The sequence below is a fragment of the Roseburia sp. OF03-24 genome, from assembly GCF_003463035.1.
Taxonomy (GTDB): Bacteria; Bacillota; Clostridia; order Lachnospirales; family Lachnospiraceae; genus Roseburia; species Roseburia rectibacter.
In genome coordinates, this window is sequence record NZ_QSCK01000006.1 from 1 (window position 1) to 57,671 (window position 57,671).

Annotated in this window: 49 protein-coding genes, 3 tRNA genes, 1 riboswitch and 1 other annotated feature (1 of these 54 running past the window's edge); of the genes, 4 read left to right on the forward strand and 48 right to left on the reverse strand. The window is 42.1% G+C overall.

Annotation, left to right across the window (positions count from 1 at the left end; genetic code table 11):
- Window positions 1-266: 266 nt before the first annotated feature.
- From DXA60_RS03925 to ylxM, 10 genes are all read right to left on the reverse strand, one after another.
- Window positions 267-1,163, reverse strand: coding sequence for an Rpn family recombination-promoting nuclease/putative transposase (locus DXA60_RS03925; RefSeq protein WP_117919716.1), 897 nt, complete (start codon window positions 1,161-1,163; stop codon window positions 267-269).
- Between the two features lie 277 nt (window positions 1,164-1,440).
- Window positions 1,441-2,298, reverse strand: a complete 858-nt coding sequence (locus DXA60_RS03930; protein WP_117919718.1) for an iron transport-associated domain protein — start codon at window positions 2,296-2,298, stop codon at window positions 1,441-1,443.
- A gap of 44 nt (window positions 2,299-2,342) precedes the next feature.
- Window positions 2,343-3,125, reverse strand: a complete 783-nt coding sequence (locus tag DXA60_RS03935; RefSeq protein WP_117919720.1) for a metal-dependent transcriptional regulator — start codon at window positions 3,123-3,125, stop codon at window positions 2,343-2,345.
- A 76-nt stretch (window positions 3,126-3,201) separates the two neighbouring features.
- Window positions 3,202-3,921, reverse strand: a complete 720-nt coding sequence (gene trmD / locus DXA60_RS03940) for a tRNA (guanosine(37)-N1)-methyltransferase TrmD (RefSeq protein WP_117919722.1) — start codon at window positions 3,919-3,921, stop codon at window positions 3,202-3,204.
- Entirely contained in the window at window positions 3,918-4,451 is a 534-nt protein-coding gene (gene rimM, locus DXA60_RS03945) for a ribosome maturation factor RimM (RefSeq protein WP_117919724.1), read from the reverse strand. The genes trmD and rimM overlap by 4 nt, the downstream gene beginning before the upstream one ends.
- 15 nt (window positions 4,452-4,466) lie before the next feature.
- Window positions 4,467-5,204 carry a hypothetical protein gene (locus tag DXA60_RS03950; RefSeq protein ID WP_117919726.1) on the reverse strand — a complete coding sequence of 246 codons (738 nt, stop codon included), beginning with the start codon at window positions 5,202-5,204 and terminating at the stop codon, window positions 4,467-4,469.
- Between the two features lie 80 nt (window positions 5,205-5,284).
- The gene (locus tag DXA60_RS03955) at window positions 5,285-5,515 is read right to left on the reverse strand and encodes a KH domain-containing protein (protein ID WP_006858539.1); all 231 of its coding nucleotides are present in this window, start codon (window positions 5,513-5,515) and stop codon (window positions 5,285-5,287) included.
- Window positions 5,516-5,533: 18 nt separating this feature from the next.
- Window positions 5,534-5,779 carry a 30S ribosomal protein S16 gene (gene rpsP / locus DXA60_RS03960; protein WP_006858540.1) on the reverse strand — a complete coding sequence of 82 codons (246 nt, stop codon included), beginning with the start codon at window positions 5,777-5,779 and terminating at the stop codon, window positions 5,534-5,536.
- Window positions 5,780-5,814: 35 nt separating this feature from the next.
- Window positions 5,815-7,161 carry a signal recognition particle protein gene (ffh, locus tag DXA60_RS03965; protein ID WP_117919728.1) on the reverse strand — a complete coding sequence of 449 codons (1,347 nt, stop codon included), beginning with the start codon at window positions 7,159-7,161 and terminating at the stop codon, window positions 5,815-5,817.
- Window positions 7,162-7,506, reverse strand: a complete 345-nt coding sequence (gene ylxM, locus DXA60_RS03970) for a YlxM family DNA-binding protein (protein ID WP_117919880.1) — start codon at window positions 7,504-7,506, stop codon at window positions 7,162-7,164.
- A gap of 309 nt (window positions 7,507-7,815) precedes the next feature.
- On the opposite strand from ylxM, the gene DXA60_RS03975 reads away from it, so the two are divergent.
- Window positions 7,816-8,208 (forward strand): pe-pgrs family protein, encoded by a 393-nt coding sequence (locus DXA60_RS03975; RefSeq protein ID WP_241070934.1) that lies wholly within the window; start codon window positions 7,816-7,818, stop codon window positions 8,206-8,208.
- 109 nt (window positions 8,209-8,317) lie between these two features.
- Here the strand turns inward: DXA60_RS03975 and ilvA are convergent, their stop codons facing one another.
- From ilvA to DXA60_RS04035, 12 genes are all read right to left on the reverse strand, one after another.
- On the reverse strand, window positions 8,318-9,529 hold the full coding sequence (ilvA, locus tag DXA60_RS03980) for a threonine ammonia-lyase (RefSeq protein WP_117919732.1): 1,212 nt from the start codon (window positions 9,527-9,529) through the stop codon (window positions 8,318-8,320).
- Between the two features lie 23 nt (window positions 9,530-9,552).
- Complete coding sequence (gene ftsY / locus DXA60_RS03985; RefSeq protein ID WP_117919734.1) at window positions 9,553-10,494, reverse strand: signal recognition particle-docking protein FtsY; 942 nt, start codon at window positions 10,492-10,494, stop codon at window positions 9,553-9,555.
- A gap of 29 nt (window positions 10,495-10,523) precedes the next feature.
- Window positions 10,524-14,084: a chromosome segregation protein SMC gene (smc, locus tag DXA60_RS03990; protein WP_117919736.1), complete on the reverse strand. Its 3,561-nt coding sequence runs from the start codon at window positions 14,082-14,084 to the stop codon at window positions 10,524-10,526.
- A 15-nt stretch (window positions 14,085-14,099) separates the two neighbouring features.
- Entirely contained in the window at window positions 14,100-14,786 is a 687-nt protein-coding gene (rnc, locus tag DXA60_RS03995) for a ribonuclease III (protein ID WP_117919738.1), read from the reverse strand.
- A 145-nt stretch (window positions 14,787-14,931) separates the two neighbouring features.
- Window positions 14,932-15,162, reverse strand: a complete 231-nt coding sequence (acpP, locus tag DXA60_RS04000; protein WP_006858544.1) for an acyl carrier protein — start codon at window positions 15,160-15,162, stop codon at window positions 14,932-14,934.
- A 4-nt stretch (window positions 15,163-15,166) separates the two neighbouring features.
- Window positions 15,167-16,207: a phosphate acyltransferase PlsX gene (gene plsX, locus DXA60_RS04005; protein ID WP_117919740.1), complete on the reverse strand. Its 1,041-nt coding sequence runs from the start codon at window positions 16,205-16,207 to the stop codon at window positions 15,167-15,169.
- Between the two features lie 100 nt (window positions 16,208-16,307).
- Window positions 16,308-17,030, reverse strand: a complete 723-nt coding sequence (locus DXA60_RS04010; RefSeq protein ID WP_117919742.1) for a YesL family protein — start codon at window positions 17,028-17,030, stop codon at window positions 16,308-16,310.
- Between the two features lie 97 nt (window positions 17,031-17,127).
- Window positions 17,128-18,189, reverse strand: coding sequence for a DNA/RNA non-specific endonuclease (locus tag DXA60_RS04015; RefSeq protein ID WP_334294385.1), 1,062 nt, complete (start codon window positions 18,187-18,189; stop codon window positions 17,128-17,130).
- Between the two features lie 316 nt (window positions 18,190-18,505).
- A complete protein-coding gene (locus tag DXA60_RS04020) occupies window positions 18,506-18,928 on the reverse strand; it encodes a ribonuclease Z (RefSeq protein ID WP_117919883.1) in 423 nt (140 codons plus the stop codon).
- Window positions 18,929-19,028: 100 nt separating this feature from the next.
- Window positions 19,029-19,208, reverse strand: coding sequence for a 50S ribosomal protein L32 (gene rpmF, locus DXA60_RS04025; protein ID WP_006858546.1), 180 nt, complete (start codon window positions 19,206-19,208; stop codon window positions 19,029-19,031).
- Between the two features lie 4 nt (window positions 19,209-19,212).
- Entirely contained in the window at window positions 19,213-19,737 is a 525-nt protein-coding gene (locus DXA60_RS04030) for a YceD family protein (RefSeq protein ID WP_199536182.1), read from the reverse strand.
- Between the two features lie 162 nt (window positions 19,738-19,899).
- The gene (locus DXA60_RS04035) at window positions 19,900-21,090 is read right to left on the reverse strand and encodes an acetate kinase (RefSeq protein ID WP_117919744.1); all 1,191 of its coding nucleotides are present in this window, start codon (window positions 21,088-21,090) and stop codon (window positions 19,900-19,902) included.
- Window positions 21,091-21,389: 299 nt separating this feature from the next.
- On the opposite strand from DXA60_RS04035, the gene DXA60_RS04040 reads away from it, so the two are divergent.
- A complete protein-coding gene (locus DXA60_RS04040; RefSeq protein WP_117919746.1) occupies window positions 21,390-22,751 on the forward strand; it encodes a tRNA(Met) cytidine acetate ligase in 1,362 nt (453 codons plus the stop codon).
- Here the strand turns inward: DXA60_RS04040 and DXA60_RS04045 are convergent, their stop codons facing one another.
- The 13 genes from DXA60_RS04045 to DXA60_RS04100 all read right to left on the reverse strand — a co-directional run bounded on the left by DXA60_RS04045 (window position 22,752) and on the right by DXA60_RS04100 (window position 41,520).
- Entirely contained in the window at window positions 22,752-23,930 is a 1,179-nt protein-coding gene (locus tag DXA60_RS04045) for a phosphoribosylaminoimidazolecarboxamide formyltransferase (RefSeq protein ID WP_117919748.1), read from the reverse strand.
- A gap of 10 nt (window positions 23,931-23,940) precedes the next feature.
- The gene (locus tag DXA60_RS04050) at window positions 23,941-24,654 is read right to left on the reverse strand and encodes an IMP cyclohydrolase (protein WP_117919750.1); all 714 of its coding nucleotides are present in this window, start codon (window positions 24,652-24,654) and stop codon (window positions 23,941-23,943) included.
- Window positions 24,655-24,766: 112 nt separating this feature from the next.
- Window positions 24,767-25,960, reverse strand: a complete 1,194-nt coding sequence (locus DXA60_RS04055) for a glycosyltransferase family protein (RefSeq protein WP_117919887.1) — start codon at window positions 25,958-25,960, stop codon at window positions 24,767-24,769.
- A 195-nt stretch (window positions 25,961-26,155) separates the two neighbouring features.
- Window positions 26,156-27,520, reverse strand: coding sequence for a PFL family protein (locus DXA60_RS04060; protein ID WP_117919752.1), 1,365 nt, complete (start codon window positions 27,518-27,520; stop codon window positions 26,156-26,158).
- 14 nt (window positions 27,521-27,534) lie between these two features.
- A complete protein-coding gene (locus tag DXA60_RS04065) occupies window positions 27,535-27,819 on the reverse strand; it encodes an ACT domain-containing protein (protein WP_117919754.1) in 285 nt (94 codons plus the stop codon).
- A 142-nt stretch (window positions 27,820-27,961) separates the two neighbouring features.
- Window positions 27,962-28,759, reverse strand: a complete 798-nt coding sequence (locus DXA60_RS04070; RefSeq protein ID WP_117919756.1) for an MBL fold metallo-hydrolase — start codon at window positions 28,757-28,759, stop codon at window positions 27,962-27,964.
- 4 nt (window positions 28,760-28,763) lie between these two features.
- A complete protein-coding gene (pilM, locus tag DXA60_RS04075) occupies window positions 28,764-31,205 on the reverse strand; it encodes a cell division protein FtsA (protein WP_243006744.1) in 2,442 nt (813 codons plus the stop codon).
- A gap of 12 nt (window positions 31,206-31,217) precedes the next feature.
- A complete protein-coding gene (gene coaE / locus DXA60_RS19100) occupies window positions 31,218-31,823 on the reverse strand; it encodes a dephospho-CoA kinase (RefSeq protein ID WP_243006745.1) in 606 nt (201 codons plus the stop codon).
- 30 nt (window positions 31,824-31,853) lie between these two features.
- Complete coding sequence (gene polA / locus DXA60_RS04080; RefSeq protein ID WP_199536183.1) at window positions 31,854-34,517, reverse strand: DNA polymerase I; 2,664 nt, start codon at window positions 34,515-34,517, stop codon at window positions 31,854-31,856.
- A gap of 22 nt (window positions 34,518-34,539) precedes the next feature.
- Entirely contained in the window at window positions 34,540-36,330 is a 1,791-nt protein-coding gene (locus DXA60_RS04085) for an aminopeptidase P family protein (protein ID WP_117919760.1), read from the reverse strand.
- A gap of 66 nt (window positions 36,331-36,396) precedes the next feature.
- Window positions 36,397-36,861 (reverse strand): acyl-CoA thioesterase, encoded by a 465-nt coding sequence (locus DXA60_RS04090; protein WP_117919889.1) that lies wholly within the window; start codon window positions 36,859-36,861, stop codon window positions 36,397-36,399.
- A 61-nt stretch (window positions 36,862-36,922) separates the two neighbouring features.
- Complete coding sequence (locus tag DXA60_RS04095) at window positions 36,923-39,463, reverse strand: YfhO family protein (RefSeq protein WP_243006746.1); 2,541 nt, start codon at window positions 39,461-39,463, stop codon at window positions 36,923-36,925.
- A gap of 26 nt (window positions 39,464-39,489) precedes the next feature.
- The gene (locus tag DXA60_RS04100; protein WP_117919764.1) at window positions 39,490-41,520 is read right to left on the reverse strand and encodes an LTA synthase family protein; all 2,031 of its coding nucleotides are present in this window, start codon (window positions 41,518-41,520) and stop codon (window positions 39,490-39,492) included.
- Between the two features lie 216 nt (window positions 41,521-41,736).
- Between DXA60_RS04100 and DXA60_RS04105 the strand changes: the two genes are divergently transcribed.
- Window positions 41,737-41,880 carry an adenylate kinase gene (locus tag DXA60_RS04105; protein WP_158570861.1) on the forward strand — a complete coding sequence of 48 codons (144 nt, stop codon included), beginning with the start codon at window positions 41,737-41,739 and terminating at the stop codon, window positions 41,878-41,880.
- 122 nt (window positions 41,881-42,002) lie between these two features.
- On the opposite strand, the gene DXA60_RS04110 is transcribed toward DXA60_RS04105, so the two are convergent.
- The 8 genes from DXA60_RS04110 to epsC all read right to left on the reverse strand — a co-directional run bounded on the left by DXA60_RS04110 (window position 42,003) and on the right by epsC (window position 49,391).
- Window positions 42,003-42,075 (reverse strand) — tRNA-Thr (locus DXA60_RS04110).
- Window positions 42,076-42,295: 220 nt separating this feature from the next.
- Window positions 42,296-43,477 carry a PIN domain-containing protein gene (locus tag DXA60_RS04115; RefSeq protein WP_117919891.1) on the reverse strand — a complete coding sequence of 394 codons (1,182 nt, stop codon included), beginning with the start codon at window positions 43,475-43,477 and terminating at the stop codon, window positions 42,296-42,298.
- A gap of 65 nt (window positions 43,478-43,542) precedes the next feature.
- On the reverse strand, window positions 43,543-44,847 hold the full coding sequence (gene thiC, locus DXA60_RS04120) for a phosphomethylpyrimidine synthase ThiC (protein WP_117919768.1): 1,305 nt from the start codon (window positions 44,845-44,847) through the stop codon (window positions 43,543-43,545).
- A gap of 94 nt (window positions 44,848-44,941) precedes the next feature.
- A riboswitch (TPP riboswitch) is annotated at window positions 44,942-45,065 on the reverse strand.
- A 280-nt stretch (window positions 45,066-45,345) separates the two neighbouring features.
- Window positions 45,346-45,972 carry a sigma-70 family RNA polymerase sigma factor gene (locus tag DXA60_RS04125; RefSeq protein WP_117919770.1) on the reverse strand — a complete coding sequence of 209 codons (627 nt, stop codon included), beginning with the start codon at window positions 45,970-45,972 and terminating at the stop codon, window positions 45,346-45,348.
- A gap of 27 nt (window positions 45,973-45,999) precedes the next feature.
- Window positions 46,000-46,740, reverse strand: a complete 741-nt coding sequence (gene rlmB / locus DXA60_RS04130; protein ID WP_006858561.1) for a 23S rRNA (guanosine(2251)-2'-O)-methyltransferase RlmB — start codon at window positions 46,738-46,740, stop codon at window positions 46,000-46,002.
- A gap of 12 nt (window positions 46,741-46,752) precedes the next feature.
- Window positions 46,753-47,187, reverse strand: coding sequence for a Mini-ribonuclease 3 (locus DXA60_RS04135; RefSeq protein WP_117919893.1), 435 nt, complete (start codon window positions 47,185-47,187; stop codon window positions 46,753-46,755).
- A gap of 16 nt (window positions 47,188-47,203) precedes the next feature.
- On the reverse strand, window positions 47,204-48,619 hold the full coding sequence (gene cysS / locus DXA60_RS04140; RefSeq protein ID WP_117919772.1) for a cysteine--tRNA ligase: 1,416 nt from the start codon (window positions 48,617-48,619) through the stop codon (window positions 47,204-47,206).
- A gap of 91 nt (window positions 48,620-48,710) precedes the next feature.
- Entirely contained in the window at window positions 48,711-49,391 is a 681-nt protein-coding gene (gene epsC / locus DXA60_RS04145; RefSeq protein WP_186898983.1) for a serine O-acetyltransferase EpsC, read from the reverse strand.
- A 45-nt stretch (window positions 49,392-49,436) separates the two neighbouring features.
- Window positions 49,437-49,671, reverse strand: a binding site (T-box leader).
- A gap of 180 nt (window positions 49,672-49,851) precedes the next feature.
- Between epsC and DXA60_RS04150 the strand changes: the two genes are divergently transcribed.
- Window positions 49,852-51,171: a GGDEF domain-containing response regulator gene (locus DXA60_RS04150; RefSeq protein ID WP_117919775.1), complete on the forward strand. Its 1,320-nt coding sequence runs from the start codon at window positions 49,852-49,854 to the stop codon at window positions 51,169-51,171.
- 54 nt (window positions 51,172-51,225) lie between these two features.
- Here the strand turns inward: DXA60_RS04150 and DXA60_RS04155 are convergent, their stop codons facing one another.
- The 5 genes from DXA60_RS04155 to DXA60_RS04180 all read right to left on the reverse strand — a co-directional run.
- On the reverse strand, window positions 51,226-54,132 hold the full coding sequence (locus tag DXA60_RS04155; protein ID WP_243006748.1) for a fibronectin type III domain-containing protein: 2,907 nt from the start codon (window positions 54,130-54,132) through the stop codon (window positions 51,226-51,228).
- A gap of 164 nt (window positions 54,133-54,296) precedes the next feature.
- Window positions 54,297-54,842, reverse strand: a complete 546-nt coding sequence (ispF, locus tag DXA60_RS04160) for a 2-C-methyl-D-erythritol 2,4-cyclodiphosphate synthase (RefSeq protein WP_117919779.1) — start codon at window positions 54,840-54,842, stop codon at window positions 54,297-54,299.
- A 193-nt stretch (window positions 54,843-55,035) separates the two neighbouring features.
- Window positions 55,036-55,109, reverse strand: a tRNA-Met gene (locus DXA60_RS04170).
- A 32-nt stretch (window positions 55,110-55,141) separates the two neighbouring features.
- Window positions 55,142-55,214, reverse strand: a tRNA-Val gene (locus DXA60_RS04175).
- A gap of 128 nt (window positions 55,215-55,342) precedes the next feature.
- Window positions 55,343-57,671, reverse strand: partial view of a homocysteine S-methyltransferase family protein gene (locus DXA60_RS04180; RefSeq protein WP_117919895.1) — the 3' portion only. It continues 119 nt past the right edge of the window; only the last 2,329 of its 2,448 coding nucleotides appear in the window; the start codon falls outside the window, past its right edge; it ends in the stop codon at window positions 55,343-55,345.

Consider the following 57,671-nt stretch of genomic DNA (forward strand, 5'->3'; position numbering starts at 1 on the left):
TTGGGAAGATGTAATCATGTTTTGATTACATTTTGCGGAAACTCAAGGTGTTTTTGGTGGAAAGTTTACAATTTTATCTCTGTTTTTTTATTCCGTTTTCCTTGTATAGCTTGTTTTTATTGGGGAAATTGTGTGTTGCAGACATGCAACGTTTTTTGATGTGTTGAGAAATCTTATCATTAAATGTTGGCACCACCTGTATCGGTTATGCAGTTCTTCCTTGATACAGATGGTGTTACTGTGGTATAAACTTTTGTTTTATGAAATCAAAGTACTTCATCTGTGTGCACAGGATATGAGATTCCATGTTCGGTAAGAAGTTTTTCCAAAGCCTGCTTCTCTAACTCCAGTTTTTCTTTCTCTGCTGTCAAATTCTGGTTTTTCGCTGTCAGGCTTTGATTTTCTTCCGTAAGTTCTTCCATCTTTTTGTTTATCGTGTTCTGCAGTCTGTAATAGTCATCCCTTGCGCGGCATTTCTGGCGTGTGATCTCATCTGCATTTAATTCATATAATGCTTTGGATGCTTCTTCCATTGTTTTACTTTTCTTTGCAAGCATTCTGATCTCCTCCCATGTGGTTGCGGTGAACAGCTTCCCCCAGTAGTCTATCCGGCTGGCTTTATCCTCCGCAGTTGCCTGTTCTATCTGTGTTAAGTCTATCACATTCAAAATAAATTTGTCACTATATATACGATGATTTTTTACATTCATAAGTTTATAGGATGCATTAAATTCCCGGCTTCCTGCAAATGGTGGAAAGTTTAGAAATCCGATATGTATCACCGGTTTTGCCATTGTATATTCCTCTCCCCGGCAAAGCTGGTCGTAAGAGCGGCACAGATAACTTAAGGAACGGTCTTCCCAGTTCAATTCATTCTCCATCTGCATTTCCAGATTGATCAGTGTGGTATCATTCAACAGTACCACAATATCCAGTATGAACTCTTTTGCATCATAATTGTCCCCAGGTTCGATCGGATTCGTGATCCTGACTGATGTTATTTCTTCTGGTTTTAAATGTAACAGAGAGCAGATCAGTCCCTTTAATACTTTTTCATTTCTCTGTAATATTGCACGGAACATGTAATCATTGGTCATTCCATAATCAATGCGTCCTGTCGCTTCAAGGTAAGATGCACGTACTTGTTTTTCTTCTTTTGCCATAGGCAGTCTCCTCTACTCCTTCTTTTTCATTTTGAATTTTGATTTTTTACTTTTTTGATTCATTTCACGATCTTTATTGTTGAAATTTTGGCGAAACGCCGGATTTAAAATATGAGTGTGCTCCATGATAAGAGCCTTGTCCGGACAATAGAATGTCCGAACGGATTTTTCATATGAATATATATTATCACAATTGTAGTGTTTTTGACAAGTTTTAAATAAATATATCGTTCCCCTATTTCAATTTATCTTATTTCAATGTTCTGCAGGAAGTTTGCTACATTCTAAGAACCAGTGTAGCAATACTTTCCGGCATATGTAAAACACCGACACTGCATGTCATCGTCAGTTGTATCTGACCGGTTATTTTTCCATTCGGAAGCGATTCTAAACAGATCTCATCAAATGGTATCCACACAATACCATTCTCAATCGGCAATTTTTTCAATCCATCATCCCTGCACTTACATTTGATTGTCTGCAAATGGCCGTGCAGCAGCATCCGATGATTGTTGCCCGAATATGCAGTAACCTCCCTGATACAAAGTTCGAGACATGACTCTTTTTGACACACATATAACTTTGCCGGTTTTTCAAATCCACGATCTGCCATGGAAAGTCTCTTACATTCCCTGCCCTGCCGGTAAATAGAAAAATCAACCTCATATGTACCATATGGCAGTACCACTCCTGCATTTTCCTGTGGATCATCCAGCATCTGCCCCAGATTTTTCTGCCCGATATTTTCATACTGCAAATGCATTTTTTCTCTCTGGCATATTGTCTGGATCGTTTTGATATCAACTGCATCAAGCATTCCTGCTACCGCCTGATAACGTGCCTCCTTTTCCACACCGATCCGCTCAAAATAATAAATTAATTCCTTTTCTACATCCAGATAATATTCTAAAACTTCATTTCCTTTTTTCGTAAATTCATATCCATTTTCCGTCAGAATACCAAGTTCCACGCTGCGTTTTAAACATCTTGAGACCGTAGATCGATTCACAGAAAGACTCCTTGCAATTTCCGCTTCATTACAGCCTGCCCCATCCTGCTGCTGTTTTCTTAATCTTTTCAGACATTGCAGTTGAAACATTGTTGGTCTGCATTCTTCAATTTCACTGATAAACATTTCCTGTAAACTCCTTTTTCGCAATTACACAGCCATTTTCACGATCAGATCAGGGAAACGGTAAGGATACAGATATCATCCTCTTTCGGTTCCTCATCTTTCATCTGAACGATCAATGCAACGGTTCCTTCTGATATCAGGTCGCTCCGCTGCACATTACATTCAAGCGCCTCCGTTAATATTGCATATCTTCCATCCTGTCTTTTTGCCACACGCCATTCTTCCCCATAATAATAAAAGACCTGTGGTTCATTCCTTTTCTGCTCTAACTCCAGGTAAAGATAACTCTCATCACAGATTTTCACTTTTACTTTCTTCTTAAACACCTTATATTCCTTTGCCAGTGTCCTTGGACATCTGCACTCTTTGGTATAAATTGCAATCGGCATCTCCCTCTCTCCGTATGGGAAAAGAAAATTTAAATCATTTCCACTCATAGAATATGAAAAAACATGACGTTTTTTCAAAAACATCCGAATCCCCATATAAACCTCACCATCGATCACATATTCAATTTCTTTCGCATTCCGTTCTGCCGACTGCTGGTCAATCCCGGATATCATCATTAAAAACTCCGTAAGAATACGATATTTTTCCAGATATTCCTTTCCTTTGTTTATACCAATTGCCGTAAGATATATATGGCGTTTATCATCCCTGTATAAATACCCCTCTTCTAAAAGACTATCCACAACACGGTTAACTTTGTTTGCTGATGCCTCAAAATAACGTTCCAGATCTGATCTCGTAACCTGATCCTTTCTCCGCTTTAACAGATACATCGCCTTTAAATAATCTTCTTTTTCATGTTTTCTTTTGTCTGTCATCCGATAGTCTCCCCTACTTATCGTTAGATTCAACTAATCTATTATAACATAAAATGAGCCTTTTGCAACGGCTCATTTATGGTCTCCACTTTTTCTGTTCCTTTTCTGTCAGCACTGCCCTTGCAAACAGATCCGGTCTTCTTTCTTTCGTCCTTATAATAGATTGCTCCCTGCGCCACTCGTCTACAAGTTTATGATTGCCTGACAAGAGTACCGGCGGAACTTTTTTACCCATCCACTCCTCCGGCCGGCTATACTGCGGATACTCTAACAGATCTCCCTCAAAAGACTCCGTAGAACCGGATTCATCGTTTGTCAGCACTCCAGGTACCATGCGGGAAATCGCATCCACCATGACCATCGCCGGAAGTTCGCCTCCCGTCAGTACATAGTCACCGATCGAAACATAATCCGTCACGATCTCCTCTAAGACGCGCTCATCAATTCCCTCATAATGTCCACACAGAAAAATCAGATTCTCCTCCTTCGCAAACGACTTTGCAGCCTGCTGGGTAAAAGTCGGTCCCTGTGGTGTAAGGTAAATAGTACGCGGTTTTGCACCAATCTTATCAACGATCGATTTCCAGGCATCATAAACAGGCTGCGCCTGCATCAACATTCCAGCCCCACCGCCATATGGATAATCATCTACTTTTTTATGTTTATTGATCGTATAATCCCGGATATTTACCGCTTCGATCGAGAGCAGTCCCTTCTCGGCGGCTCTGCCGATAATACTGGTGTTTAATCCCTGCATGACCATATCCGGAAACAATGTCAAAATGTAAAAATTCATGCTTCCTCCCGCCTGCTGTTTAAGTCTCTTAATCCATCAAGCAGGTGAACCTGCATCGTACCACCTTCGATATCCACCTGTTTTACACAGTCTCTGATCGCAGGAAGTAAAATATCATCTGCACCTTCTTTGCTGATTACATAGACATCATTTGCACCTGTCTGCAGCACATCCGTCAGTTCTCCTAAATCTTCGCCCTCATCCGATGTTACTTTAAGTCCGATGAGATCTGCAATAAAATACTCATTTTTCTTCAACTTTACCGCATTTTCCCTGGTGACATACAGACTTTTTTTTCGAAACCTCTCCACATCATTGATGTTGTCATATCCTTTGAATTTGAGTATCACCATATTTTTGAAGAACTTTACCCCGGCAATTTCGAGTGTAAGGTTTTCTTTTCCGGTGTCTAAGATTACCTGTTTTAATTTTTTAAAGCGTGCTGCATCATCTGTGGTCGGAAATACTTTCACTTCCCCACGCACACCGTGTGTCGTTGTAATGACACCTACCTGAAGTAAATTCTCCATAAATCCTCCATTCTGTCATTTAATCCTGATCACAACATTCTCGACCAGGCCTGTTTTCTGATTTGTAAAATTAATCTGCACGGAACCGCCTTTTTGTACTTTGATCTTTTTTGCCGAATTCAGATAAGACGTACTTTTCCAGTTCTTATCATAATAAGTAAATGACGTGATCTTCCATCCTGTTTTCGCTTTCACGTCAAACTTTAATGTTTTATTATTTGCAGATTTGTAATCATAAATATTTGTATTTTTAAACTGATTTTTTAATTGTTTATTTCCAATTTTGTAACTTGCAGCCGGATTGCTCCATTTATAAACAGTCAGTTTTGACGTAAAAGTTGTCAATAACCTGCCTGTTTTTACCGTCACTTTGATTGTTGAGGTTCCAGCCTTTAATGGTTTGATCCGGACATTATTGTCACCTATGGCAATCTTTGCCACTTTTCCATTTGAGCTGCTCACTTTTGTGATTCTTCCGTTTGACGGCATATTTCCTACTTTATATACGTATGTCCTTTTGTTTTTCGGGCAATATACCTGCGTGAGTTTTCCGCTAAAACGCATTTTTGTATAAGCACCTTTATAGGATTCATTTACGATGCCTTCTGTCCCATCCAGCACATTTTCTTCGATAAATACGGTATCATTCCCTGTGTCCGTTAATCTTTCAGCAGCACTTGCCATTACCGGCATCTGTATAGCTAACAGGAATGTCATTAAAAATATACAACACTTTTTTGCAATACCTCTCATTCTTATTCCCTCTCTTCCTTCCCTGATAGAAAAAAAACCGGCTGCACCATGTTCATGATCACGCCGGTTTACTGTGAAGATTACTGCATAATCTCCACAATCACTTTTTTCTCTTCTTTTGAGGCAGCAGCCTTTACAACAGAACGGATCGCTTTCGCAATACGTCCCTGTTTGCCGATTACCTTACCCATATCAGACTGTGCAACGCGCAACTCTAATACGATCGCTTTTTCATTCTCGGTCTCAGTTACAACAACTTCATCCGGGCAATCAACAAGTGCCTTGGCAATTACTTCTACTAATTCTTTCATAGGTCCACCTCACTGATCCTATTTCTCAATACCAGCATTTTTGAAAATTCTTGCTACGGTATCTGTTGGCTGAGCTCCGTTTGCTAACCATTTCTTTGCTAAGTCCTCATTTACATGATACTCGCTTGGATCTTTAGTCGGATCATATGTTCCAATCTCTTCGATGAACTTTCCATCTCTCGGGGATCTGGAATCAGAAACTACGATACGATAGAAAGGTGCTTTCTTCTGTCCCATTCTTCTTAATCTGATCTTTACTGCCATTACTTTCACCTCCTTAAATTTTTGCTGTTCATTTATTAAAAAGGAAGTCCTTTAAACATTCCCTTTTTACCTTTTTTCATCATGCCAGGCATCTGTTTCATCATTTTCTTTGCCTGGTCAAACTGCTTTACAAGACGGTTTACTTCCGCAATATCAACGCCTGCTCCCTGTGCGATCCTGCGCTTTCTGCTCGGATTGAGCAATGAAGGGTTCTGTCTCTCCTCGACTGTCATCGAAAAGATGATCGCCTCGGTACGCGCCATATTCTTTTCAGCCGCTCCCTCGTCAATCTCAGGCATCTTGCCACCGCCAAGTCCCGGCATCATACCAAGAATACTGGAAAGACCGCCCATTTTTTTCATCTGACTCATAGATTCTAAATACATCTCAAAGTCAAACTCATTCTTGCGCATCTTTTCTTCGAGCTTTTTGGCTTTTTCCTCGTCGATTTCACTCTGTGCTTTCTCAATGAGAGTCAGCACATCACCCATTCCAAGAATCCTTGATGCCATACGGTCAGGATAAAACTGCTCTAAATCAGAAAGTTTTTCTCCCATACCTGCGTAAAGAATCGGTTTTCCGGTCACTGCCCTTATGGAAAGCGCCGCACCACCTCTGGTGTCACCATCAAGTTTGGTAAGTACCACACCGTCAATTCCGATCTTCTCATCGAAGGTCTTCGCAACATTAACGGCATCCTGTCCTGTCATGGCATCAACAACTAATATTGTCTGTGATACCGCAACATTTTCTTTTATCTGAATCAATTCAGCCATCATGTCTTCATCTACATGAAGACGTCCTGCTGTATCGATGATCAGCACATTAAAATCATTCTTTGTGGCATGCTCTACCGCAGCCTTTGCAATATTTACAGGAGTATTCTTATCTCCCATGGAGAATACTTCCACACCCTGTTTTTCACCATTGATCTGCAGCTGTTCGATTGCTGCCGGGCGATAAACATCACAGGCGGCAAGCAGCACCTTCTTGCCTTTGGCTTTTAACTTTCCGGCAATCTTTGCTGTTGTGGTCGTTTTACCGGCACCCTGAAGCCCTGCCATCATAATGATCGTCAGTTCTTTGCCCGGACGAAGTGCGATTTCTGTTGTCTCAGACCCCATCAGGCGAACCATCTCTTCGTTTACGATCTTAATGACCATCTGTCCCGGATTCAGTCCGTTCATCACGTCCTGCCCGATCGCGCGCTGCTGCACGTCTTTTACAAATTGTTTGACCACTTTGAAATTGACATCGGCCTCTAAAAGAGCCATCTTAACTTCCTTTAAAGCAGCCTTCACATCATCTTCTGTCAAACGACCTTTGCTTCTCAGGTTCTTAAATACATTCTGGAGTTTTTCGGATAAACTGTCAAATGCCATCTATAGCTCCTCTAATATCTGGTTGGAGATCTGCTCGATCTCTTCTAATACTGCCTCGTCATGATTCTTATAGAACTCTTTTGTCAATGCATGAATCTTTGTTACCATACCTCTTGCGGTCTGGAACTTCTCGATCAGATGAAGTTTACTCTCATATCCTTCCAAAGTCTTCGTACATCTCTTTACCATATCATGTACACCCTGACGGCTGATTCCCTCTTCATCTGCGATCTCACCGAGTGAGAGATCATTGAACACAAAATCCTCGTATATCTTTCTCTGATGTTCGTTTAAAAGTTCTCCATAGAAATCATAGAGATACGCCTGTTCAATCTTTTCTTCCATTTTATATCCCAATCTGTACTCTCACATCAGCACCTTGCATAGATTATCATAAAAAAGAATAGGTGTCAAGCATTTTTTCTTGACACCAGTATTTATTTTTTCTTAAAACAAGACTTTTTTCCTATATCAATCTTGACAATTCTTTTTTCTCTTGTTTATAATGTGTGTAAGCAATGAGCAATGCCAAACATGGAAATGACAAAAAAGACTGCTTGCAGGCTCTTTTCCGGCATGCATTGCGGACTAAAGTACCACATGAAATAAACCTGTTTTGTACTTGCGCAAAACTGCTCAGGAATGGAGGTTCCAATGAAAAATAAATATCAGAAACCTGCAATTTATCTGACACCAGAACATACAGAAGGCATTTACCTTGCAAGTGGTTCAAATGCCGCAGCCGGTTCCGTAACTGCGACCTACATAGGTGTATGGGACAGATGGGACGGTGGCGGAAAAGGTCTGGTTGCCGTAAACTGGAGCAATGTGACCGGCAGTGTTACGCTGACGCTTTCTTTCAATAACTCGATCGACCAGGTTGAGGTTGCAGGATATACAGCATCCACCTCAATCTCCGGCAATTCCGTGAAACTGATTTTTGATCCGAATTCCGGTTCTGATCTCACACTCGGTATCCATTTAAACCACTCCGGTGCAAGTATTGACAGTCTTACAATGACAGGTCAGTCTTACACGGTATCATAGCAGATTTAGCTGCATATGCTCTCATGTAATATCAGAAGCAGATTTATTGCATAGATCAAAATAAGGAATTTCGTTTTCTTTTAACGAAATTCCTTATTTTTTTAGAATCTTACAGACTTGCTCTGACTAATTTCGGTTTATAACCATTTTTCTCTAATGCTTTGATGATCTGATTTTTGTGATCGGTACCAAAGCACTCTAAAGTGATACGAAGCTCCACGGCTGCATTGCGGTTTGTGCTGATAAACTGATTATGCTCTAACTTAATCACATTTCCCTGCTCTGCTGCAATCGTTGCGGCTACTTTTGACAATTCGCCCGGCTTATCCGGAAGAAGTACAGATACCGTAAAGATACGGTCACGGAAGATAAGTCCCTGCTGTACCACGGAAGACATTGTGATCACATCCATGTTACCACCACTTAAGATTGATACGACACGTTTATCTTTTACACCAAGATGTTTCAACGCTGCTACCGTAAGAAGGCCCGAGTTTTCCACAACCATTTTATGGTTTTCCACCATATCGAGGAATGCAACAACAAGCTCATCATCCTCAACCGTAATGATATCGTCTAAGTTCTTTTTGATATATGGGAATATCTTGCTGCCCGGTGTCTTTACTGCAGTACCGTCTGCGATCGTGTTGACACTTGTCAGTGTCGTTACTTTTCCTGCTTTAAAAGAAGCCTGCATACAGTTTGCACCTGCCGGTTCCACACCGATCACCTTGATCTTTGGATTTAACAGTTTTGCAAGTGTAGATACACCTGTTGCAAGTCCGCCTCCACCGATCGGAACTAAGATATATTCCACAAGCGGAAGTTCTTTAAAGATTTCCATTGCGATCGTTCCCTGTCCGGTTGCCACTGCAAGATCATCAAACGGATGAATGAATGTATATCCTTTTTCCTCTGCTAACTCATATGCCTTCTGGCATGCCTCATCATAAACATCTCCATAGAGAACAACCTCAGCGCCATAGCTCTTGGTACGGTTTACTTTAATCAAAGGTGTTGTTGTCGGCATCACGATGACAGCTTTGCAGCCATAGCATTTTGCAGCGTAGGCAACACCCTGCGCATGATTTCCTGCTGATGCAGTGATGAGTCCTTTCTTACGTTCTGCCTCCGTCAACGTGCTGATCTTATAATAAGCGCCACGCACTTTGTACGCACCGGTAAACTGCATATTCTCCGGTTTTAAATATACTTTGTTTCCTGTCTGTTCACTTAAGAAATCAGAGTATACCAGTTTTGTCTCTAAAGTGACTTCTTTTACTTTTTCACTAGCTTCCTCAAACTTGTCTAATGTTAACATTTATTTTCTCCTTCATCTGTTTATTATTCTGCCTGATCTTTTACATCAAAAAGTGCATTTACAAATTCATTGGAATCAAACTTCTGCAGATCCTCAATCGTCTCTCCGACACCGATATATTTGACCGGGATTCCAAGTTCTGAATGGATTGCAACAGCGATACCACCTTTGGCGGTGCCATCCATCTTTGTTAAAATGATACCCGTAATTTCTGCTACTTCCGAAAATTGTCTTGCCTGGGCAAGTGCATTCTGACCTGTTGTTGCATCTAAGACCACCAGAGTCTCACGGTATGCATCCGGATATTCTTTTTCCAGAATACGGTTGATTTTCTTTAATTCTTCCATGAGATTTTTCTTATTATGGAGACGTCCAGCCGTATCGCAGAGCAGTACATCCGCATTTCTCGCTTTTGCTGCTGCGACCGCATCATATACGACTGCCGCCGGATCTGCCCCTTCCTGTCCACCGATCATCTCAACACCGGCACGGTTTGCCCATTCTAACAACTGGTCACCTGCTGCTGCACGGAACGTGTCGGCTGCTGCAAGAACAACCTTCTTCCCTTGATCTTTTAATTTGCCAGCCAGTTTTCCAACGGAAGTCGTCTTCCCTACACCGTTTACACCGATGACAAGTACCACAGACTTTTCATTTTCAAACCGGTACGCAGTTTCTCCGACATCCATCTGTTCTTTGATGCTGTTGATAAGAAGTTCCTTGCACTCTACCGGATCTTTGATCTTATTTTCTTTTACTTTTTCTTTGAGATTCTCAATGATCGACTCCGTCGCATTGACACCGATATCCCCCATGATCAGGATTTCTTCGATTTCTTCATAAAAATCATCATCAATACTGGAAAATCCGCTGAAGATCGAATCGATCCCGGATACGATGTTATCTCTCGTCTTGCTGAGTCCGGAAACCAATCGGCTCCAGAATCCTTTTTTTTCTTCTCCCATACATCCTGCCTTTCTTATTTGTCCAAATATTATTTATCTAAATCGTTTTCGATCAGATTAACGGAAACCAGTGTTGAAACACCTTTTTCCTGCATCGTGATACCGTAAAGACGGTCTGCTGCAGCCATTGTACCACGTCTGTGTGTGATCACAATAAACTGTGTGTTCTTTGTCAGCTTATGCAGATACTTTGCAAACCTTGTTACGTTTGAGTCATCAAGTGCCGCCTCGATCTCATCTAACAGACAAAACGGCGATGGCTTTAAATTCTGGATCGCAAATAACAGAGCGATCGCTGTCAGTGACTTTTCTCCACCGGACATCTGCATCATATTCTGCAGTTTCTTTCCGGGCGGCTGTGCAATGATACGGATACCGCACTCTAGGATATCCTCATCTTCCACCAGTTCAAGTGTACCTTTTCCACCACCGAACAGTTCTTTAAATACCGTATCAAACTGTTTCTGGATCTCTGCAAATTTTTCCATGAACTGTTTACGCATTCCTGTATCGAGTTCCTCAATGATACCGAGCAGCGTTTTCTCCGCCTCGATCAGATCATCATGCTGCGTTTTTAAAAACTCATAACGTTCCGATATCTCTTTATAATCCTCGATCGCATTGACATTGACATCACCGAGTCTCCGGATATCGTCTTTGATCTGTGTGATCATTTTCTTTAATGCTGCAGGATCAGCATAAGAATCATCCCTAAGATCCATCGCAGCATGAAGTGTCAGCTCATATTCCTGCCACATATAATTCGTCTGATATTCTCTCGCTTCATCGAGCTTTTCATGCTGGCTGTTCAATCGGAACACTTCTTTGTCGAGATCAGCGATCTGATCTGACATTTCCTCCCTTTTCCGGAAAAATCCTTTCTGTGCAGCCGACATCTCTTCTTTCTTCTGCGTATAATCGTTAAGCTGCTGTTCTAAACCGGCATGTGTATCATCCGAAGCAAGAATCGTCTTTTTCAGCTCCTCGATCTCAAGCGTTTTCTGCTTTGCCTCTTCTTTCGCCTCTCCTGCCTGTGTGACTAACTGCTCTCTTTCCTGTGAAAATCTTGTGATCTCACTTAAGATACGTGAAATATTAGACTGCGCAAATTCTGCCTTCTGCCGGATACCAGCTTCCTCTAAAGCGATCTTTGAAACTAGCTCTGCCGCTTCTTTCTCCTTCGTCTGATATTCCTCTAAACGCTTTCCAAACTCTTCATTTTCCTGTTCGATCTCTTTTTCACGGACTGCTGCATTCTCGATCTCAGCCACGATCTGTACTTTATTTTGTTCAAGTTCTGCAAGCTGCTCCTCGATCTCAGTTCTCTCTGCATTAAGACCTGCAAAAACAGATTCCCTCTCGTTTTTCTGCTCTGTGGCACGGTCTAAGTTCATTTTTGCCGTATTCTGTAAAATATACTGTTCCTGCAGTTTTTCCTTACTGCTTTCCATGTCTTCTTCTAACAGCGATTGTGCTGTTTTAATATCTTCCAGGCGGTCTCTCGACTCTTTGATCTGGCTTTGCAGTGTAGCTACAAGTGTTTCAAGTTCTTCCACTTCACGTCTTCTTGCAAGAAGATTACTGGTATTTTTAAATGCACCACCGGTCATGGAACCACCCGGATTTAAGCACTCACCCTCAAGCGTTACGATGCGAAAAGAGTAGCGGTATTTTCTTGCTAATGCAATGGCATCATCAATCGTCTCCGCAACAACTACCCTGCCAAGCAGATAATTCGTCACACCATCATATCTTGCATCATTTTTTACCAGCGTACTTGCAAGTCCTATGACACCACGTTCACGCAATGCTTCCTGATTTTTAAAACCACTGCTGCCGTTCACGCTCGTAAGAGGAAGAAATGTTGCCCTTCCATAACGGTTCTGCTTCAGATAAGCGATCATCTGCTTTGCTGTATCTTCATCCTCTGTGACAATATTCTGGATACTTCCGCCTAATGCAGTCTCGATCGCAACTTCGTATTTTTTCTCAACCTGGATCAGATCTGATACTACACCTAAAATTCCTCTGTGTCTGTCTTTCTGCTCCATTACACGACGGATACTGTTTCCATACCCATCGTAACGTTCTGCGATATTTTTTAAGGTTTCTAATCTGGACTGTTCTTTATGGTATCTGGTAACATCCTGCTCTAGTTTCTGACTGGTCCCGGAATACTTTCTGCGCCACTCGCGGTTCTTTTCTTCCATTGCAGCCGTCACTTCTTTCAACCCGCGGATCGTTTCATTGACATCATCTAATTCCTGCTGATACGCAGACAGCACATTATCTAAATCTTCTTCCTCTGTCTTTCTGGCAAGAAGTCTCTGTGTAAGTTTCGCTTTACGGATATTGATCTGCTCTGCCATCGTATCAAAACGCTGCTGTCTCGCCTTGATGGATGCCTTGTTATTAAGAAGTTCGATGATCTCGCTCTTTCCACGTTCAATCCCCTCACTGCATTCTTTCATTCCATTTCGCAGATCTTCTAATTCTTTTTCGGCAGCCTGCTTTCTCTCAGAGATCCCGGCTAATGCCTCTAAGAGTTCTTCCCGTTCCCTGCCATAAACTTCTTTCTGTCCGATGCGCTCCTGTCTGTCTTTTTCGATGGAATCCAGCCTGTTTTTTAAATGCTCGTCCGTCATCTCCGCTGTATGGATCTGCTCTTTTAAGACATTGATCTGACCTTCTAATTTTCCTTTTAAAACAGTAGAACCGCTCAGGTTATCACGCACTGCGGTGATTGCCTGCTCTAACTGTTCAATCTCTGATTCCATGCGCTCATATTCCGTTTTGACCTGCTCATAAGAATCTTTTGACTCATTCAGCTGTGCATTGGCAATGCCGCACTTTTCTTCTACCTCACGAAGCTGTGCGTCAATACGTGTCATCTCCATCAGAAACATATTGACATCATATGTTTTTAATTCTTCTTTTTTCTTTAAATAAACATGCGCTTTTTCTGCCTGTTTTTGAAGCGGACCAACCTGGCGCTCCAGTTCACTTAAGATATCATTGACACGAACCAGATTTTCACGCTCATTCTCTAACTTTTTCTGCGCAGTTGCCTTGCGCTTTTTATATTTTACAATTCCGGCAGCCTCGTCAAACAGCTCTCGCCGTTCTTCCGGTTTACCGTTTAGGATTTTCTCGATCTGTCCCTGTCCGATAATGGAATATCCTTCTTTTCCGATACCGGTATCATAAAACAGCTCGGTCACATCTTTCAGACGGCAGGTATTGCCATTGAGCAGGTACTCACTCTCCCCGGAGCGGTACACACGCCTTGCGACCGTAACTTCCTCATAATCTACAGGAAGTTTATGATCCGCATTGTCAAGTGTGATCGCAACATAGGCATAACTGAGCGGCTTACGGTTTTCCGTTCCCGCAAAAATAATATCCTGCATGCTGGCACCACGAAGCTGCTTTGCACTCTGTTCACCAAGAACCCAGCGCACCGCATCTCCGACATTGCTCTTACCACTGCCGTTTGGTCCCACAATTCCTGTGATCCCGTTATGAAAATCAAAAACGATCTTATTCGCAAATGATTTAAATCCCTGCACTTCAATACTTTTCAGATACATACTAAACCTCATTCTTTACAGTTTTGGTTTCAAAAGCAAAAGTGCCTGGTAGGCAGCTTCCTGCTCTGCCGCTTTTTTCGTGTGACCGCATCCCTCCCCGATCACTTTATCTCCGATGCGTGCTTCGACCGAAAACTTTTTATCATGATCCGGTCCTTCTTCTGAAATCAGTTCGTAATGCAGACTCTCCTTATAATTGCCCTGCACAACCTCCTGTAAAATAGTCTTGCTGTCATAAAACAGCTTTTTGTGTTCAATATCTGTCAGGATAAATTTATGTATAAACTTTTTCGCCGGCTCAAAACCACCGTCTAAATAAATGGCTCCGATCACAGACTCTAATGCATCTGATAAAATTGACTTACGCTTTCTTCCACCTGTCTGGTTCTCACCTTTGCCAAGCAGCAGATAATCACCAAGATCCATCTCTCTGGTGCAAAGTGCAAGTGTCGGCTCACAAACGATACTTGCGCGAAGTTTTGTCAGATCCCCCTCCGGCAGATCCGGATAATTGCGGTACAGAAAATCACTCGATACGATCTCTAAAACTGCATCCCCTAAAAACTCCAGCCGCTCATTATCAGAATGTTTTTTCATATGCTTTTCATTGGCATATGAACTGTGTGTCAGTGCCTGACGCAATAAACCTTCTTTCTCAAATGTATATCCTATCCGATTCTGCAATTCCTGTAACTTTGACATTTCATCCTCCCTAGTCAGGGGCTTTTTTCTACCTTACTGTCCGTCCAGCAAAATATAAAAAAGACTCTGTTTTTTATTATAATAACGGAAAAGCCCTTGCCTGACAAGATTTTGTCTTCAACAAGGGCATACGTTATCCTTTTATTTAGTTTAAAGCATTTTTGATCTGCTCAACTGCATCTGCAACTGTCACGATATGCTCAGCATCCTCATTTGCGATCTCGATATCGAATTCTTCTTCAATTCCCATAATGATCTGAAAAATATCAAGGGAGTCAGCTCCAAGATCATCCACAAAAGTGGTATCCATTGTGATCTCCTCCTCATCTACATTTAATACCTCTGCAATGATTTTTTTCAGTTTTTCAAATTCCATAACTTTACATTCCTTCCTGTTCCGTTGAACTTATAATATTTTTTCTGATTTTTCCGTTGATGTCCTGCTCTTTGAACGTCACACATTGAAAAATGGAATTGGTAATCTCAACTGCTTTCGCACTTCCATGAGTCTTTACCACAAGTCCATTCAGTCCTAATAAAGGAGCGCCGCCATACTGAGTTGCATCAAACGCTTTTAATGTTGACTTTAATGCCGGAAGTGCAAGTGCCGCACCGATTTTACTTCTTACGGTACTCATCATGCCTTTTTTTATTGCTCCGACAAGCGTTCCTGCCAACCCTTCATACAGCTTTAAAATTACATTTCCAACAAATGCCTCACAAACGATCACATCTGCCTCTCCATGCGGGATCTCACGAGCCTCAATACTGCCCACAAAATTAATATCCGTACATTCTTTCAAAAGCGGAAATGTCTCTTTTACCAGTGCATTTCCTTTTTCTTCCTCTGCACCGATATTAACGATCGCTACTCTCGGATTTTTGATTCCAAGTACATTCTCCATATAAATGGAACCCATCTTTGCAAACTGAACAAGATGTGATGCCCTTGCATCTACATTCGCCCCGCAGTCGATCAGAAGTGACACGCCCTTTTCTGTCGGAATAAGCGGTGCTAACGGTGGTCTCTCGATTCCTTTGATCCTGCCTACAATAACCTGTCCGCCGACTAATATGGCACCCGAACTTCCTGCCGATACAAATGCATCCGCTTCTTTTTGTTTTACCATATTCATTCCGACAACGATCGATGACTGTTTTTTCTTGCGGATCGCATTTACCGGCGGTTCTGCCGTCTCGATAACTTCCTCAGCATGTATAACCTCGATCTGCTCTGTCGGATAAGTGTATTTTTCAAGTTCCTTGCGGACCACATCCTCCTGTCCAACCAGAAGAATCTTAATATCCCTTCTCGCATTGACCGCATCCACAGCACCCTTTACAGGTTCGGCAGGAGCATAATCTCCACCCATTGCATCTAAGACAACTTTCGTAATCTCAAGTGATTGATTCTGCTGCATAATTACTTCTCCATTCTGATACGTTTAGGGCTCTCCCTTCACGTCTATATTGAAATATACTATAACTCTTTCTATAAATCAATATAAAAATCGCTTGTCATTAGTTATAAAATTCCTGATTTCTTTCATTTTCTGCTTCACGGTCTTCATCAGACATATAACGCTCAAACACACCTTCTAATATGTAATTAAGTAACAGTGTCGCTAAAGCCGGTGAAATAATGGCAACAACCGGCAAAAGGTATGTTCCGATGCAGCATGCAAGGAAAAACATCAGTGCCATAAATGTTTTTGGCAGATTACCGATCGCCATCAGTGCAGAATTTTTAAGGATCATTTTCGTTGTATTTTCAAAGCGCGCCATATATGGGAATACATACACTGCCCATGCAATGACCACAAGCATCAACACAAAGAAAACTACATAAAGCGCACCTGATTTTTCACCTGCTTTTGCAAACTGATACATAATGTAGCCATCGAGACCTACGAGAACAACTGCTGCTGCCACAATAAGCGTTACCAATGCTCCCTGCTTCATATTTGATCTAAAAGAATGCCAGAAAGAACTCCAAAGGTATCCTCTGCTGTGCCGGATCACCTTGTTTACTGCATAATAAAGTGCTGTTGTTGCAATTCCAGCCGGAACTGCCAGTACGATACACGGCAGTGCTAAAATGATCGCTTTTGTCACATATGCCACATAAATTCCAAATGCAAGCGGTATGCAGCATATCATCCACAACAGACTTAAACATACACAGTCGACACCCTTTCCAAGTGCCTGAAAAAACTTATTGTCCAGATTAAAAATATCTCCCATTGCCCTACTCCTTTGTTAAAACATTATTCTACCATTTTATTCTGTTGGCAACGATTATGCAACCGCTAATTTGTGAATTATTTGTTTACCCGGTTCTTTACCAGCACTTGCTGCATTTGCCCAGTCCCTGACTGATCGCCTGCGCCTCTGTGATCTGTGTTGCCTTATCAGGATTCATATTTCCGCAATTATTAATGCTGTGATACTTTGATCCTGTTGCAGATTTCCAGACCATTAATGTATCTGAGCCACCTGAACCTGATCCAGTGTCATTCTTTACACTTCCACTTGCATCTGATCCTGACGACATACTTTCATTTTCCGAACCTGTATTTCCGAAATCTGCAATACCATCACCTGCCGAAACAGTGCTCTTTTCTGTCTCAACAGATTCATCCGATGTAACAGCCGCTTTCTGCCCGGATGAATCCGTACTGTCACTCTGCACGGCTGCATCTGCCAAAAGACTGCTGTCACCGGTCGCATAATCGATTTCCACATACGGCTGTACATTATAACAATATACATTAAAAAGGATTCCTTCCCCTTTATCCTCCACAGATTCCGCTTCGATCTGCACTCCACTGGCAAGCAGATTATCACCCTCAAAAACAGGTGTCACACGGTACATCACATGGTTTCCGGTCTCTTTCACATAATCCGCCACCATATTTTCAAACGGCAGCATACCATCCACATTTAAGTAACGTGTACCCGTGATCAGATTCTTTGTATTCGCATTTTCACCCGAAAGCTGGTATCCGATCAGATGACAACGGTTATACAGATATTTTCCATCTACAACATCATATTTTACAGTATGCCATCCGGTAGGTTTTACTGCCCCGATATTTCCGCGTTCTTCCGTTGGCATCAGATCGGTTCCAATACATGCATACACGACACCACAACGGCCAAGATCGTCTAAGTCACTGTAATATTCATAAGATGATACTGATAGATCCGTTTCCCGGAAGTACGGTACATTGTCATTGATCTCAACATATGGTTTTCCGGAATAAGCCGGAATATCAGATGCTAAGATCGTTACCTCTGTTGATGGCTGAGTCTGCACCGCTATGGTCTGTTCTGTCTCAGTCTGTGTTTCACTTTCGGTTTCTGTTTCACTTTCAGTTTCTTCCGTTACAATTTCCGGAATTCCGGGTTCCTGTTTTTCCGTTTCCTGGATCTTAGCCTGTTTATTTACAGACTCTTCTATCGCCACCACGGATTCTGTTGACAATTCCGCAGTCTGACCGGCCGGGTTGCTCCCCGTAGGGATCATACTGCAAAATACGAAAAACAAAACACCCAACAGTACGGGTCTTAAAACTTTGCTTTTCGGAAGTTTTTTCCATATTTTTCTGACAGGTTTTACCGGCAATGATGCAATACCAAGCAGGAACATCAAAACAGCCCCTGGATGAAATCCATATACCGGCAGACATAACATGCAAAAAACTGCAAAAATCCAATTAAATATCTTCATGTTTCCACTCCTCTAACGTAATTTTTTTATGTGAACTCCCCTCAAATTCAGAAACAGATATCATTTTCCACTCATTCTGTAACATTGAAATATCCAGATATATATCTGCAGGATAACTTCTGTTCCATCTGAAAAGAAAAATTCTTTTTATCTTATTCTGATATTCTGTCAATGGAAGATTTTCCACAAAACAAAAATCAGAGTCTTCTGCTTTCTTCAAAAATTCATCATCCACTATAATATTATCCGGCAAAGGATCTTCAAATTGTCTGGCAGTATAATGATTGATCCAGAGTCTTTCCCCCTGTACTAATTCTATCAGGTGTTTTCTCAGCAGCTTATCCTGACTCTGCCTGCGCCTGTTAAACATCATTCCCATGTTATCATCTACAGCTACACATACATTCAATTTTTTCACTTCCTTATTTTGATCCAGATCACCCATAAAAACAAAAAGACCAAGAGGAAACTTACCGTTCCACCCTTGATCTTCCTGTATCCCGTAAGGATTAGTCCTGAGGGATGATTTCTTTTTTGTTGTAAGAGCCACAGTTTTTACATACTCTATGAGGCATCATTAACTCTCCACATTTGCTGCATTTTACTAATGCCGGAGCAGTCATTTTCCAGTTTGCTCTTCTTTTATCTCTTCTTCCTTTGGAAGATTTATTCTTTGGACAAATTGACATATTCTCACACCTCCTTAAATTTGTTAAAGACATCTTGGATTGCTGCCATTCTTGGATCCAGTTCTGTTCTCTGGCAGTTGCATTCCCCTTTGTTCAGGTTCATTCCGCACACTTTGCAAATTCCTTTGCAATCATCCCTGCACAGAACTTTCATCGGCCAGTTCACCAAAATCTCTCCATAGATAAGTCTATCTATATCCAGATTAAATCCAATCAGGTAGTCATTATCTTCCACATCTTCATCATGAACAACAGAATCTTCTAATTTGATATCCTTGTCAATCGAAAAGTGGATATCTGTCGGAACTTCCTCCAGACAACGGCTGCACGGAATCGATACACGCAGATCAACATCACCCTGGATAAGCAGCCGCTTGTTCTCCCGGTTTGCGATATGCAGTTCTATCGGTGCTGCACTGATAATAGGAAATCCCCCTAACTTTGATACAAAAGACGCAAGTTCGATCTGAACCTGTTTCGTTTCTTCCTTGTTCTCACAAGATAAAATGTCTGAAATATCTATAATCACGGCATTCTCCTATATCTTTTTTTGTGAATCAAACCTTTTATCTAGGCTTTTCACACCTAAATGATTATACATAGTGAAAACAGGTTTGTCAAGTATTTTTTCTTGACAACCCTGTTTTTTTATTTTTCATCGTCTATGAACCTCAAAGACCCGCTGTTTTGCCTATTTTACAAGTGCAACCGTCTCTCTTGCGATTGCAAGCTCCTCGTTGGTCGGGATCACACAGACTTTTACTTTGGAATCTGCTGTGGAGATCACTTTTTCCTCTCCGTGTACTTCGTTTGCCTGTGCATCTACTGTAATTCCAAGATATCCAAGATACTCAAGTACCTTTGCTCTGACGATCGTTGTATTTTCTCCGATACCTGCAGTAAATGCAATCGCATCCACACCATTCATTGCTGCCACATATGCACCGATATATTTTGCAACACGGTAGCAGAATACGTCGATAGCACCGATTGCAAGCTCATTTCCTTCATTGGCTGCAGCCTCAAGATCACGGAAATCACTTGATAATTTTGATAATCCCTGTACACCTGACTTTTTATTCAAAACATTCATGACACCTTCGATATCTAAGTTCTCTTTCTTTGCAATGAACTCCATGATTGCCGGATCAATATCGCCGGAACGTGTTCCCATAACAAGTCCCTCTAAAGGTGTAAGACCCATGGATGTATCTACACACTCACCATTTAATACGGCACTGATAGAAGCACCATTTCCAAGATGAGCCACAATGATCTTAGAATTTTTCAGATCCATTCCAAGGAATTCAGCAGTACGTTTTGATACAAAACTGTGGCTGGTTCCATGGAAGCCATATCTTCTTACTTTGTACTTTTCATAGTATTCGTATGGAAGACCATAAAGGAATGCTTTCTTTGGCATTGTCTGATGGAATGCTGTATCAAATACACCTACCATCGGCACGTCTGGCATCAGCTCTTTACATGCATCGATACCGATCAGGTTTGCCGGGTTGTGAAGCGGTGCAAGGTCATTACACTCTTCGATTGCTTTTAATACTTCTGGTGTTAAGACGGTAGAAGAAGCAAACTTCTCTCCACCATGTACCACACGGTGACCTACTGCATCGATTTCAGCAAGGCTCTTGATCGCACCAGTTTTCTCATTTACCAGTGCATCAAGTACCATCTGGATTGCCTGTTTGTGTGTCGGCATTGCTGCTTCTGTGATCTCTTTGTCTGATCCGGTCTTCTGGTATACCAGTCTACCGTCAATACCGATTCTCTCGCAAAGTCCTTTTGCTAATACTGCTTCACTGTCAGAATCGATAAGCTGATATTTCAGTGAAGAACTTCCGCAGTTTACTACTAAAACGTTCATATTTTCCTCCCATGCCCTGCCTGCTTTTTAACGGCAGCTTTCTTTTCTTAAATGATAAATGGGCAGTCCGACTGATACGAACCGCATATAATTTTAGTATACGCCTCTAACTCTGTTCGCACAAGGTATTTAAAGTGAGATTTTTTGTACAAAATGAAAAACAGGTTGACAGAATTTTAACGTTATTTTTTTAACAAATACCATTCTTTCACATTTGCGAAAAAAAACTGTATATGGTAGTCTTTAATCAGAATATTATTCACAAAAATGTTCTTTAATTTTTTTGAATGGAGAACCTTATGAAAGTTATCGGAATCATTGCAGAATATAACCCTTTCCACAACGGACATGCCTACCAGATCGCCAGACTGAAACAAAAAACAAATGCCGACTTTGTCATCGTCGCCATGAGCGGTGACTTTGTCCAGCGTGGTGCCCCTGCCATTGTCGATAAATACTGCAGGACCAAAATGGCTCTCTCATGCGGCGTAGATCTTGTCATAGAGCTTCCGACCGTCTGGTCAGTCTCCTCTGCAGAAGATTTTGCCATGGCAGGCGTTACCCTTTTCGATAAAATGAACTGTATTGATGGAATCTGTTTTGGAGCAGAGTCTGACAACCTTCCTTTGCTTAAGATCATTGCAGATATTCTCGCAGAGGAACCGGATACTTATAAATCTGCACTTGCTTACTATTTAAAAAAAGGTATGACATTTCCATCTGCACGGGCTGCTGCACTGACAGATTATTTTAAGAATAACCTCCAAATTTTTTATTCTTGTACAGAAGAGATTTCTTCTATTGTAAATTATTCCATAGAGTCACTTATTTCCACATTAAGTACTCCAAATAATATCCTTGCGATCGAATATCTAAAGGCTCTGAAACGCCGCAATTCTGTCATGACTCCGATCCTGATCCCACGTGCCGGCAGCGGATATCATGACACTGCCATACATGCTCCTTCCGGAAAATTATACTTTTCCGAAGATGAGCAGCACTCCCAGCCAACAGCATCGGCTTCTGCGATCCGGACTGCAATTTCTGATTTTATGACAGCAGATAAGTCACCGGTTTCCCTTTGTGAAATTGCCATTTCCATGCCAGAACCTGCTTTTACGTTGTTTCAAAATGAGATTCTATCCGGCAGTTTTCTTAACGCAGATGATTTTTCATCGATTCTCGGTTACCGTATCTTGTCATGTAATAAAGAAGATCTGCTTGATATTTCTGACATGACACCGGAAATTGCAAACCGCATACTAAAAAATAAATATCAGTTTTCCTCTTTTACACAATTTAGTGAAAAAAACAAGAGCCGTGATATTACCTATACACGGATGAGCCGGATTCTTATGCATCTTCTCCTGCGGATAACTGACGCAGATGTAAAACGATATAAAGAAGCTGATTATATTCCTTACCTGCGCATACTCGGTTTTCGCAAAGATTCTGCTGATCTGCTCTCTGTTTTGAAAAAAAACGTAACTGTGCCTGTCATATCAAAACTTTCCAAATCCCTGCACACTTTTGACGGCACCGCAAAATACATGTTAGAGCAGGATATTTTTGCTGCAGAACTCTATGAACAGCAAAAAGCAGGAAAAACAAAAGATTGTTTTTCCTGCCCTGAATGCAGTAAGCAGATTATCCGCATCTGATCAATGATGGAACAGACGGATTCCGGTAAATGCCATTGCCATATTGTATTTGTTACATGTCTCGATAACATTGTCATCACGGATAGATCCACCCGGCTGTGCCACATATGCCACACCGCTTCTATGTGCACGCTCGATGTTATCTCCAAATGGGAAGAATGCGTCTGAACCAAGTGAAACATTCGTATTTTTATCTAACCAGGCGCGTTTTTCTTCTGCGGTAAATACCTCCGGTTTTACTTTAAAGATATTTTCCCATGCACCGTCAGCTAAAACATCCATATAATCCTCGCCGATATAAAGATCGATCGCATTGTCTCTGTCGGCACGTCCGATCTTATCGAGGAACTGAAGTCCCAATACTTTCGGAGACTGACGCAGCCACCAGTTGTCAGCTTTCTGTCCTGCAAGTCTGGTACAGTGGATACGTGACTGCTGTCCCGCACCGATACCGATTGCCTGTCCGTCTTTGACATAACATACGGAGTTGGACTGTGTGTATTTCAAAGTGATCATAGCGATTGCAAGATCTCTTTTTGCAGCATCCGGGATTTCTTTATTTTCAGTTACCACATTGTCAAAAAAGTGCTCATCGATCACTAATTCATTTCTTCCCTGTTCAAAGGTAATACCAAATACTTCTTTGTGCTCGACCTTTGCCGGCACATAATCCGGATCGATCTGAATTACATTATAATTGCCTTTTTTCTTTGCCTTTAAGATCTCTAATGCCTCATCTGTATAGCCTGGTGCGATCACACCATCAGAAACTTCTCTTTTGATGATCATTGCGGTCGCCTTATCACAGACATCCGATAAAGAAATAAAATCACCAAAAGAAGACATACGGTCTGCACCTCTTGCTCTTGCATATGCATTTGCCAGCGGAGTAAACTCCATATCCATATCATCTACCCAGTAGATCTTACGTTCCACATCACTGAGTGGAAGTCCCACTGCTGCACCAGCCGGTGATACATGTTTAAAAGATGTAGCTGCCGGAAGTCCGGTTGCCTTTTTTAACTCACTGACTAACTGCCAGCCGTTAAATGCATCTAAAAAGTTGATATAACCTGGTTTTCCGTTTAATACCTGGATTGGCAGCTCACCATTTTCCATATAGATTCTGGATGGTTTCTGATTTGGGTTACAGCCATATTTTAATTCTAATTCTTTCATGGGTTCTCCTTTACTTATTTTTATTTATGATTCTGCTCTCATATTTTCCGGTCTCAATATCAATATAGCGGACAAATAAAGAAACCTTGTTATCCTCATTGAGATTTTCCCATACAAATGATGTAAATGTATCAATATCACCCTCGATCGCAACCGGTGTCGGCTCTCCCTCAAAACTTGGAAGCGGATTACCGTCCCCCATATAAGTATGGATAAAATGTGCTTCACCTGCTGTGGGATTCTCATATGCAAATGTATAGCGGTTGCAGGAGGATGGATCCCCGTTGTTGCTCTTTAAAATAGACATCGCATAGTTGAATTTACCGTTTTCAATATGCATGATACCGGAAATTCTAGGTGTATAATTTGGTGCATCCGGCTCAAATTCTCTTGTGCGCAGTGCCTGTTCAAAAGTCTGCTGCTTATCCATCAGTTCATAGATCGTATCTGTCTGATCTCCGTTTGTCACGATCGTTTTATTGCCAAGCACACGGACAGGCGCATAGATGATCAGGCTCGGATCTGTCAGTTTAGAAGGATCAAACGCCTGTGTACGGATACCCTCGCCATCCTCAACAAACACACGGTTACGGCTGTTCTCGCTTCTGCCCATAATAAAATAAGCTGTAATAGCGTGTTTTCCGTCTGCAGATTTTCCGATAATGATTCCTCTTCCAGGATAGGAATTGCCTGAAAGTTCATTCTTTAATGACATTTTCTCCATGATATCCTCCAATTCTTGCGCTGTTTTGCTCTTTTTATTTATCTTATCATTTTGATCCTGTTTTTACAATTATTAGCGTCATGAATTTATTTACTTAATTTTATAAGTTATATTAATATATTATATGAAATATTATTTCATTCGCCCGTTGTCTCCATGTATGTTCCCGGACAGCTTTCCCATATCCTCTTTCTGCAATTTCCATACACGCGTCCGGTTTTTGCAAAAGCTCATTTACAAGCTCCGGCAGTTCTTCTCTTTTTTCCAGCGAATAATAAACCAGATCTTTTTTATCTGTAAAATTTTCCTTTAGATACCTGCTGTCATCAGTCAGTGAAAGTGTATGCTGTAACATCGCTGTAAATACCCGGTCATGTGCTCCGTCTTTAAACCAGGGCATGATGTTCAACGAAATCTTAGCATCCGCTATCGCCTCTGCGCAGGTCACAGAATCCACCTCGCTGCCATTTTTTATAATGTAATCCTGATTTTCGCAGTCAAGTTTCTCCCAGTTTGCTCCAAATACATGCACTGGGATTTTATGCTCTGCAAGGCATTTTATGATCTGCCCCCGAAAATAACTCCGCATACATATATCAATAAAAACCATTCCCGCAAACGCTGCACGAAGCTCCTCTTCCGGCACTTCTCCTAAATCCCTTCTGATATGTGTCTCTAACATCTGATCGACCGATACCGCAGGATGCACTTTCATATCTTCCATGATCTCATAATAAAACGTCCGGTACTCTACGCCCTGTCTGTCGATTTCCCGGTAAAGGTGTTCCACCGGCGTATAGTTTCCGGTAAAAACAATATCATATTTCCGATTCTGATACGGTATATTTTTAAGTTCCCATTTTTTTCCGTTCTGTTTTTTAATGCAGTTTCCCGCCAATGGCAGAAAATCCACCTGCAATGCCGGATAAAACCGCTTCATATATATCACATGCTCCCTGTCAATACAAAAGATCCGCATATCAGACACCGGAGGTCCTGCCAGTTTCGAATGATAATATAACGGATGATCCACCAGAATATTGATGCATGCTATCCCATGATTTTCCCAGATATAATGTCCGTTTTCCTCAATAAAAATCTCTTCCCCGGAAAGTCCTATAAAGTTGAACGTACAAAGCCATGTTTCCCCGGCTTTTACAAACCGGCTGATACCATCCACTGTATTTACCAGATCATCGTAATCCACAAAATAAGTATCATAACCCAGCTCCTGAAATGCTGCTGCTAACTGTTCCGAGAAATATCCTAACGTTTCTACCGCGTTTTTTATAAAAATTATTTTCATACTTTTATACTTCCACCTCTTTTTCATTCACAGGATACAATTTCCCATGAATCAAAAAATCCTGCCCCGGACAGGTATTTTTGCATCGTATGCTAATCCCTGACGCAGAGCAGGCTCTATATTACAATCCTGATCGCAATTTAATCTTATTTACTTTTCTCACGCCTGTGAACGATCCCATTCATTTTTTTAAGATCAGTTTTTAAAGCTGTGGATCGGTGCCGGGATTCTTCCGGTACGGTTGATAAAGTCATCACAGGAATATTTATTAACCGGCATGATCGGCGCATAACCAAACAGACCACCGAACTCTACCGTATCGCCAACACCTTTGCCGATTACCGGGATCAGACGTGCCGCTGTTGTTTTCTGGTTTACCATACCAAGAGCCATCTCATCTGCGATCATACCGGAGATCGTAGTTGCCTTTGTATCACCTGGAATGGCAATCATATCAAGTCCTACTGAGCAGACACAGGTCATTGCCTCTAATTTTTCCAGAGTGATCGCACCTGCCTGTACGGAATCGATCATTCCCTGATCCTCACTGACAGGGATAAAAGCACCACTTAAGCCGCCGACATAAGACGATGCCATGACACCACCCTTTTTAACCTGATCATTTAACATGGCGAGTGCCGCGGTTGTACCAGGTGCACCGGCATATTCCAGACCGATCTCACAGAGAATATCTGCAACGGAATCACCGATTGCCGGAGTTGGTGCAAGGGAAAGGTCAATGATACCAAACGGAATCGAGAGACGTCTGGATGCCTCCTGCGCAACCAACTGTCCGACTCTTGTTACCTTAAACGCTGTCTTTTTGATCGTTTCACAGAGTACTTCAAAATTCTCGCCACGTACCTTTTCAAGTGCTGTCTTTACAACACCCGGTCCGCTGACTCCGACATTAATCACTGCGTCCGCCTCTGTCACACCATGAAAAGCTCCTGCCATAAATGGATTGTCATCCGGTGCATTGCAGAATACGACCAGTTTCATGCAGTCCACAGAATCACGGTCTTTTGAACGCTCAGCAACTTCCAGTAAAATCTCTCCCATCAGACGCACTGCATCCATATTGATACCAGTCTTTGTGGAAGCAAGGTTTACGGAACTGCAGACACGATTCGTCCGGCAGAGTGCCATCGGGATGGAACGTATCAGCATCTCATCCGCTTTTGTCATGCCTTTTGACACCAGTGCAGAATATCCGCCGATCAGATCAGCACCGATTGCTTCCGCTGCACGATCCATGGTATCTGCGATCGTCGCAAAATCTTCCGGTGTCTTGCAGGCTGCTCCACCGATCAGTGCGATCGGAGTAACAGAAATACGCTTATTAACAATCGGTATACCATATTCTGCCTCGATCTCCCCTGCAACTTTTGCAAGATCTTTTGCAACGGATGTGATACGGTTATAAATATTTTCATTTAATTTTTTCAGATCAGAATCAATGCATGAAAGCAGGCTGATACCGATCGTAATGGTGCGGACATCAAGATTTTCGTGTTCCACCATGTTGTTGGTCTCGTTTACTTCAAATATATTAATCATTGCTGCTTTCCTCTCTAAATACGATGCATTTTTTCAAAAATCTCAGCTTTCTGGCACTTGATGGATACACCGATCTGTTCACCAATCCCGTCAAGATCTTTCTGACAATCCACAAATGATCTGGTGGATCTGTTCATGTCAACGATCATCATCATATTGAAATATCCGGAAACGATCGTCTGTGAAATATCAAGTACATTCACACCATTCTCGGAAAGATAAGTACATACTTTTGCAATGATACCAACGGTATCCTTACCCACTACTGTAATAATTGTCTTGTCTGCTGTGTTCTCCATCTCTGCTCTCCTCACTTTTCTGCTTTACTAAATCAGTGCAAATATTATGGATAATCATATCATATGTGATTTATAATTTCCACTGTTAAATGTGTTGGCATTTATAAATTTTTCTACTAAATGTCATTAGAAATATTATTTTTTAAAAAACGATACGCTCTGACGGCTCATCCCGTTTTGCCACATACATCGGAAAATCATCACCTTTATAAGGGTTCTCTCCCATTGTTACCTCCAGCCGGACTGTCTCATATGCAAGCTCTGCATAATTATTTTCCTTGCTGAGATGGCCTAAAATAACCGTATTGAAATGATCATGAAGTACTTCTCCTAAAAGCTGACCAGAGAGTTCATTAGAAAGATGTCCCTTTTCCCCAAGAATCCTCTGTTTTAACTGATAAGGATAACTGCCGACCTGCAGCATATGTACATCATGATTTGCCTCTAATAAAAGTACATCCAGATTTTTTATTTTATGAATGATATTTTCATCATAAGTGCCAAGATCAGTTACTACCGCAGCTGTTTTTTCCTCATTTTTTATTTTGTAGGCGACCGGGTCTGCCGCATCATGTGAGATTGAGATCGGTTCGATCAAAAGATCCCCGATTTCAAAGGGCTGTTCCGGCGTTATTGCATGAAATAAAGATTCATCTATTTTTCCGACAGACTTTGTATTCAAAATTGCATCTATCGTACCTTCCGTGGCATAGATCGGAAGCCCGTAACGCCTGGCAATGACGCCCAGTCCAGATATATGATCGATATGTTCATGTGTTACGAGAACGCCTTTCATTTCTTCCGTTTTCAGATCAATTGAATTGAGTCCGTTTTCAATCCGTTTTCCACTGATTCCCGCATCGATAAGTACATGACAGTCATCAGATCCGACACAGATACAGTTTCCGCTGCTGCCGCTTGCTATACTGCATAATTCCATTGCTTTAATTCTCTTTCCATCTAAGTTCGATCGTATCTCCGGCCTTTAATACTGCAGAATACGATGCATTCTCACCATTTAGATTGGTAATGATTGCCCTGCCGTTTGAAGCTGTGAGATCAAATTCGTAAAAATCAAAAATATCTACAAATATATACTGTGGTTTTCCGGTAAGTTTTACCGGCTGACCATTGATATATACTAATACCGCGTTGCCATCTTCCGGTTTTTCATCCGTGTTCTGTACACTCTGTACTTCTGTCTGTTCTGTTACATTTTCAGCTGTATCTTCTGCTGCAGCGTCTGGCACTGAATCTGACTGGGACGCTTCTGCATTCACTGTGTTCTCATCTGTTGCCGCAGCTGCATTCCCGGCATTCACTGTGACTTCATCTGACGCAGCCATGCTGTCTGATCCTGCCGTATTTTCTTCTGATGCAGTAACATCGTCTGTTCCCTCTGTGCTGTCTGCATTTACCTGATCTCCATCTGGTGCGGCAGCATCATCTGTCCCCGCTGTACTCTCCTTTGCACTGCTGTCATCATGCGAAACTGCTGCATCTGCGCTATCCTGTGCCTCTGTCTTTGGCTCTACAATATCCGGTATCTCTTCTTCTTTGTATTCCCCGACAGTCGGTGTCTTTACTTCTTCCTGCTCTAACGGCTGGAATGATGGTTTACCATAAGAACGCACGGTCCACTCGATCGTGAAGTTTTCATAGATCAGGGAATCGAGTGTTGCACGACGATTATTTACTAAGATCACATGCTCAACATTCACTTCCACATCCATAAATTCTGCAAGCTGTCCTACTGTGTAGAAACTTCTGGTCTCCACCTGGTCTCCCTCTTTGATCTGATAGGAAGGCAGCTCTAAATTACCGTTGACCTCTAAGAACTTCGGACATCTTATCACATTTCCATTGACTACAAATGCCACGTAATCAGAAGTATATTCCTCTAACTGATCTAACGTGCAGGATGCCGGCTTTCCCGCTGTGGACGGCTCAATTATGATCTCACAGTTAGGCTCTAAGGCGGCATTCAGGTTTGTCGGCCGGTCATTCATATAAACTGCTGCCGACTCGCCCTGTTCTCCGCGGATGATACGTTTTGCACCGTTTACAAAAAAGTTAAGTTCCGATCCCCTCTTCGGGAAAAGATCCTCGTTCGGGAAACCTGCCTGCAATGCGGCATCCACGATCGTTAATCCCTCATTATCATATAATTTAAGCCGCTCACCATTGAAACGCACCATGATAAATCCATTTCTCTGCTCATAATAATTAAGGCAGATTCCGATCGGTGTTACAAGCAGCGGATCTTTCTTGATATCCTGCTGTTCAAAAACAACTTCCTGCAGTACCTCTTCGCCACGCAGTGCCACACGCACGTCCGGAAGATCTAATTTCTCTGCAAGCATTTTTGTGTAACCATGGATCTTACCACCGCCACCAACGATAAACGCTGCACTGACCGTCTGATCACCATTCAATTCTTTGATCTTGGCAGCTACTGCGGTTGTCATCTCATCCACTACGGGTTTAGTCAGCTCCCATACCTCTTTTGCCGGAATCGTATGCTCGATCAGCATGATATCTTTATAGGTGATCTCATCCTCTGTTGTGCTCTGCAATTTGATATATTCGGCAGTTTTAAAATCAACCAGATAATTCTGCACGATCAGTTCTGTCAGTTCATCTCCTGCAAGAGGAATCATACCGTATGCAATGATGCTTCCGTCTTTCGTAATGGAAATATCGGATGTTCCCGCTCCAATATCGACCAGTGCGATATTAAGCAGACGATAGCTTTCAGGGATTGCAACATTAATAGCAGCAATAGGCTCCAATGTCAGATTTGCTACTTCAAGTCCTGCCTGATTTACCGCCGCATAAAGTCCGTCCACTACATCCTCCGGCAGAAATGTTACGATAATATCTTCGCCGATACGGTCTGCTTTATGTGATTCAATGTTTGAAAATGGCTCATCATTCAAAAAATATCTGACCACTGAATATCCGACACAGTAAAATTTATAATCGGTATCATTCATCTCCTGTAAAATTTTCTGTGCCTTTTCAATTCCAAGCAGATCAAGTGTATGTATATCTTCTCCGGTGACTACGCTTTCCTCCGGATAATCGTAACTGATACTTGTTGTAACCGTCTTAAGCACACGTCCTGCGGCAGCAATACATACTTCTGTCAGGGTTTTTCCGATCTGTTTTTCCAACTGTTCTTTTACTTTTCTTATCGTCCCTGATACACGTCCGATATCATGGATCTGTCCATCTAACATCGCTCTTGTATCATGCTGCATGATATACTGTGCAGTTACGATAAACTGATCCTCTGTACGGTAACCTACAGTTCCAACTACATTTCTTGTACCAATGTCAAGTCCGAACACCAATGACTGTTCCATGTCTTTTCCGTCATTCATCTGCAGTATCTCCTACTCGTTCTCCATATTTGTGATTGCCAAATCAATCTGCTGTCTTGCTTCTTCCACCGTTCCGTTATTATCGATCACCACTTTACAATACTTCCGGTAAACAGATTCCTCTAACTGACTGTCAAAAATCTGCTGTACTTTCTGCATGGAATATCCGCGCGATCTCATAAGGCGTTCTTTTCTTATATCCTCTCTGGTATAAATATACCAAAGTTCGTTACAAATTTCATCATAATGTTCTTCGATCAAAAGTGCCGCCTCTAAAACAAGGATCTTAAGTTCTCCCTTTTCCCGCTCTGCTTCTGCAACAGTTCTGATGTATCTCTTGACTGCAGGATGCACGATTCCATTTAAAGTTTCTCTTTTTCCCCCATCTGAAAAAATAACTGCTGCTAACTTTTTCCGGTCAAACGAACCATCCTCTGACCAGATATCTTCATTCCGGAATCTGTCTTTTAATTTCTGATAACAATCTGTTCCCGGAAGCATCAGTTCGTGTGCGATCTCATCCGCCAGCATGACTTTTACGCCGTCTTTTGTTTCGAGATAATGAAGTATTTCTGATTTTCCCGCACCGACACCGCCGGTAATTCCTATAAATTTCATCTGTTCTGTGCTCCCCGAAACTGAAATATTTTATTTTGCTTCATACCAGTTTTTTCCCACATGTGCATCAATCTCAAGCGTTACCGCAAGGTCTGCTGCTCCATGCATTTCTTCTTCAAGAATCTTTTTGACTGCATCTTCCTCCTCAACCGCTGTCTCCACCAACAGTTCATCATGCACTGTTAAGATCAGACGCGATCTTAAATTTTCTTTTAACAGTCTGTCATGCACACGTATCATTGCGATCTTGATAATGTCTGCCGCCGTTCCCTGGATCGGAGAGTTCATGGCAACACGTTCACCAAACGAACGCTGCATAAAATTGCTGCTTGAAAGTTCCGGTACCGGACGTCTTCTTCCAAACATCGTCGTTACATAGCCTTTTTCTTTTGCCTCTGCCACAAGCCCATCTAAAAACGTCCTGATCTTTGGATAAGTTTCAAAGTACCGTTCAATATACTCTGCAGCTTCTTTTTTGCTGATGCTTAAATCCTGACTCAGTCCAAACGAACTGATTCCATATACAATCCCGAAATTAACTGCCTTGGCATTGCGTCGCTGCAGGTCTGTCACTTCATCAAATGGAATGTGAAATACCTGGGAAGCTGTGATCCTGTGAATATCCTGTGCCTCCCGGTATGCTTCAATAAGCTTTTCATCCCCGGACATATGTGCTAAGACACGAAGTTCAATCTGAGAATAATCAGCGTCCATAAACTCAAATCCCTCTTTTGGAACAAATGCCTTGCGGATCAGTCTTCCAAGTTCAATACGCATCGGAATATTCTGAAGATTCGGCTCCGTACTGCTCAAACGTCCGGTAGCTGTGATCGTCTGATTAAAACTGGTATGGATTCTGCCATCTTCTGCGATATAGTTTACCAGTCCGTCCGCATAGGTGGACTTTAACTTGGTAAGCTGACGGTATTCTAAAATATCGGAAACGATCGGGTATTCCGGTGCAAGCCGTTCTAACACATCTGCTGCCGTTGAGTATCCGGTCTTTGTTTTCTTCCCATATGGCATGGAAAGTTTCTCGAATAAAATTACTCCAAGCTGTTTTGGGGAATTGATATTAAATTCTTCCCCAGCCTCCTCATAAATCTGTTTTTCCAGTTCTGTGATACGCACTGCAAGTTTATCTCCATACTCCATCAGCGCATCCCTGCATGCAATGATTCCCTCATTTTCCATATCTGCAAGAGTAAATACAAGTGGCATCTCAATCTCGGAAAATAGCTGATCCATGCCCTCTTCTTTCAGATCATCTTCGAGTGTCTTCTTTGATGCCTGCGCCACATATGCCATGTAGCATACATAACTTAGGAATGCTTCCGGCGCATTTTTCATTGCCTGCTCTATGGTCTGTTTTCCAAGAAGATCCGCCTTAGACGGCACCATCTGTCCCAGATAGTCTTTTGCAATATCTTCATATGGATATTCATTTTTTAACGGATTCAGAAGATAGGCTGCGATCACTCCGTCAAAAAGATCTGATAAAGCAATATTACCATTTTCCTGACGTTCCAGTAAACCAAGTGCTGCAAGCTGTGGTTTTAAATCAAGTGTCGCATAGGATGCAGCCTCGCTTGCAGTAAACATGGAAAGGATCTGCTTTGCAGAAAGATTCTCTCCAGCTTTTATAAAAAAGGTTTCTTTCTCCCCAATTGAAACTGCAGCTCCAAGACAGCGTTCATCGCTGCCTGATACAATATAAAATCCACAATTTCTGCCGCGCAGTTTTGCAAATACTTTTTCTGCTTCTTTTTCATCTTCGACAAGTTTAAAATGTTCTGCCGCCTGATTCTTCGGTGTTTCCACCTCAAACCGGTTCAAAAGATTCTTAAACTCCAGCCGTTTGCAGAGAAGATATGCCTCCTCGGTATACAGAGTGGAAATGCCGTTTATCTTAGCACCGGCAAGATCATAGTCAATGTCTGCGTGAATTTCGATCGTTGCAAGAGTCTTGCTCATCTGTGCAAGATCATAGTATTCTTTTAAATTTTTGCTTGCACGCGGCGGCTTTAATTCATCCACATGCGCATAGGCATTTTCAATACTTCCGTATTGCGCAATGATCGCAGTTGCCGTCTTTTCACCGATCCCAGGCACACCCGGAATATTGTCCGCTGTATCACCCATCAGTGCCTTGACATCTATAAATTCGATCGGTGTTACCTGATACTTTTCTTTTACCTCTGTGGCATTGTAATCTTCAATCTCTGTACCGGTGCGCTTTGTTTTTGGGATACGGATCTTTATATGATCCGTTGCAAGCTGTAAAAGATCACGGTCGCCGGAAACCACTGAAACGGTAAGACCTTTCTGTTCGCTCTGTTTTGCAATGGTTCCAAGCAGGTCATCTGCCTCGTAACCGCCTTTTTCGATCGTGGTGACTCCCATCGCCTTTAACATTTCTTTTATGAGCGGAACCTGTTCTCTCAGTTCCTGTGCCATCGGCTTTCTCGTGCCTTTGTATTCGGCGAACATTTTATGGCGGAAAGTCGGCTCTGACACATCAAATGCAACCGTCAGATAATCCGGCTGCTCCTCCTCTAAAATCTTGAACATAATATTCAAAAATCCATAGACTGCGTTCGTATGAAGTCCCTCCGAATTCGTCAGATCCGGGATTCCGAAAAATGCCCTGTTCAAAATACTGTGTCCGTCAATCAATACCAGCTTTCCGCCCATTGTTCTCTCCATTCTCTGTCTTTTAGATTGCTCTTGTGTAGCGTTTCAGCCACTCATTTTCCTCCGGTGTCATATACGGGGAAATGGTATCATATACCATCTTATGATAATCATTTAACATCTTTTTCTCACGTGCGCTTAAAAGATCCGGATCGATCGCATCAAGATCGATCGGCGCATAGGTAATATTTTCAAATTCCATGAACTGACCATACTCATTTTTCTCAGCCTTACGACATACAAGTTCATTTTCCGTACGGATGCCGTATCTGCCCTCTAAATATACGCCCGGCTCATCTGTCGTGATCATTCCTTCTTCTAAAACACCATTGTCATGACGCTCCGGCACAACTCTCCAGCGGAAACCATTCGGTCCCTCATGTACGTTTAACACATACCCAACGCCATGTCCGGTACCGCATTTATAATCAATGCCCATCTCCCAGAGAGGACCGCGGGACAAAATATCAAGGTTTAATCCGGTACATCCATATAAGAACTTCGCATGTGCAAGATTCATATTCGATCTGCATACGGTTGTGAAATGCAGACGCATCTCATCTGTGATCGGTCCAAGTGCCATGGTTCTTGTGATATCCGTGGTTCCCTCAAAGTAATGTCCGCCGGAATCCACCAGTAAGAATCCTTCCGGTTTTAATTCCGTATCTGATTCCGGTGTTGCAGCATAATGCATCATCGCAGCATTTGCACCATAAGCACAGATCGTATCAAAACTCAACTCAATAAAATTCTCCTGCTCTCTTCTTCGCGTTTCAAGATAGTCAGAAGCCGAGATCTCTGTCATAGGGATCTTGCCGATATTTGTCTTGAGCCAGTACATGAACTTCGTAAATGCAACACCGTCTTTTACATGTGCAGCTCTGGTGTTATCCACCTCCGTCTTATTTTTTACTGCTTTCATAAGCTCGGTCGGGTTCGGTTTATCCACAACTTTGATTGCTTTATCAAGACTGTTTACGATACGGTAATTAACCATGCCGCGGTTCATCAGCACGACTGCGTCTGCCGGGATTTCCGGTACATAATCGTAGACCGCATTATATGGTTTTGTAATGATATGGTTTTCATCCAGATAAGCACGGATCTTATCATCCACTACATCCTCCTGCAAAAACCAGATACATTCTGTTTCTGTCAGCGCCAGATATGACAATACGACCGGCACATAATCAATATCATTGCCACGGATATTTAAAAGCCATGCGATATCATAAAGAGAAGTTAAAATATGGACATTTGCACCATTCTCCTTCATAGCTTTCCTTAGATCTGCAATTTTATCCGCGGTGCTTTTTCCGGAATATTTTTCTTCTAAAATAAATAAAGGCTGTTTTGACAATGCAGGGCGGTCTTCCCAGATCAGGTCGATCAGATCTTCTGTCACATGCATGGAGGCATTTTTTGCAGAAGCAATTTTTTCAAGTTTACCTCCCCAGGTACCGTTTACAACACGTCCGTCAAATCCGAGACATCCACCTTCGTTTAATTTATCTTTTACAAATTCATCTACGGTCGGCACGCCCTCTTCGCCCATGCGGTAGAGTGTAACTGTGCTGCCCTTAAGCTGGTTTTCCGCCTGTACAAAGTAACGTCCATCCGTCCAGAGCCCTGCCTCCTCTGCTGTGATAACGGCAGTTCCTGCAGAACCGGTAAATCCGGTAATAAACTTTCTTGCCTTAAAATGGTCTCCTACATATTCTGATTCATGGAAATCAGCCGTCGGCACAACATATACAGTGATCCCTCTTTTCTCCATCTCTGCACGCAGTGCCTTTAATCTTTCCTGTATCATTTCTTACTTTCCTCTTTCTTATATATTTTCCAAAATCTGTCTATTACATGATGGCTGTTTCTTCCATCACGCATCCGTATACTCAAAAAACTTCGTATCGATCTCCGGATAAGATCGTTTTAATGAGATCGGTCTTCCGGAACGGTTCAAAAAGCAGTGGGAACTCTTTCCGGTTGTCCGCAGTTCTCCGGTCTCTTTGTCTGTCATCCGGTATTCCAAATCCATCTTGATACCATTATAACGGGTGATCTTTGTCTCGATTACGACGGTATCATCAAAATGTACCATGCTGTGATACTCACAGGATACGGAGAGCACAGGACTTATGATCTCCATCTCCTCCATCTGTTTGTAACTGAGTCCGATCTGATCCATGAGATCCATCCTCGCCTCTTCCATCCATTTGATGTAATTTGAATGATGGATGATCCCCATCTGATCCGTCTCATAATATTTTGCATGATGCTCATATGGGCGGATTTTGATATCATCGGCATTTTCATTATAAATTTCTATCTCTTTTTTACTCATATAAATCACTACCTTTCTCAAACTCCTCCAAACTATAGTATCTCACAGAACCGCTTTAATTTCAATGGTGCCTTTTTATCCATGCGGTCAGGATAACGATCATAACACAGACAAATGAGATCCCGGCTCCCACCATAAATCCAGGTGTCCGGTAACGCAGTTCGATCGTGTGTGTTCCTTTTTCAAGATAAGTACTGATAAATGCCTCTCCAAAAACTTCCGGCTTGGTTTCTTCTCCATCAACATACAATTTCCATCCGGCATCATCCGCCACTGAAAAGATCAGCCGTCCTTCTTTTTTCACATCGATCGTTCCGGTGATCTTCGTATCGGAAAATGACGTCATCTCCATCGTCTGCTCATTTAATGTCTGATAAGCAGTATCTACTGCATCGAGATTTAAGGCATATGCAGTAATGTTCACCCTCTCCTCGCTGCTGTTTTTGATCTTTACTTCCGTACCTGCCGTGCAGTATCCAAGATCAAGCGTATAACCATGTGAAACTTTCGTGAAAGATTTTGTCCTGCCGTCACTGATCTCTTCTGTCAGGCTGTCCACGGTCGTCGAATCATAGGTAGCAAAAATGTATGCATCTTCCTGCACATCGATCGTTGATTCTCCGACCACTGATTCCGATGGGATCTCTGTCAGCATCGTCTCATCTGCACCGAGAAGTTCTGCAAGTTTATTCTGCGCTGTGATCTCGTCTAAATCAGAATAATCCCACGCTTCGATCACATTCTCATCCATCATAAAGCCAAGCGGGAGCACGTATTTATTTTCATAGAGATAAGTGTTTCCGCTTCCTGCCACAAAAGAACGGATCGGGTTTGCCTCAAGCGCATTATCTGCGATCACATAGCGCAGGGATAACATCGCAGATAAAAGCGGTGTTGCCCCATTCACGCAGTAAAAATTCTTACCGCCCTCCATTCCGACTGCCTGATAAAAATGACTGACATCTAAATTCATCAGTGACGAAAACTGTGTTGCAGAACGATATCCATACAATGCTGCATCATTTTTCGTTTTACGCTCTAATTCCTCTGTCCGGTAAAACAATACGCCTTCCTTCTGTGCCTGATCTTTTGCCTCTGCAAGTACCGCATGATAATCATCCACCGCCTTTACATAAGCAGTCCTGCTTGTTGTCTCAAGTCCGGTCACATTGTAATTAAAGAATAATTCTAACAGCATCGCTACGCAGCCAAAGACAAGCATGATCTTCTTCAGTTCTTCCCTGGTTGCCCTTTTGATCCTTCCGATCTTTTTTACCTCATCTTCCCGGATACATTCCTCCGCATAAAAATAGATCAGCAGTACCACAATATAACTTCCCAGAAAAACATAAGTTGCCGTTGCCGCACTCTCCCCTAAGATTGTCCCATCAGAAAGATGATAGGAAACCGTCATCAGACCGATCGATGTCACTCCTGCAACGATCACATCTAAAAACCGCGTCCCTTTAAAATGTAAAAATGCCTCATATGCAACCGCAAGCAATAAAAATGCGTATAAAAAAGTCTGTCTTCCCGGCAGGGAATCAGGAAAATGCATACCATGCCAGATGAAATCAAGTATATTATTTGAAAAACTGAGAACAAAAAATACTGCCAGAATTCCACGCGCCAGCTTCTTTTTCCAGGATATTTCACGATTAAGCAAATATAGTACAAACAAAAGAATAACAAATACTCCACAGTAAATATTGGGCCAGTGGTCTTTTCCTGTATAGGGCTCTGCCATCACAGAATGTCTTCCCAACTCCGCAATAATGTTAAAATACCATTCCATCGTATCCGGGAACGAAATATTCTGTGACCCACTCGCACCAAGTGTGATCGCCTCAGGAATGATCAGAACTGCACCCGTTCCACCTGCCAGAAGAGAATAAACTGCAAAACGAATCCAGGCACCGATCCCTGTTTCCTTATTTTCAAGCCATGTGATCAAAAACCAGATCACCTGAAAAATGCATACCATGATCGCAATGTAATAATTACTGATAATGCATAAAGACAGCGAGATATAATAAAGCAGTACCTTTTTCTCTTTGATCAGTTTTTCGAGTCCAAGAACAACAAGCGGCGCTAACATCATACAGTCTAACCACATGATATCCCATGCATAGGCTGCGGAGAATCCGCACAATGCATAGGCTGTCGCAAAAATACTGACCGCAATATGATTTTTTTCAAAGTGCTCTTTTAAATAATAACCAAAAAACAGTCCCGCAAATGAAATTTTCAAGATCACAAGCAAGGTCATAAATTCGATCACATGATTTTGCGGACATAACAGCAGCAGCCAGTTCAGGGGGCTTGCCAGATAATAGGCATACAGAGAGATGAAATCTGCCCCCAGTCCGACATTCCATGAGTAAAACAGACTGCCGCCATGTTTGATCTTATCCATCAGCTCCGTGAAAAAAGGACAGTACTGATGGTACATATCAATGTGTAAAATACACTGCTCTCCAAACGGATAAACGTCATGAAGGATACATATCACAACCAGAATAAAAAATGGCAGAAAGAATGAAGCAAGAAGCGGCATTCTTTCTTCCCACAATTGATTTTGTAGTTTCTTTTCTCTTTTCAAAACAAAACCTCTCTTTTTATCATTTTCTAATTGACAGTTCCATGATCAAACAACTCATAATACTGCAGTTTCCGGTAAATATCCATCTCATCTTTTTCATCGGAAGCCCGCACTTCACTGCCATCTGCTTTTACCGTACGCACGGCAGAAATGACCGGATATTCTGTCTTTAAATGCATCAGATAGGAACGGTATTCGTCCAGTGGAACACCTGCACGCTCTAACACTTCTGCTGCAAGATAATTTGCACTCGTATCTGCACCCGTTTCCTCATCAATATCATAATTTGCCCATACCACATAAGGAACCTGATAACGCAGTTTCTGCTGTTCCTCTGTCAGGTGATTCCAGGACATTCCATTTTTTGCAAGAACCGTAGATGCAACGGCATCACTCGGCTGGTGATCCCCGAAGAAAACGATCACTGTTTTTTCATCTGCATCTTTAAAATAAGAGATTAAAGACTCCAACGCTGAATCAGAAAGTTTTACCAGCGATAAATACTGCTGCAGCGAAAAATTAGTGGAATCTTTCACTGAGATATCCGGGGTAAAATTGCCATACTGATCCTGATATCCACCGTGATTCTGCATTGTCACATTAAAAACAAACAATGGTTTATCTGTTTCTTTATTTTCATAAAATTCGATAATCTTATCCACACAGCTCTCATCACTGATATACTGTCTCACATACTGTGGATTCACATACTCATCTTTAAATACACTTTCGTTAAAACCTAACATCGGATAAACCGTATCACGTTCCCATCCGCCTGCATTGTATGGATGTGTTGCAATCGTCTGATATCCTAATGTTTTCAGATAATCCGGAAGTGCCTTTAAATCCCCATTGATATACTGCTGGTACGGAATACTTCCCTGTGGAAGAAATGCCATGGTATTGCCGGTCAGAAATTCAAACTCGGTATTTGCCGTATTTCCGCCACATACAGATACGTTTAACATTCCGGTAACCGTATTTTCTGCTCCCTGTTCCAAGCTGTGAATAAACGGCATGTAATCCTCATTTGTCTCAAAATCACCCAGAACCGACAGATCCGAAAACGACTCATTCATCATCACAATGATATTTGGAAGTTCTTCATCCTTTTGTGTATCATCTTTTGCTGCCGGATCAGTATCCTCCGACATTGCACCTCCTGCTCCGTAGGAATCAAGCACTGCCTGTGCCTCCGAGTCACTGTAATGCTCCGGTTTATCGATCGACATATATGCAAGATTCATCACAAATGTGACTGCCATTCCATCCACATCTGTCATGTAGACCGGTGTAAACAGCTTATTATAAAGTCTGTGGCTGTTCTGAAAGCTCTCCTGCTGTAAGGTTCCCGCAAACAGTGAAAGCACCACAGCCACAAGTGCTGCCGGAATAAGCCGTTTCCAAAATACAAAACGTGTTACTTTTACCTTTATAAAATGAAATAATGCGATTGCCACAAGAAACACCAGTGTTACCACGACCATACGCGTATCCGGCATAAAATTATAATTATCCGCCACACTCGCCGCCGTTTTCCATGAAAAAATATCCCACGGCACGATCGGATTTGTACGGAAACGCACTACATAACTGTTTGCAATACCATAGATCATCGCCACACCATAAACGATCCGGTGTGTTGTCTTTAATTTTCCTGTCAGCAAAAACAGTACAATCGTTACCAGTAAAAACAGTACAATATTAAAAAACTGAGCCCACGGACGCACGACCATAAACGGATTGTGTGAATAACACTCCATAAGATAAAAACATGCCGCAGGCGGCAATATGACAAGCAGCAACGATATGATACTGCTTCCTGCCTTTTTTAAAATATCATTCTTCTTATCCGACTTTTTGTTCCTGGCTGCTATTTTCTCATTTCTCTGCTCTTTTAATTTTTCCCAGAAACCTTTTGGTTTCGTATTTTTTCTTTTTCTGCTAGCATTCATGTCAAACCTCATTTCAAGTGTGTATCTTCCCTTTAGATAATTAGCCGAATGATATTTTAGCACATTCCTCCAGCAAATAACATCTGTTCGTAAAAAATTCATAAATTCATAAGTTTCCAGTATTGCAACACTATTTCCCAGCCTTTATTTTTTGCATGTTCTGTCGAATAAAATAGTTATTTTGACGCTTTATGTTAATAAAGCAATAATCTTTCCCACAGACGTCTTTATTGTCTTGACATTTCAAATAATTTTTTTTAACATGAAAATATATACAATACCTGTATCGATTTGAGTGGCGCAAAAAGGAAGATGAAAATGAATAGTGAATCTGAAATCAACCGTCTGACAAAAGAGAATGAAACTTTCCGAAAAATCATTGAAACACAGCAGCATACGATCAATCTTCTCATTGATCATTTTATTGCTGGTAATACAGATAAACAGATCAAAAAGAACTAAATTTTGTATTTTTATTAAAAAAACAGAGCGACCGTCTGCCGCTCTGTTCCTTTTATCCGTGATAAAAAATCTTCCTTCAAAGTATACAATCTGCTGTTTATGATCTTTTTGGGCATAAAAAAAGCTGCTGACGGGAATCGGACCCGTGACCTCCGCACTACCAATGCGACGCTCTACCGACTGAGCCACAGCAGCATTGTGTTTTTCAACACCTGTATTACTATACAATAGGATTGTACGCTTGTCAAGCATAAAATGCAGGAAATTTTTGTAATTTTTCAAAAAATTTACACAATCCCAGATCAACATTACATGTCTCACCGGGATTGTGTTCTTCGGGTCTTCTGGCCAGATGGTGTTTTGTCACCACATCCGTTATGTTCTTCCCGTTTTGTTTCAATCAGCCTCTCCTTTTTTACATCCGATTCATAATCTTGATGTGTGACTTAAAAAGAGAATAATATTTCATTCCCTTATCTTTGCCATAATGTCCCTGCAATGCAGCTCTTAATGAATTGAGATTCTTTCTCTTCGCATTTGCCTTATACAAAAACGAGGAAAAATCTTCCGGACAGTCCAGTTTTGGATCACTGTAGGCAAATACTGTCTGACAATAAACATCAAACTTCTCTTCCTCACTGATCGCATTCTGATTCTCACGGCAGATTGCATATGCAGAACTGTTCTTTGCCTCCTGGTAAAGTTCTTTTCCGATCTCTTCCCCAAAGAACAATACCAGTGCATTGTGAAAATCTGCAAGACGATCTTTGCTGATGCAGGTAAGCAGGCTGCGGATAACCTCATCCTGTTCCTTTGAAATCTCTGGTGTTTTCACCATTATATTCTTCTCTGGATCTGCATCTGACAATTCTTCATCCTGCTGATTTCCATCTGCTGTTTCATCCGGTCTCATAATTTCATCCGGCATTTCCATCTGAATCTCTTCTGGTTCAGACATTTCTTCTGATTCCGCATATTTTTCCGTCTGTACCTGTTCTTCCGCAGTTACCGTTTCGTTTTTCATAGACTCAGCTGTCTGCCCTGTCGCAGCTTCTGTCTCGTGTTTCAGAAATTCTACGGTCTGCCCTGTCGCAGTTTCTGTCTCGTGTTTCAGAAACTCTGCCGTCTGCCCTGTCGCAGCTTCTGTCTCGTGTTTCAGAAACTCTGCCGTCTGCCCCGTCGCAGCTTCTGTGGAATTTTCCAAAAACTCTGCTGTTTTTGTCTTCTGCTGTAATCTGCGGCTTAATTCTTTTCCGCTGATACGCTGTACCGGCATATTACGCTGTTTCCAATAGCGGACTGCTGCATCAAATCCGGTATCATTTGAAACGATCACATAACAGTTTTCCTGATTTTCACACAACATATACCCAAGCTGTGTAACAAGCTGGAAATCAAGTGCATTGCTTCCCTCAAAACATTTTATAAACTCTGCTTCTTTCTCCGTCTCCTTTAATAACCTCACATTTTCGTAATTCATATGCGGACTTTTCTGCGTATAAAATACGATCACTTCCTCATCAGGCTGTGATGCTACCAGTAACGGCACCCATATATCTCCTACATTCTCACTGTCAACCAAATATATTCTTTTCATCTGATCACCGGCTGATCGAAACACATTTATTATAACATAAGACGGAATCATGCCTCTACTCTTTTTTACAGAATATCAATATATTCTCCCGCAAGTGCTTTATTCATGCTGCGTACTGCACAGAATTTTCCACACATGGAACAGGTATCCTCGTGTTCCGGTTTTCTGCTGTTCCAGATTGCTTTAGCCGTTTCCGGATCTATTGCACATTCCCACTGTGCATCCCAGTCTAATACACGTCTTGCATCTGCCATCTTATCATCGATCTCCCTTGCTCCACGGACACCCTTTGCAATGTCTGCTGCATGTGCTGCGATCTTCGATGCAATGATCCCCTGTTTTACATCCTCCACGTTTGGCAGTGCCAGGTGTTCTGCCGGTGTGACATAACATAAGAATGCTGCTCCGTTCTGCGCTGCGATTGCTCCGCCGATCGCAGATGTTATATGGTCATATCCTGGTGCAATATCAGTAACCAACGGTCCTAACACATAAAACGGTGCACCCATGCAGATAGTCTGCTGAATCTTCATATTTGCTGCGATCTGATCCATTGGCATATGTCCCGGTCCTTCTACCATAACCTGTACATCTTTCTCCCATGCACGTTTTGTCAGCTCTCCAAGTCTTACTAACTCTTCGATCTGGCACACATCGGAGGCATCCGCAAGACATCCCGGACGACAGGCATCGCCAAGCGAAATGGTAACGTCATGCTCACGACAGATTTCAAGGATCTCATCGTAATATTCATAAAACGGATTTTCTTCTCCAGTCATACACATCCACGCAAATACAAGAGAACCTCCGCGGGAAACGATGTTCATTTTACGCTTATGTTTTCGGATCTGCTCGATCGTTTTTCTTGTGATTCCACAGTGCAGTGTCACAAAATCCACGCCGTCCTCCGCATGCAGACGTACCACATCAATAAAATCTTTTGCAGTCAGTGTCGCAAGATCTCTCTGATAATGGATCACAGAATCATAGATCGGCACTGTACCGATCATAGCCGGACATTCTGCGGTCAGTTTTCTGCGGAACGGAATTGTATTTCCATGAGAGGATAAATCCATAATAGCATGTGCGCCCATATTGACTGCCGCCATAACTTTCTCCATCTCCACATCATAATCTTTGCAGTCCCTTGACACACCAAGATTGACATTGATCTTTGTGCGGAGCATGGACCCCACGCCCTCCGGATCAATACATGTGTGATGTTTGTTTGCGCAGATTGCAACTTTTCCCTCTGCTACAAGCGGCATCAGTTCCTCTACTGTCATACGCTCCTTTTTTGCCACGATCTCTAATTCTTTTGTCACAATGCCTTTTCTTGCTGCATCCATCTGTGTTGTATACTGTTCCATACATTTTCTCCTTTTCGCATGAAAGACTGCTGACGATGAGAATTTTTCTATGAATGATTTAAAAAATCTCCTGCCGCAAGTGCGACAGGAGATAACATCTTCCCAATACGCTCCCTACGACAGTATTAACTGACAGGTTCAAAGAGTCAGGTTTTAACCTTCTCAACTGCAATCTCTCCAGGCACTATCCCAGACATGCAGTCCCTCTGCGTTGTTTTCTATTATATTTTACCGACTCATTCAGTCTAGCGGAATCTATGATAGTTGTCAATATTTGTACAACAAAAAAGACAGCCGATGCTGTCTTTTTAGGAGAAGGTATTTTTACTATGGGGTATAGCAAAAACTATATATAATGTATTGGGGGGTTTTTACAGTCATTATAATAGCATGATTTTCTCAATAAGTGTTCACAAATGTTACAATTTTCTCTTTTATTTTTTATGCAACATGCACAATTATTTTTCGTAACAATCCACAAAAAAGCAGATAATTCTTTTACATCTTCCCCATTTCAGGATTCATCTCACGGATTTTTGCCTTAATACGCGAAAGCGCATTATCAATGGATTTTGGCGTCTTTCCCATCTTTTCTGCAATCTGCTGATAATGAAGTCCCGCAAGGTACTGGTCTAATACTTCCCGTTCCATCCTGCTTAAATGTGTCCGGAGCCTTTTCCAGAACTGCGCTACATTCTCCTGATCGATCATCATCTGCTCCGGATTGCCGATTCCATCCATCGTCAGTGTTTCCGCCAGCGGATATCCGTTTTCGCCGTTTTCTGAATAGAAAGAAACATAAGAATTAAGTGGTGCATGCTTCTTGCGGTTTGACGCCTCAACTGCCTTATATAACTGTCTTGTGATACATAATTCCGCAAAATGAAAAAAAGACGCTTCTTTCGTGTTATCAAAATCTCTGATTGCCTTAAACAGACCGATCATCCCCTCCTGGATCAGATCATCCGTCTCCCCACCGATTAAAAATACTGCATTTGCCTTTTTGCGGACCAGCGGTTTATATTTATCCAGAATATAATCCATGATCTTTCCGTCCGTATCACCGCTGTCTTTTAATACCGCGATCAACTGTTCGTCTGTCAAATCCTGATATGACTCTAACATGTTCCTCCCAAGACTCCCGCTGCAAATTTAGCGCATACGCTGCCGCACGATCTCATATGCAAGTACACCTGCTGCTACTGATGCGTTCAAAGAATCAATATCCCCCTTCATTGGGATGGACGCAACAAAATCGCAGTTTTCACGCACAAGTCTGCCAACACCTTCGCCTTCACTGCCGATCACAAGACCGATCGGTCCTTTCAGATCGAGATCATACATACAGGTTCCATCCATATCTGCGCAGACAAACCACATTCCTTTGTCCTTTAACTCTTTCATCGTTGCAGTCAGATTTGTTACCTTTGCAACCGGGGTATAGTTGATCGCTCCGGCAGATGTCTTTGCCACGGTAGCTGTCAGACCAACTGCACGGCGTTTTGGAATAATAACACCATGTGCCCCCGCAAGATTTGCGGTACGGATGATCGCACCAAGATTATGTGGGTCCTCAATATTATCCAGAATAAATAAGAACGGCGGCTCACCCTTTTCTTCTGCCAGTTTTAACATATCTTCCACCTCGGCATATTCATATGCAGCAGCAACAGCGATCACACCCTGGTGTTTTTTTGTCTCAGAAAGCTGGTCTAAGCGTTCCTTTTCCACAAAATGTACGATCGTGTCGTGTTTTTTTGCCTCTCTTACGATTGTGCGTACCGGACCGTCCTGACAGCCGTCTAACACAAATAATTTATCAATCGTTTTTCCGGAACGGAATGCCTCAAGCACCGCATTCCGGCCCTCTATTTTTAGCTCTTCGTAGCCCATTACTCTCTCCTTTTACATTTTCAGTGCAAGTTCGTCCACACCTGTCTTTACCAGTTCCACCAGACGTTCAAACTCATCTTTTAAATACAGATATCCCATCAGTGCCTCAAATCCGGTTGCTTTCCGGTAGTCTGACATTGTCGCATTTTTTGCCATTGTCGGCGATTTTGCATTTCTTCCGCGGCGGTACACTTCCGTTTCTTCCTCCGTCAGAACCGGAAGTAATTTCTCGATCATCTCCGCCTGTGTGTGTGCTTTTACAATCTGGCTTGTCCTCTTATGAAGCTCTCCTGCTCTCGTGTTTCCTTTTCCGACAACAACCGAACGGATCACCAGGTCAAATATCCCATCTCCGATATATGCTAACGTAAGAGGTGAATATGTCCGGATATCTACTTCACTGATCCCAAACTGTTCTTTAATATAGGAATCTATTCCTTTCCGCATCGGCATTTCCCCTCTCTCACGCTTTGTGCCAGATCACACCTTCTCTGGTATCTTTCAGTACAATGCCCTTTTCAAGCAGTTCATCGCGGATCGCATCTGCTTTTGCAAAATCTTTTGCTTTCTTTGCTTCCTTACGTTCCTCAATCTTTGCAAGTACATAGTTTTCTAACTCTGCATCGATCTCCTCTTTTGCATCTGTCTGTGCCGTTGTCAGATTTAAGGATAATACTTTGTCAAAATCATTGATCAACGCAAGTTTTGTTTTATCATTCATATCATCTTTGAGCAGATCGTAAATGATCGTGATCGCCATTGATGTATTCAAATCATTGCTGATCGCATCCTCAAATTTTGCCTTATAAGTATCAAATTTATCCTGCTGTACCGCTCCCTCATCCTTTAATTCTGCGATTCGTTTGGTCAGTTTTTTATAAGCTGCAGCCATGTTGTCTAACACTTCATAAGAAAACTCTAACGGTTTTCTGTAGTGGGACTGTAAACAGAACATACGGTATACGATCGGATCATAACCTTTTTCCTGCAGCAGAGATACCGTAAGAAAATCCCCTTTGGACTTACTCATTTTTCCGGATTTATCATTCAAATGCTGTACATGGAACCAGTATTTACACCATGTATGACCAAGGTAACTCTCGGACTGCGCGATCTCATTGGTGTGATGCGGGAAAATATTGTCTACACCTCCGCAGTGGATATCTACATACTCGCCCAGATGTTTCATGCTGATACAGGAACATTCAATATGCCATCCCGGATATCCAACACCCCATGGACTATCCCATTTGAGTGCCTGATCCTCGAATTTTGATTTTGTAAACCAGAGTACAAAATCATTTTTATTTTTCTTATTCACATCTTCTTCCACATCGTCGCGTACACCGACTAACAGTTCTTTCTCACTCTGGGAAGAAAATACATAATAATCGTCTAATTTTGAAGTGTCAAAATAAACATTTCCGCCTGCTACATAGGCATAGCCTTTCTCAAGCAGCACCTCGATCATATGGATGAACTCCGGGATACAGTTCGTTGCCGGCTCCACAACGTCCGGTGTCTTGATGTTTAATTTTTTGCAGTCACTAAAGAAAGCGTCCGTATAATATTTTGCGATCTCCATGACTGTCTTGTGCTCTCTTTTTGCACCTTTTAACATCTTATCTTCGCCGGTATCTGCATCAGAAGATAAATGTCCGACATCCGTGATATTCATGACGCGCTTGACATCATAGCCGACATAACGGAGAGATTTTTCCAGTACATCCTCCATAATATAACTTCTCAGATTACCGATATGTGCAAAATGATACACCGTTGGTCCACAGGTATACATACCGATTTTTCCATCCTCATGCGGGATTACCGTTTCTACTTTTCTTGTCAGTGTGTTGTAAAATTGAAATTTATTTTCCATTTAAATAATCCTCCTTGTTTTGCGAAGCAAAATGCGAATCCTCTGATGAGCAGAGGATTTTACTCCTTGTTTTGCGGAGCAAAATGCAATTTTATTTTGTTTTTTGTGCATCAGCACTTAAAATCCGGACTGCCTGCTCTAAATCAAGCACACGGTTGACCAGTTCTGCATTTTCCCTCTGCAGTACGGTAATATCCTCTTTGACCGGATCCGGCAGATGGCATTGATCCATATCACTGCGCGGCATCTTCACATTGTCACGTTTTACGATTCTTCCCGGAACACCAACTACGGTACAGTTTGGCGGCACTTCCTCTATGACCACACTTCCCGCTCCGATCTTGGAATTTTCTCCAACGGTGAAGGAACCGATGATCTTTGCACCCGCACTGATCATAACGTTATCCCCGATCGTCGGATGACGTTTTCCGGTCTCTTTTCCGGTACCGCCTAGTGTCACACCCTGATACAGAGTAACATTGTCCCCAACGATCGCCGTCTCTCCAATGATCACACCACTGCCGTGATCAATAAAAAATCCTTTCCCGATCGTTGCTCCCGGATGTATCTCAATTCCTGTTTTTCTCGCTGCCCGCTGTGAAATATATCTCGCCCAGAAGAAATGTCCTTTTAAATACAGCTTATGCGCACGTCTGTAGCTCAACATAACCCGAAAACTCGGATAAAGCAATACCTCCATCGGCGATTTGATCGCCGGGTCCCGCTCCTTTATCACTGTAAATTCTTCCTTAATATGACTGATGATTCCCAAAACCGGCATCCCCTTTCCTGGATCAAAAAAAAGATCATTTCATCTCTAAGAGACGAAATGATCCGTGGTTCCACTCTAATTTAAGGATCTTATGATCCTCACTCAATACACTTAACGTGTGTAACCCGTATCCGGATACTGTATTGGCAGACAAAGCCCTTTCCCCGGACAGGCTCACGGAGGCACTTCGGAAATCTCTTTCTGAAAACTGCTTGCAGCCGATGGCAGTTTCTCTCTGTCAGCACTCTGGTTTCTTACTCTTCCCGTTCAACGCCCTTATCGTATTTATACTGGTAAGTTTATTTACTTACTCTAGTTTATGCACTTGCTTCCGATTTGTCAACTTTTTTATTTGTTCTCTTCCCTTTTTCTCATTGCATACGATCCTTTTCCGTGTTACATTATAAATAGTATTTGGTTATTCTGGGGATAATTTACAATTTATACGAAGGATTTTATTATGGAACAGCAAAGAGAAACTCTGTTGATTGTAGATGATTCACGCTTACAGCGTGCAGTTTTAAATGAAATATTTTCTTCAAACTTCAATATTCTTGAAGTATCCTCCGGCGAGGAATGTCTGAAAATGATCGAAGAAAAACAGGACATGATCGATCTTGTCCTTTTAGATCTGGTCATGTCCGGCATGGATGGTTTTGATGTTCTAAAACACAGACAGGGAATGCCGGAATTTAAGAAAATCCCGGTTGTAGTTCTCACAACCACCGATACCCCTGAAGTCCAGACAAAAGCATTCGAATTAGGTGCAAGCGACTTTATCAGTAAACCTGCTGAACCCGCCATCGCACGCCTGCGTATTGGTAACATTTTGAAAACCAACCGCAGACTGAATAATATTTTACAAAAGCGGGAAGAATTACGGATCAGATCAGAAGTTGATGAGATGACACATCTTCTGAATAAAACCACAGCTGAGCACACAATTTCCCATATACTTTTATCAAGTCCCGAAGGTCTGCATGCATTATTCGCCATTGATATCGACAATTTCAAAGCAGTTAACGATATCTGTGGCCACAAAATGGGGGATCACACAATATCTGTGGTAGCCGGTATTCTTGCATCCCATTTTTCAGGTTCTGATATTGTTGGACGCATCGGCGGAGATGAATTTGTTGTTTTTGTGCGAAATATAACAACCAAAGAGGCAATCTACGAAAAAGCACAGGAGCTTTTAGATGCCATTTCCGACAAGGAAGGACTGTCAATCCCTGAAAATGTTACGATCAGCATCGGTATTGCTTTCACAGATCCATACGAAACGTCTTATACCACACTTTTTCAGAAAGCAGATACTGCACTCAGCAACTCAAAAAAATCCGGGAAACAATGTTTTTCCGAATATGGGGTTTCTTCGCCAGTATCCGATGCCACGCTGAAAAATATTTTATTATATACACAGTCCAGGAATGTCGCATCCACGTTGAAGTTCGCTCATTCTTATCCGGACAGGCTTGTAAAAATATCTTCCCTTGCTGAGATACATTATGCGGTTATGGATAAAAACAACCACGTTCCTGCCGTTTACATAGATGTATCCGAAAGCAAAGATGACGGTCAGAAAATATGGGAAGAATTAAGTCATGAATCCTGGGCACAGTCAGTTCCTGTTATTGCCATTTGTCAGGAAAGTAACCTGACACAGGTTCGGAATGCCATATTATCCAATGTGATCAGCGATCTTATTTTTGAGCCGATTGATGTTGAAAGTATCAAAAGACGCGTCAAAAAATATCAGACACATGATGATATCTCATAAAAACAACGGTCAGATGACTTTATTTATCATCTGACCGCTTTTTATTCTGCGTATCTATTTTTTTGTTTTAACTGATTTTTTATTTGACCAGTCTGAATAAATCTTTACCTTTTTGGTTCCTGATTTTATTTCTTTGTACGTCCGTATTTTTATATAATACTTTTTCCCCGGCTTTAGACCTTTTATTCCTTTCGATGTAGTCTTATTACCTTTGACTACTGTCGTTTTTGTGTTCTTTTTGGAAAATGATGCATCCGTTGCATATGCGATTTCATATCCGCTTGTCTGTGATGCCTGTTTTTTCCATTTTAGTGTAAATGATTTTTTTGCGGCTTTTACATCTGTGAGGGATGTTCCCTTCGGGCAGATCTCAAACGTCTTTTTCAGTGTTCCTGTATAATTTCCACGGAATTTAACTGTTACAGTCGCTTTTCCGGTATTCTTATTGTTCTGATATGACACCTTATAAGAACCGCTTGAAATCACTTTTCCTTTATTATCTGTCACTTTTATGGCAGGCTTTTTCGCTTTTCCATCGTACACATAACGCTCTTTTGACAGTTTTAACTTCTTAGGTGCGTTAATTGTCTCCTGCTGCAGCACTGTTTTGCATACACTGCACACAGTCACATTTTTCCCATTACTGCCCGGCTTTGCCGGCGTCAGCTTCTTCTCCGGTGTGTGGGATTTCTTTGCGATCTTCTCTTTGTAGCTTTCCCCGCAGGTACAGGAATAAACTTTTTCGCCTTCCTTTTCACAGGTCGCCTCTACAGTCTTCTGCAGTACATAACTGTGTTTGTGTGCCGGCTTCTCTGTATCTGGTTCCGGTGTCTCTGTTCCCGGCTTCTCTGTATCCGGTTCCGGTGTCTCTGTTCCCGGCTTCTCTGTATCCGGTTCCGGTGCCGGTGTCTCTGTTCCCGGCTCTTCTGTGTCCGGCTCTTTCAGGGCTGGAATCACTATTTTTTCTCTGCTTAACTCCTCATGACATGTGGTGCAATACATTACTTTTTCATAGCTTCCTTCCACACCCACTTTTGCTTCCACACGATTTTCGATGACAGTGTCTCCCTTTTTATGCCCTAATGCTGAAACCATAATATTCTCACGGGAAAGTTCTTCCCCGCAGCCTTTATCCTTACAATAAACTACCTTATCGTAGCTTCCTTTTTGGGTACAGGTCGCAGCTATCTCGTTTTCTTTTACCGGCTCGCCCGCCACATGCTGATGCGATACATCTGGTTCATCTGTGAATATTATTTCCTTTTCTGCCAACACGGTATCTTTCAGTGCTTTTACATCTGCCACAGTATTCGGATCATCAAACGGATCCGAACATAATAATAAGGTGTATTTTCCTGTTTTCACTTCACCATATGCAATCAGATAATAGCGGTCTGACTCATTTTTATCCACATCCAGACGGATTGGGTTTTCCCAGTCCTTTTTTTGTTGAATGTCTTCATCATCACTATTCCAGTAATCAGAACGGATCAGTATCATATCATTATAAAATCCATAGCCATCATATTCATTTGCAACTTCATCAAACGTGTAATCTTCTCCATACTGATCCTTCCATATCACATCCAGATATGGTGCATCATCGGTTTTATCTGTAATGTCTGTCGGAATATTACCGGTGTAAACATTTTTCGGGCAGGATTTTATCTCGATACTATCAAGTTCACGTTCCTCCGGTACATAATTGCGATACGCTGTCCACATCCCATTTTTGCAGATCAGGCTGTAGTTGTTATTGATATCTTTATCTGATAACACAAAATTTCCTGCTGTTCCATTCTCTGCTATGATATAGGTATGCTCATTTAAAAGATTACCAGATATAGCATGACTTCCCACCTGGAACTGTGTAACACCGCTTACCTGTCCATTAATCTGAACGTATCCATTTTGATCAAGAACAAGCTTTCCCTTTGCCGCACTGCCACCACTTGTGAAATTGCCCTTTACCTGAGCATCTATTATTTTTGTAAGATCCAGACAACCACCGTTTTTCAATGTAATATTGTTTAACTGCGCTGTTTCATCTTTCGGCTGCAGTCTTCCTCCTGCATCTAAAACAATATCTTTAATCCCTGTTGTAATGACACCTGACACAGCACAGTTGTTTACGGTCAATACTGTATTTGCATTTCCCCTGATCTCCACAAGACTGATCTCGTCATATCCATTTTGTTTACCTGAAAGCGTAAGTGTTGCAGATGTTGTGTCCTCTGCCGAAATAATATCCCGCACTTTTGCATCTGCGTCCAGATTTAACTCCACACTCCCCGTATAGGCAGTCCTCTCACCTGCTGACGCTTTATGTCCCATATAGATATTCTGGAACATTGTATCACTGTTTGCATTTACAACTGTGAGTGACGCTTTCGTCCCCACCGCTGTATTACTGTGATATCCTCCTGCATAGATGGTTGGAAGAAGTTCTTTTTCTGTGCCGCCAAAACCACCCAGGCTGGCGTCCCCTCCTCCCGGCAAATATGTTTTTACATTATCCAGTGTAAGGCTGTGCCCTGCAAGAAAAATCTCACGATGCGGCACAGAATTCATACTATTGGTAGAGATAAAACCAATCTGGATATCCCGGATCACAACACCGTCTCCCATGATCTGGATTGGTCCGCTGAACGTAATACTTCCTGTATTATTTCCAGTAATCACTGTCCCGTCCGGTATCTCAACAGGCATCATCTGTCCGCTCGCTTCTGCCTGACCTCTGACGGAAAAGCTTCCAGTTACAACAATATTCTTCTGCTTTTGTGCAAGTGCCGACAGAAACTCATTCTCATTCGACACTGTAACTGCTGTCTCAGCCGCCGCAGCCACATTCCACAGCAAATGATTTTGGGTTACTCCCTCTGCTCCCCCAGACGGTATGCCACAGATCAGCAGGCCCGCAGCCATAACTCCACAACAGAAACGTATCGTCCTTTTTTTCATATACTCATTTTCCCTTCTTTTGTACATAAAAAGACCCAGTATATATCCTTGTTTTGAATATCCCCTGATGTCCTTACAAAAAATATATCTGAGTCTCATTTCAATTCGCCAAAACATGGCTTATTATATCGTATTTATGCGATTGTGTCAATCATTTTTATACTTTATCTCCCACAGGCACGTCCCGGACATCCCGCACAACCTCCGGCAGAATCAGCCACACTGACGCTGTTCTCATAGATCGTTGTCAATGCACAGACTGCCTGCGCAGAAATTCCCTGTTCTGTTCCGGTAAATCCCAGTCCTTCTTCTGTTGTTGCCTTCACATTTATCTGGTCTTCTGATACCTTAAGTGCTTCTGCAATATTTTTCTCCATCTGTTCAATATGCGGACGCATCTTCGGCTTCTGTGCAATGATCGTCGCATCAATATTTTCCACGATATAACCTTTTTCTGCAATCAGTTCTGCCACATGTTCAAGTAATTTAATACTTGAAATTCCTTCATATTTCGGATCAGTGTCCGGAAAATGTTTTCCAATATCACCAAGAGCTGCTGCACCAAGCAGAGCATCCATAATAGCATGAAGTAAAACATCTGCATCCGAGTGTCCCAAAAGCCCTAATGTATGCGGAATCTTTACCCCGCCAATAATCAGGTCTCTTCCCGCAACTAATTTGTGAACATCATATCCCATTCCTACACGCATTTTTTTCTATCCCTTTCATAAAATTTTTACTGTGGTGGATTACACTTCGAACATGGTGTAAATCCTCTTGCTTCTGTCTCTGATAATATCTCTTCAATATCACTTTTTCTTAAATACCGGCATCCCGATCTTATTATACAGAAAAAAATACCGATATACAACAAAAGACCTCAGAATGTCTGAGGTCTTGAAGTAGCGGAAGGGAGATTCGAACTCTCGACACTACGGGTATGAACCGTATGCTCTAGCCAACTGAGCTATTCCGCCATATTAAATTGTCATCAGAAGTTCTGATGTAATGGGACCTATAGGGCTCGAACCTATGACCCTCTGCTTGTAAGGCAGATGCTCTCCCAGCTGAGCTAAGATCCCGTCCGTGTCGGTCGCTTTCCGCAACCGACTTCTAAAGTATACTATTTCAAAATAAAAATGTCAACACTTTTTTTCATATTTTTTCAAAAAATTTCAAAAAAACATTCTTTAACAACAAAACAACCAGATTATGCCAGTAACCGTTCCACCAGTTTCACACATTCCGCTGCATCTTTGGAATATCCATCCGCTCCGATCTCATCTGAAAAGCTCTCTGTGATCGCCGCTCCTCCGATCACGATCTTCGCCGTGCATCCTGTCTCTTTTGCAAGTTCCACAACATCTTTCATCCGCATCATCGTGGTCGTCATCAGTGCAGAAAGACCTATTACCTTTGCGCCCTCTTTCATTGCAGTATCCACGATCACATCTGCCGGAACATCCTTGCCAAGGTCGATCACATGATACCCGTAATTTTTCAGCATCAGAACCACCAGATTCTTGCCGATATCATGAATATCCCCCTCAACAGTTGCTACAACGATCGTTGCCATTGCCTCAGTATTGCTGCGCTCTAACATCGGCTCTAAATATTCGATTGCAAGTTTCATCGTATTGGCGGAAGAAATAAGCTGTGGCAGAAAATATTTCTTTTTATCAAATAGCTCTCCCACTTCATTGATCGCAGCGATCAGATGTTCATTGATAATTTCATCCGGTTTTGCACCGTCATCTAACATCTTTTTTACTTCATCTAACACATGCTCTTTATTTCCCTTTAAAACTGCCTGAAATACGCCGCTTCCTGCACTCTCCTTTTTGGTCTCACCACTCGCAGATGCATCTGTCGGAGTCTTTTGAACCATCACCCGTTCCATGCCGGCATATTTTTCTGATAAAAAGTTCATCCTTTCAATATAACGGATATCACTTTCCTTCTTATTTAAAAGCATATCAGATGCAAACGCAGCATTCATCAGAAGTTCCTGAGACGGATTTGCGATCGCCATCGTAAGTCCGTTTGCGATCGCCATCGTAAGAAATGCCGTATTGACATAAGTACGCTCAGGCAGTCCAAATGAAATATTGGAAAGTCCACACGCCGTTGGAAGTTCCAGTTCATTTTTGCAATAAGAAAAAGTCTCAAAACATTCTAATGCGGCATTTGGATTTGCCCCGATCGTGGCAACCAGTCCGTCCACAATGATATCTTCTTTTGCCATACCAATTCTGACTGCCTCATCCATGATTGTGCGGATAATTCCATGTTTCTCTGCAGAATCTTTCGGCAGCCCCTCATCTGAGAGAGGAAGCAGGATAAACATTGCACCATATTTCTTTGCAATTGGAAGGAGTTTTTCAAACTTTTCTTTTTCCAGTGATATTGAGTTGATAAGTGCACGTCCCGGATAAATACGAAGTGCAGCCTCAATAATATCCACGTGGCTGGAATCAATACAAAGCGGGCAGTCCACCGTTGAAGTTACCTCATATATGGTACGCAGCATCATTTCTTTCTCATCAATACCATTCATACCCATATTGATATCAAGGATCGACGCTCCGTTTTCTTCCTGCTCTAATGCCATCGTGCGGACAAGATTTAAAGAACCTTCTTTTAACTCAGCCTGCAGCTTTTTCTTTCCGGTCGGGTTAATGCGCTCTCCAATGACCATAAAACGTCCATCGAGTGTGATCTCCACTGATTTGCGTTCTGAAGTCAGCATTCTTCTCTTTGTCTGAAGCGGTGCTTTGACCGGAATATCCTTTACTGCCTGCTTTAAAGCACGGATATGTTCCGGTGTTGTTCCACAGCATCCTCCAATGATGGCTGCTCCCTCTTCGACTAACTTTTTCCCAACTTCGGCAAATTCTTCCGGTTCTACATTAAAAACGGTCTGACCATCGATCAACTCCGGCATGCCGGCATTCGGTTTCGCAAGAAGCGGTATCGTTGCGTACTCTGCCATTTTTGCGATCGGTTCTAACATAGCCTCCGGTCCGGTTGAACAGTTCATCCCGACCGCATCCGCACCAAGACTCTGCATCACAACAACCGCTGTAACCGGATCAGTTCCGTAGAGTGTTCTTCCGTCTTCATTGTAGGTCAGTGAAACCATAATCGGCAGATCACACACTTCCCGGATCGCAAGTACCGCCGCACGGCATTCCTGCAGGCTCATCATCGTCTCAACTACAAAAAGGTCAGCCCCTGCATCTGCGATGATCTTTGCCTGTTCTTTATAAACATTCACCAGGTCTTCAAACATCAGATCTCCTAACGGGTAAAGCTGTTCTCCTGTCATGGTAAGATCTCCGGCAACCAGCGCATCCGTACCTTTTGCAGCTTCTTTTGACAATGCGACCAGCTTACGGTTCATCTCCTCTAAATGATCTTCTAAACCGTATTCTTTTAACTTGATCCTGCTCGCGGTAAAAGTCGGAGCAAATAAAATATCTGTTCCTGCCTCCACATACTGTTTCTGCAGATTAACCAGTACTTTTGAATTTTCCAGA

Bases quoted from the DNA above. Each gene is read 5' to 3' on its own strand.
- rlmB (WP_006858561.1), bottom strand. From the start codon at position 46,740: ATGGGCTACGAAGAGCTAAAAATAGAGGGCCGGAATGCGGTGCTTGAG.
- acpP (WP_006858544.1), bottom strand. From the start codon at position 15,162: ATGGAATTTGAAAAACTGAAAAAAATCATTGCAGAGGTATTAAATGTA.
- DXA60_RS03950 (WP_117919726.1), bottom strand. From the start codon at position 5,204: ATGAGAGGTATTGCAAAAAAGTGTTGTATATTTTTAATGACATTCCTG.
- DXA60_RS04105 (WP_158570861.1), top strand. From the start codon at position 41,737: ATGAATAGTGAATCTGAAATCAACCGTCTGACAAAAGAGAATGAAACT.
- DXA60_RS04035 (WP_117919744.1), bottom strand. From the start codon at position 21,090: ATGAACGTTTTAGTAGTAAACTGCGGAAGTTCTTCACTGAAATATCAG.
- thiC (WP_117919768.1), bottom strand. From the start codon at position 44,847: ATGGAACAGTATACAACACAGATGGATGCAGCAAGAAAAGGCATTGTG.
- ispF (WP_117919779.1), bottom strand. From the start codon at position 54,842: ATGCGTGTAGGAATGGGATATGATGTTCACAAATTAGTTGCGGGAAGA.
- DXA60_RS04060 (WP_117919752.1), bottom strand. From the start codon at position 27,520: ATGATTAATATATTTGAAGTAAACGAGACCAACAACATGGTGGAACAC.
- DXA60_RS04090 (WP_117919889.1), bottom strand. From the start codon at position 36,861: ATGAGTAAAAAAGAGATAGAAATTTATAATGAAAATGCCGATGATATC.
- trmD (WP_117919722.1), bottom strand. From the start codon at position 3,921: ATGAATTTTTACATTTTGACATTGTTTCCGGATATGGTCATGCAGGGA.
- DXA60_RS03935 (WP_117919720.1), bottom strand. From the start codon at position 3,125: ATGACAGACAAAAGAAAACATGAAAAAGAAGATTATTTAAAGGCGATG.
- DXA60_RS04150 (WP_117919775.1), top strand. From the start codon at position 49,852: ATGGAACAGCAAAGAGAAACTCTGTTGATTGTAGATGATTCACGCTTA.
- ffh (WP_117919728.1), bottom strand. From the start codon at position 7,161: ATGGCATTTGACAGTTTATCCGAAAAACTCCAGAATGTATTTAAGAAC.
- DXA60_RS04155 (WP_243006748.1), bottom strand. From the start codon at position 54,132: ATGAAAAAAAGGACGATACGTTTCTGTTGTGGAGTTATGGCTGCGGGC.
- DXA60_RS04100 (WP_117919764.1), bottom strand. From the start codon at position 41,520: ATGAATTTTTTACGAACAGATGTTATTTGCTGGAGGAATGTGCTAAAA.
- DXA60_RS04040 (WP_117919746.1), top strand. From the start codon at position 21,390: ATGAAAGTTATCGGAATCATTGCAGAATATAACCCTTTCCACAACGGA.
- DXA60_RS04125 (WP_117919770.1), bottom strand. From the start codon at position 45,972: ATGTTAGAGTCATATCAGGATTTGACAGACGAACAGTTGATCGCGGTA.
- rpsP (WP_006858540.1), bottom strand. From the start codon at position 5,779: ATGGCAGTAAAGATCAGATTAAGAAGAATGGGACAGAAGAAAGCACCT.
- DXA60_RS04065 (WP_117919754.1), bottom strand. From the start codon at position 27,819: ATGGAGAACACAGCAGACAAGACAATTATTACAGTAGTGGGTAAGGAT.
- ylxM (WP_117919880.1), bottom strand. From the start codon at position 7,506: ATGGAAGAAAAGATTGAACAGGCGTATCTCTATGATTTCTATGGAGAA.
- DXA60_RS04050 (WP_117919750.1), bottom strand. From the start codon at position 24,654: ATGGAGAAAATGTCATTAAAGAATGAACTTTCAGGCAATTCCTATCCT.
- DXA60_RS04045 (WP_117919748.1), bottom strand. From the start codon at position 23,930: ATGAAAGAATTAGAATTAAAATATGGCTGTAACCCAAATCAGAAACCA.
- DXA60_RS04010 (WP_117919742.1), bottom strand. From the start codon at position 17,030: ATGGGAGATATTTTTAATCTGGACAATAAGTTTTTTCAGGCACTTGGA.
- DXA60_RS04115 (WP_117919891.1), bottom strand. From the start codon at position 43,477: ATGAAAAGAATATATTTGGTTGACAGTGAGAATGTAGGAGATATATGG.
- coaE (WP_243006745.1), bottom strand. From the start codon at position 31,823: ATGAAATTTATAGGAATTACCGGCGGTGTCGGTGCGGGAAAATCAGAA.
- pilM (WP_243006744.1), bottom strand. From the start codon at position 31,205: ATGAATGACGGAAAAGACATGGAACAGTCATTGGTGTTCGGACTTGAC.
- ilvA (WP_117919732.1), bottom strand. From the start codon at position 9,529: ATGTTAACATTAGACAAGTTTGAGGAAGCTAGTGAAAAAGTAAAAGAA.
- DXA60_RS03925 (WP_117919716.1), bottom strand. From the start codon at position 1,163: ATGGCAAAAGAAGAAAAACAAGTACGTGCATCTTACCTTGAAGCGACA.
- DXA60_RS04085 (WP_117919760.1), bottom strand. From the start codon at position 36,330: ATGATACAGGAAAGATTAAAGGCACTGCGTGCAGAGATGGAGAAAAGA.
- DXA60_RS04070 (WP_117919756.1), bottom strand. From the start codon at position 28,759: ATGGAATTATGCAGTATAGCAAGCGGCAGCAGCGGAAACTGTATCTGT.
- cysS (WP_117919772.1), bottom strand. From the start codon at position 48,619: ATGGAAAATAAATTTCAATTTTACAACACACTGACAAGAAAAGTAGAA.
- DXA60_RS03975 (WP_241070934.1), top strand. From the start codon at position 7,816: ATGAAAAATAAATATCAGAAACCTGCAATTTATCTGACACCAGAACAT.
- rpmF (WP_006858546.1), bottom strand. From the start codon at position 19,208: ATGTCAATTTGTCCAAAGAATAAATCTTCCAAAGGAAGAAGAGATAAA.
- DXA60_RS04135 (WP_117919893.1), bottom strand. From the start codon at position 47,187: ATGCGGAAAGGAATAGATTCCTATATTAAAGAACAGTTTGGGATCAGT.
- polA (WP_199536183.1), bottom strand. From the start codon at position 34,517: ATGGGCGGAAAGCTGGTATTGATTGACGGACACAGTATTTTGAACAGG.
- DXA60_RS03930 (WP_117919718.1), bottom strand. From the start codon at position 2,298: ATGTTTATCAGTGAAATTGAAGAATGCAGACCAACAATGTTTCAACTG.
- rnc (WP_117919738.1), bottom strand. From the start codon at position 14,786: ATGTCAAAGTTACAGGAATTGCAGAATCGGATAGGATATACATTTGAG.
- rimM (WP_117919724.1), bottom strand. From the start codon at position 4,451: ATGGAGAATTTACTTCAGGTAGGTGTCATTACAACGACACACGGTGTG.
- smc (WP_117919736.1), bottom strand. From the start codon at position 14,084: ATGTATCTGAAAAGTATTGAAGTGCAGGGATTTAAATCATTTGCGAAT.
- ftsY (WP_117919734.1), bottom strand. From the start codon at position 10,494: ATGGGAGAAGAAAAAAAAGGATTCTGGAGCCGATTGGTTTCCGGACTC.
- plsX (WP_117919740.1), bottom strand. From the start codon at position 16,207: ATGCAGCAGAATCAATCACTTGAGATTACGAAAGTTGTCTTAGATGCA.
- DXA60_RS03955 (WP_006858539.1), bottom strand. From the start codon at position 5,515: ATGAAAGAATTAGTAGAAGTAATTGCCAAGGCACTTGTTGATTGCCCG.
- DXA60_RS04055 (WP_117919887.1), bottom strand. From the start codon at position 25,960: ATGAAAATAATTTTTATAAAAAACGCGGTAGAAACGTTAGGATATTTC.